The organism is Streptomyces venezuelae (genome assembly GCF_008642355.1).
GTDB lineage: Bacteria > Actinomycetota > Actinomycetes > Streptomycetales > Streptomycetaceae > Streptomyces > Streptomyces venezuelae_B.
The window spans coordinates 2,680,790-2,738,460 of the sequence record NZ_CP029193.1 but is presented as its reverse complement, the minus strand read 5'-3'; the positions used below and the strand labels follow the sequence as shown (position 1 = coordinate 2,738,460).

Below are 57,671 nucleotides of genomic sequence, written 5' to 3'. Positions count from 1 at the left end.
CTCCGACGCCATCGCCAGCTGCTCCTGCAGCGCGGTCGGCGGGCCGCTGACGGCGGGCACCTCGGAGGCGGCGATCTTCGCGAGGACCTCGCCGCGCGCGGAGCGCGCCTCGGCGAGGGTGCGGTCCGCGCGGGACAGCACGTCGCGGAGCCTGCCGAGGCGGACCTCCGCGTCCTGCCGGACGGTGAGCACCGCCTCGATCTCACGGCGCACCTCTTCCAGGGCGCGGGCCTCCCGGTCGTAGCGCTCGGTGTGCGGGCGGCCGCCGCCGGGCGCCGAACTGCCCTCCGCCCGCTTCCAGAACGCGAGCGGATCCGACACCACCTGCTCGCGCAGCGCGGTCAGGGTCCGCGTGATGCGCTCCAGGTCGTCGCCGGAAGGATGCTCCCCGGGACGGACGCCGACGGAGTGCGCGAGCTGGCGGGTGCGGTGCAGTTCGGCGGCGAGCAGGTCGATGCGGGCGGGCAGCGCGGACCACACCGCGTCGGCGGCGACGACCATGTCGAGGGAGTCCGCGTACAAATCGTTCATGCGCTTCACGAGCTCTTCGAGGGTGAAGCGCTCGGTGAGCTTCGCGGGTCCGGTGAGCGAGGGCGACGCACCGGACGACGATGCGCCCGCGACGGTCACGGCCTCGCCGCGCAGCAGCTCCGTCAGCTCGACGAGGTCGTCCTTGCTGGGCCAGCGTCTGCGCTCGCGCACCTCGCGTGCCGTGCGCAGGGCGCCCGCGTACGCGTCGAAGTACGCCCAGAGCAGGGTGATCCGGGCCTCCGTGGCCGTCCAGCGCTCCGCGGTGACGCCGGTGAGCGCGGCGCCTTCGAGCAGGCGGCGGCCCGCGTGGTCCTGGAGGGCGAGGAGCGAGGTCTCGATCGCCTCGTGCTCGGCGTCGAGGCGCGCCAGCGCACGGTCCACCTCGTCCCGGTCCATCACCGGACCGGGGGGTCCCGCGACGCTCATCGATCACCTCTCCGCTCTGCGTTGCCCCGGGTTCTCGGTCGTCGAGGTCCCGTCGTGGCGCTCGTAACTCTCGTAACTCTCCAGTCGTACCAGGCCGGTTGTCGGCTCCCGGTCAGTCCCGGTACTCCGGGGCCGGCGGGCCCGAGGACCTGCCGAGTCCTTCCTTCAGCCACTTGTCGTACGACTTCTGCCAGCCGCCGTCCTCGCGGTAGTCGTCGAGGACCTTGTTGACCCGGCGCACCAGGTCGTCCGAGCCCTTCTTCATCGCCACCCCGTAGTGCTCGGTGGTGAACGGCTCCTCGCCCTTCAGCTCGACCGTCGGGTCCTGCGCGGCCTGGCCGGCGGCGAGGGCGCTGTCGGTCACCACGGCGTCCACCTCGCCGAGCTGGAGCCGCACCAGGCAGTCGAGTTGGTTGGGGACGGTGGTGGAGATGTCGGCGGAGTAGTTCTTCTTCTTGAGCTCGTCCTCGGCGATGGAGCCGGACGCGCTGCAGATCTTCTTGCCGGTGAGCGACGGGTCGTACCCCGTGATGTCGGACTTCTTGGGGGCGAGGACCTGCTGGCCCGTCTCGAAGTACCCGGTGGAGAAGTCGACGTCCTTCAGGCGCTCGCAATTGACGGTCATCGTGCGGACGACCATGTCGACCTGGCCGCTCTGGATCGCGGGGATGCGTTCGTTGGTGGGTATGGCGCGGAAGACGACGGCGTCGCGGTCGCCGAAGATCTCCTCGGCGATCTCGCGCGCGAGATCGATGTCGAAGCCCTCCAGCTCGCCGCCCTTCTTGTTCGGGTCGCGGTAGCCCCAGCGGTAGCTGTTCTGGTCGACGCCGACGATCAGCTTCTTGACGTCCCGGTTCCTGATCCTCTCGATCGTCGGGCCGTCCTTGGACGAGGGGCGCAGACTGCGGTCGTTGCAGTCGTCGGCGTCCGCACGGGCGGGCGCGGCCACCGTCGAGCCGGGCCCGCCCCGCCGTACGCGGTCGTCGCCCGTGTCACCTCTGTCCGGCAGGGCGAGGACGAGCGATCCCGCGACGGCGCAGGCGAGACCCATCGCGCCCACACCGCCCCAGCCGCGCAGCCTGGCCGTGCCGCGTCGCGTCCGCATCGTCTGCGCGCCCCCTCTCATCTCTGGACCCGTCACCGGCCCCGGCCCTGTCACCGGTACTCCGAAAGCCTGCGGCCGATGCCGAGGACGGCGCCCGCCGCGGCGAGGACCGCGAGGACGGCGGCGCCGACGGCGAGACCGCTCATGGCGCCCCTGCCGTCCTTCGCGGCCTGCTGGAACTCGCGCTGTTCGTGCGCCAGGGCCCGGTCGAGGGCCGCGTCCACGTTGTCGAAGCACTCGCCGGTCGGCTCGTCGTCCTTGGAGCCGATGACCTTGTCGAGCGCCCCCTGGTAGTCACCGGAGTCGTCGCTGGAGCGGGCCACCTGGTGGCGGTCCTTCCAGACGCCCACGTTCTTCGCGGCCTCGGCGACCGGATTCCCGCCCTCCGAGTCGTCGGCGAGGTCGGCCGCCCTGCCGAGCAGGCCGCTGTCGGCACCGCCCAGCTGCTTCATCTGCGCGCGGTAGGCGACGTCGAACTTGTCCTCCGACCTGCCGCCCACCTCGGTGGTCTCCGCGCCGCGGCTGACCAGGGTCAGGTTCTCGTTGCCCCGCGCCTTCAGGGAACTGATGCGGGCGTCGTTGAGGACGTTCAGGGATCGCACGCCGTTGTCGTACGAGTCGTCGAGTCCCGAGCGCGCGAAGGTGTGCCCGACGACGAGCCAGAGCAGCACGACCGTGGCGGCCGCGGTCGCGGCGAGCAGGCCGTGGTTGAACACCCGGTTCGTACGGCGGTAGTTGCGGTGCTGCGCCCAGCCGAGCGCGGCGAGCGCGAGGACGCCGAGGGCGATCGCGAACCAGGGGTACGGCTTCGCGTTGCCGTAGTCGTCGCCGAGCCGTTCGTTCTCCGCCTTGTAGAGCTTCTCGGCGGCCGGGAGCATCTGCGTCTGCATCTTGTCGTTCGCGTACCGCAGATAGGCGCCGCCCAGCGGCAGGCCCTGCCGGTTGTTGGCACGGGCGCGCTCGATCAGGCCCGTGTACTCGGGCAGGAGCCGGTTCAGCTTGCCCACCGCGGTCGCCGACGACGAGTCCGCGCCCGCGTTCGACGCGGCGGTCGCCAGCTTCTCGGAGGCCCGCTCGATGTCCCGCTCGTACCGCGCGCGGACGGCGGCCGGCTCCTGGCCGCCCGCGAGGAACCCGCTGGACGCCGCGGTGTTGGCGTCGGCCAGCGAGCGGTAGATGGCGGCCGCGTCGGCGCTCAGCGGCTGGCTGCGGTGCAGCACGTCGTCGGCCGCGGCCGAGCGCTCCGTCATCTGCCAGGTGGTGACCGCGCCGAACGCGACGACGAGGAGCGCGAGGACCGCGCCGATGATGCGCAGCTTGCCCGGCTCCGTGGTCGCCGCGGCCCGCAGCCGGTCGACGCCCTCGGACCAGGCGGTGCGGCGCGGCGCGGCGGACGGCGCGGACGGCGCGGACGGTGCGTTCGGCGTCTGGGGCGGCACGGCGGGCATCGTCGGCGCGGGTTGGCGCGGAGCCTGTGCGGGCCGCATCGGAGCCTGGGCGGGCACGGCCGGTGCCTGTCCGGGCGGACCCGACGGCACCGCGCCGCCGTTCGGCGGATGTGTCACCTTGCCTCGACCTCCCCCTCGGTCATCGGACGCTGGTCTCCGCCCGTCGCGCGCGGAGCGGGAAGAAGTGCACGGCCGCAAGTATTGCCGCAGGGACCGACATCCGCACAGGTGTTGACTGGATCTTGTGCGTATCCCTGCTTCAGAACACGAGATTCGGGGGTGTTCGGTTCCCGCCCGCGCGCACGGCGCAGGCGGGAAGCACGTCATTCGCCGCGCGCGCCGTCCTCGTAATGGCCGCGCACGCGCGCGTACACCTCTCCCGCCGCCGCGACGTGGTCGAGGCCGAGGAGTGCCGCGCCGAGCACGGGACGTGCGACGACGACCCGCGGCACCGCCTTGGGCGCCCGCTCCGCGAGCAACACCCTTACCCCGTCGTCCAGTTGAGGATGCCGCGCGGCCAGGACACTGCCGCCGAGCAGCACCGGCGCCTCCTCGTCGAGCAGATCCAGCCGCTCCAGGGCCACCGTCGCCATGGCGACGACCTCCTCGGCCATCCGGTCCACCACCGCGCGGGCCACGGCGTCACCGGCGGCCGCGGTGGCGAACAGGACCGGCGTCAGCTCGTGCCGCCGCACCGGTGACACCCTCCCCAGGTGCAGCGCCTCGATCAGCGCGTACATGGACTCGAGACCGAAGTGCGCGGGCAGCGTCTCGCGCAGCGCCGTCGGCTCGCCCCGGCCGTCCTCGGCACGCGCCGCGAACCACAGCGCCTCCTCGGCGAGGCCGCCGCCCCCGCCCCAGTCGCCGGAGATCCGGCCGATGGCGGGGAAGCGGGCGGTGCGCCCGTCCGGGAGCATGCCGACGCAGTTGATGCCCGCGCCGCACACCACGGCGACCCCGCGCGGCTCGGCGTCCTCGCGGAGCCCGGCGCGCAGGATCGCGAAGGTGTCGTTGCGGACGTCGACCGAGGGGCCCCACGCACGTCGGCGCAGCGCCTCCGCCAACTCCCGCTCCTCGACGGGGAGATCGGCGTTGGCGAGGCAGGCCGACACGTGCCCGACGGAGTCGGCGCCCGCCTCCGCGAGGGCCCGTGCCACCGCCTCCTCCAGGGTGTCCACCGCGGTCTCGACGCCGACCCGCGGCGGTTGGAACCCGCCGCCGCGGGCCGTGCCGACGATCCGTCCGTCGGCCGCGACCACCGCGACGTCGGTCTTGCTGTTCCCCGCGTCGATCGCGAGCACGCTCGTGCCTACGCCCACGCCAGGTGCTCCCGGTTGTGCGCGATCAGGCTGTCGGTGAGCTGCTCCGCGTACGCGTACTGCCCGATCAGCGGGTGGGCGAGCAGCGCCTTGAAGACCCGCTCGCGGCCGCCGTGCACGGCCGCCCGCAGTGCCAGGTCCTCGTAGCCGGTGACGTTCGCGATGAGCCCGGCGTACAGCGGGTCGAGCCTCGGCACGGGCAGTGGCTTCGCCCCCGAGCCGTCCACCGCGGCCTGCACCTCGATGACCGCGTCGTCGGGCAGGAACGGCAGCGTGCCGTTGTTGACGGTGTTCACCACCTGGTAGGGGCTGCCGCCGTTGCCGAGCAGCGAGGCCGCGAGGTCGACGGCGGCTTCCGAGTAGAAGGCGCCGCCGCGCTTGGCGAGCAGTTCCGGCTTCTCGTCGAGCGCCGGGTCGCCGTACATCTCCAGGAGCTGCTTCTCCATCTCGGCGACCTCGGCGGCGCGCGACGGCTTGGTCCGCAGCTCCTCGACGACGGCGTCGTGCTGGTAGTAGTAGCGCAGGTAGTACGAGGGGACGACGCCGAGCCGGTCGACAATCGCGCGCGGCATGCGCAGGTCCTCGGCGACCGCGTCCCCGTGCTCGGCGAGCAGCTTCGGCAGGATGTCGTCGCCCTGCGGACCCCCGAGGCGTACGCCCGTCTCCCACGTCAGGTGGTTGAGGCCCACGTGGTCCAGGTGCACCTCGCCGGGGGCGACGTCGAGGAGCTTCGCGAACTTCCGCTGGAAGCCGATGGCGACGTTGCACAGGCCGACGGCCTTGTGCCCGGCCTGCAGCAGTGCCCGCGTGACGATGCCGACGGGGTTGGTGAAGTCGATGATCCAGGCGTCCGGGTTGGCGCGGCGGACGCGCTCGGCGATGTCGAGGACGACGGGGACGGTGCGCAGCGCCTTCGCGAGGCCGCCGGCGCCGGTGGTCTCCTGGCCGACGCATCCGCACTCCAGGGGCCATGTCTCGTCCTGGTTGCGGGCGGCCTGCCCGCCGACGCGCAGTTGGAGCAGCACCGCGTCGGCGTCCGCGACGCCCGCGTCCACGTCGGACGTGGTGACGATGCGGCCCGGGTGGCCCTGCTTGGCGAAGATGCGCCGCGCGAGGCCGCCCACCAGCTCCAGGCGGTCGGCCGCCGGGTCGACGAGGACGAGTTCCCCGATCGGCAGGGTGTCCCTCAACCGCGCGAATCCGTCGATGAGTTCGGGTGTGTAGGTCGACCCTCCGCCGACCACTGCGAGCTTCATATCGGTTCTCAGCCCTTTACTCCGGTGAGGGTGACGCCTTCGACGAAGGCCTTCTGTGCGAAGAAGAAGACGATGATGACGGGGGCCATGACGAGCAGCGTCGCGGCCATGGTCATGTTCCAGTTGACGGCATGGGCGCTCTTGAACGACTCGAGGCCGTAGCTGAGCGTCCAGGCGCCGGGGTTCTGTGCGGCGTAGATCTGAGGTCCGAAGTAGTCGTTCCAGCAGTAGAAGAACTGGAAGAGCGCGATGGCGGCGATGCCGGGCTTGGCCATCGGCACCACGATCTTCACCATGGTGCGGAACTCCCCGCACCCGTCGACCTTCGCCGACTCGATGTACTCCTTGGGGATGGTCAGCAGGAACTGCCGAAGGAGGAAGATCGAGTACGCGTCACCGAACGCCATGGGAATGATCAGCGGCCACAGGGTCCCCGACAGATGAAACTGCTGGGCCCACACCAGGTACATGGGGATCACGATCACCTGCGGCGGCAGCATCATCGTCGAGATGACGAGCAGCATCGCGGTGCGGCGTCCGCGGAAGCGGAACTTGGCGAGCGCGTACGCCACGGGGATCGCCGAGCAGACCGTGAAGAGGGTGCCGAGCCCCGCGTACATGAGCGAGTTGCGCCACCAGTCGAGGAAGCCCGGCGTCTCGAACACGGCCTTGTAGTTCGACCAGTGCCAGGAGTCGGGCCACAGGTCGCCGCTCATGGCCTGCGAGTCGCTCATCACCGACGTCAGGAAGACGAAGACGAACGGCAGCAGGAACAGCAGCGCGACGGCTATCGCGACGCTGTGCACGGCGATCCAGTGCAGGATCCGCTTGCGGCGGGCTCGGGCGGCGGCGGGTCCCCGGTTCGGGGAGGTCCGTTCGGGTGTCGACGCCGACGCGGGCGCGCTGAGAGCAGTGGAAGTCATCGGGATGTCCTCAGTCCTCAATCCTCAGTCCTCGGCCGCGAGCAGCCCGGAGCGCTTGCGCATCAGGAGCATCGTCACGGCCATGGCGATGGCGAAGAGCACGAGCGAAAGCACGCACGCGGCACCGGTGTTGAAGTTCTGGAAGCCCATTTGGTAGACGAGCTGGGGCACCGTGAGGGTCGAGTGGTCGGGGTATCCCGGCTGGATGACGGACCCGGGCCCGATGTTGACGCCGGACGCGACCTTCCCCGCGACCAGGGCCTGTGTGTAGTACTGCATGGTCTGCACGACGCCCGTGACCACCGCGAACATCACGATCGGCGTGATCGACGGCCACGTCACGTAGCGGAACTTCGCCCACGGCCCCGCGCCGTCCAGTTCGGCGGCCTCGTACTGCTCCTTCGGTACGTCGAGCAGTGCGGCCATGAAGATCACCATCAGGTCGCCGATGCCCCACAGGGAGAGCAGTACGAGCGAGGGCTTGGCGGTGTCCGGATCGTTGAACCAGTTGGGCCCGGAGATGCCTATGGAGCCGAGGATCTCGTTGACCGGCCCCGAGCCCGGGTTGAGCAGGAAGACGAAGGCGACGGTGGCGGCCACCGGCGGCGCGAGGTACGGGATGTAGAAGGCGGTGCGGAAGAACCCCGCCCCCGTCTTGATCTTCGTGATCAGCAGCCCGAGCGAGAGCCCGAAGACCACCCGCACGGCCACCATGATCACGACGAGCCAGAGGGTGTTCCGCAGGGCGGGCCCGAACAAGGGCATCTGCTCGAACACGTACGTCCAGTTCCTGAGGCCCACGAAGGTGGGCTCCTTGATCTGGTTGTAGTGCATGAAGGAGAAGTAGACGGTGGCGATCAGCGGGTACGCGAAGAAGACGCTGAAGCCGACCAGCCAGGGGGAGAGGAACCCGAGCGTGCGCAGGCGGCGGCGTGCCGGGTCGGACAGGGACATTGCCATGGGTCGGGGTCCTCAGCTCTTCGACTGGAGGGTGTCGGCGTCGATCTGCTCGTCGAGTTTCTTCAGGCCCTTGCGCAGGTCGGAGACGCGCCCGGCCTCGACGCCGTAGGCGAAGTCCCCCAGCGAGACGACGTACGCGCCGCCGTTGACGGAGGGCGGCAGGGCCTTGCTGTGCTTGTTCTCCAGGATGTCGAAGAAGGTCCGGAAGGTCGGATCGGCGTCCAGGTCCGGCGACTTGAGCGCGGCGAACGTGGAGGGCACGTTGTGGATGGCGTTCGCGAAGTTCACGACCTGCTTCGTGTCGGCGGTCAGGAACCGCACGAGCTCCCACGCGGCGTTCTGGTGCTTGCTGCTGTGCGCGATGCCGGCGACGGTGCCGGTGATGAAGCCGCGCCCGTACGTGTCGGCCTGGTCGTCGGGTACGGGCAACGGCGCCACGTCCCAGTTGAACTCGGCCTTCGCGTCCTTCAGCATCAACCCGCGCCACTCGCCGTCGAGGTGCATGGCGACCTTCTGGGTCAGGAAGGCGTTCTGGCTGGACATCTCGTCGCCGAAGGTCATCCGGAACCGCTCCAGGTCGTCGAACCCGCCCTGAGCGTCGGCGAGCCGCGTCGCGGTCTTGAAGAACTTGTAGGTCGACGGCTCATCGGCGAGCCGCGAGTCGCCGTCGGCATCGAAATACTCGGGCCCCCACTGGGCGAAGAGCCGGTCCGGACTGTTCTGGTAGAAGCGGAAGTTGGGCATGAACCCGACCCGCTTGTACGAGCCCTTCCCACTCCGGACGGTCAGCTTCTTGGCGGCCTTCTCGAACTCGGACATCGTGCGGGGCGGCCGCTCGATGCCCGCCTCGTCGAAGGCGTCCTTGTTGTAGTACATCCCGAAGGCGTCCGCGAGCAGCGGCAGCGCGCACTGGTTGCCGCGGTAGCTCGTGTAGTCGAGGAGCGTCTTGGGGAACGTCTTGTGCTTGTCGAGGCCGGTCTTCTTCATGAACGGGTCGAGGTCCACCCACATCCCGGAGTCGCAGTACTGGCCCACGTTGTTGGTGGTGAACGAGGACACCACGTCCGGCGCCTTGTCGCCGCCCGCCCGCAGGGCCTGGTTGATGGTCTCGTCGGACACGTTCCCGGTGGCCTTGACCGTGATGTTCGGGTGCAGCTTCTCGAACCGGTCGATGCTGTCGTTCACGGCCTTGACCTCGCCGGGCGTCGCCCAGCCGTGCCAGAACTTGAGGGTGACCGGTTTCGTCGGGTCGTCGTTCGCGCTGCCGACGCTCGGGTTGGCACAGCCGGAGAGCAACAGGCCGGCTGCGGCGAGCGCCGCGGACGCGCAGGTGGGCATGCGCCATCGCGGCATGGCGGACTTCCTTTACGGGGAGCGGTGAGCGGTCGGGTAAGGGGGTTTCTCGGGCCGGTCTCTAAGGCCGGTCTCTCAGGCTGGTTTCTCGGGCTGTTCTCTCAGGCTCGTTTCTCAGGCTGATTTCTCAGGCCGTGTCGAAGACCCGGTCACGGGCCTGGGTGAGAGCGGAGCGCAGGGCGCCGGTGAGGATCGGGTCGCCGTCGAGTTCGCTGATGCGGATGTGGGGGCGGGGCAGGGCGAGGCCGGTGAGCTCCTCCTCGACCCTGGCGCGCAGCTTGTCGCCGCCCGCCTGGGCCACGGAGCCGGAGAGCACGACGAGTTCGGGGTCGACGACGGCGACGACGGCGGCGATGCCGGTGGCGATGCGGCGGGCGACCTCGCCGAGCGCGGCGTCGTCGGCCATCACCTCCGCCAGGGTCGCGCCGCCGCCGGTGAGTTCCCGTACGACGTACGCGGAGACGAGGCTCTCGAAGCCGCCGTCGCCACTGCCGTCGCCGCCGCGCACCAGGGGGGCGCCGGGCAGTGGCATGTACCCGATCTCGCCCGCGCCGCCGGTCGCGCCGCGCAGCAGGGTGCCGCCGAGCACGATCGCGGCGCCGACGCCTTCGTCGAGCCAGGTCAGCACGTAGTTGTCGTAGTCCTGGGCGGCGCCCTCGTACTGCTCGGCGACGGCGGCGAGGTTCACGTCGTTCTCGATGACCACCGGCGTGCCGAGGACGGCGGCGAGATCGTCGCGCAGCGTCCGCGAGTGCCAGCCGGGCAGGTGGGGGGCGTACCGGAGCTGGCCGGTGTGCGGGTCGATGGCGCCGGGGGTGCCGATGACGGCGGCGCGGAGGTCCTCGTGACCGAGCCCCGCCTGGCGCAGGGCACCGTCGACGGCCTCGGTGACGAGCTGGGCGGTGCGGTGCCGGACGTCCTCGGCGACGGCGTCGGCCTCCACACGCTCCCTTCCCAGCACGGTGCCGGTGATGTCGGCGACGAGGGCGGTGATTCCGGTGGGGTCGGCGGAGAGCGCGGCGACGTGCCCCGCGCCCGGGTCGATCTCGTACAACTGGGCGTTGGGCCCTGGCCGCCCGCTCAGACTGCCGGTGGTGTGGACGAGCCCGGCGGCGGCGAGGCGGCCGAGGAGCTGCGAGGTCGTCGGCTTGGACAGCCCGGTCAGCTCGCCGATGCGGGTGCGGGTGAGGGGGCCGTGGGCGACGAGAAGATCGAGCACGGCTCGGTCGTTCATGGCGCGGAGGACGCGGGGGGTCCCGGGCGCACCCGGGGTACCCGGCGCGCCGGGGGTGCTGCCTGCTGCCATGCCGCCACCTGCCTCTCAGCTGCCCGTACGGTAACGGTCGCCGCTAACTGTTAGGAAACTTTCCAATTCGTGAGGACCGTACGGCTGGCGTGAATGAGGCGTCAATAGCGGACGCCGCCTAGGCAACCAAGTCGTTACCTGTGGGGGTGGGGGGTTGCACGGGGTGCGTGCGTGGGCCTCGGGGGGGGGCGGTGACTTCGGTGGGCCGGTGTCTTTGATTGTTGCCGGGGCCGCCCGGGGTTTTGCGGAGTGTGGCGGTTCCGGGCCGGGAGTAAAGGGCGCTCCGCTGCGCTGCGCGTCGGCTGCGCCGATTCCGCTGCGCTCCACCCTTGACTCCCGTCCCTCCACCGCGAGCTGCTTGTTGACCCGGACGGCCAGGGGTGGGGGCAACGGGGATCGCTGGGGCAGTCATCGGCTTTCGCTGCCGGGTGCGGCCCGGTTCATCGTGGGCGGCCGTCACCGTCCGGGGAGGCGGCCTCGCCGCTCGGGTCATCGGCTCGCGTGGCCGGGTGCGGCCCGTCCCAACGCAAGCCGCCCTCACGGTTCGGGTCGGGTCATCGGCTCTCGTTGCCGGGTGCGGTCCGGTTCATCGTGGGTGGGAGTGATGGTCGATGGGCTGTGTCGGGCCGGGGGCCACCCCCTCCGGCACCTACTTTGGGAAAGTTGCGAATGGGTTGGCCGCGCGCCCCCTCGACGGACCGAATGCGCCCCTATGGCTGGCCTTTCTTGGTTCGGTCCGTCCCCCTCCAGCACCTACTTTGGGAAAGTTGCGAACCGACACACCGCGCGCCCCCCCTCTCACACCCCACGCGCCGCCACCCACGTCACCGGCCTCACGAATCTGGCGCGGTGAGCCAGCACATTGGGGGGCGTATGCGGCTTGGCAGGGGGGCGTGCGGTGAACGCATTCGCAACTTTCCCAAAGTAGGTGCCAGGGGGGTGGCCCGAGCCAGCCACCCACCTCCCACACACAGGCGCCGCCTCCCGCCGCCCATCTCGCGTATCCGACGCAGCGAACCGGCGTGCCAAGGGGCGCATCCGGTCAGGTGAGGGGGCGCGCGGGGGATGGATACGCAACTTTCCCCAAGTAGGTGCCGGAAGGGGCGGTCCGACCGGAGGCGGGCCAGGGGTGCACTCGGTCTGCGGAGGGGGCGCGCGACCAACTGGTTCGCAACTTTTCCAAAGTAGGTGCCGGAGGGCGCGGCGACCCCCCGGGCGGACACAGCTCATCGAGCATTGCTCCCGCCCACGTTGGGCCGGTCCGCACCTGGCCGCGAGAGCGGATGGCCCGCCCCGGACAGTGGGGGCGACTCACGATGGACCGGTCCGCACTCGGCCGCGCGAGGGGATGGCCCGAGCGGCTTGGCCGCGCGGTGGGCGGGGCCGTGAGGGTGGCGGTCGGCCACGTTGGACCGGTGCGCGCCCGGCAGCGAAAGCTGATGACTGCGCCAGCGGTCCCCGTTGCCCCCACCCCTGGCCGTCCGGGTCAACATCAGCTCGCGGTGGAGGGGTGGGAGTCAAGGGTGGAGCGGAGCGGAATCGGCGGAGCCGACGCGTAGCGCAGCGGAGCGCCCTTTACTCCCGGCCCGGAACCGCCACACTCCGCAAAACCCCGGGCGGCCCCGGCAACCGTCGAAGGCGCGGGCCCACCGAAGTCACCGCCCGGCTCACTACGCCAGAGCACTGGAACTCTCCCGTGTCGCTCAGGCGGCCGCTCCGCCCAGGTCCTCCGCCCTGATCCAGGCGACCGCGCAGGAGGGCAGGGCCTACACGAGGCTCGGCAACAATCGGGAGACCTGCTCGGCGGTGGAGCGCGTGCAGGCCTTCTCGGCCGCCGCGGGCACGCCGGAGACCCCCGAGCATCATTACCGCTACGACCCCGGCAAGTCCCTCTCGTACACCGCCACCACTCTCGCGTGACTGGGGGACGGTGCAGCGGAGCCCTATGCGCGCGAAGTGATCAAGCGTCTGAGTCCGGGTGACGGCATCGCTCAGTGGCCCAGACGAGTGGCGTCGGCCAACATCGATCTCGGACTGGTCCTGGTCGCGGAAGACCGCTTGGACAAAGCGTGCGACTCCGTACGGAAGGCCATCCTCAGCGGCCGGGTCGTTCCCTCGAATCACTGGCGTGCCCTGGAAGTCGTCCAAGCAGTCGAGTCACGTGCCCTGCCGGAAGCGGCAGACCTGCGAGACGCGTATCAGGGGCTGACCGCCCTACAGCAGTAGCCCGGGCACCAAATCGGTTGCCCTTCTTCCGCGCCGAGCGGGCCCCGCACCGCTGATGGGGACGGCAGCCCGCGACTACTTGGAGAGGTTCGGGGGCGGGGGCGGTATCGGGGACGCCGCCAGGGACTGGGGAGACGTCGCCGAGGCGTAGGCGGAAGGGGCTGCGACGGCGGCCGAGGGGTCCGCCGCGTCCTCCTGAAGCGCCAGCGGCAGGCCGCCCACGATGCGGATGCCCGCCTCGTCGAACGCCCGCTTGATGCGCCAGCGCAGCTCCCGCTCCACACCCAGGGACTGGCCCGGCATCGTCTTGGCGGAGACACGGACCACCATCGAGTCGAGGAGGACGCTGTCCAGGCCCAGGATCTCCACCGGGCCCCACAGCCGCTCGTTCCACGGCTCGTCCTTCGCGATGGCCTCGCCGACCTCCGCCAGCGTCGCCTTCACCTTGTCGAGGTCCTCGTCCGGGCGGACCGTCACATCGACGCCCGCCGTGGACCAGCCCTGGGAGAGGTTGCCGATGCGCTTGACCTCGCCGTTGCGGACGTACCAGATCTCGCCGTTGTCGCCGCGCAGCTTCGTGACGCGCAGGCCGACCTCGATGACCTCACCCGAGGCGACGCCCGCGTCGATCGAGTCGCCGACGCCGTACTGGTCCTCCAGGATCATGAAGACGCCGGACAGGAAGTCGGTCACCAGGTTGCGCGCGCCGAAACCGATCGCGACGCCCGCCACACCCGCGGACGCGAGGAGCGGCGCCAGGTTGATCTCGAAGGTGCCGAGGACCATGAGCCCGGCCGTTCCGAGGATCAGGAACGAGGCCACCGAGCGCAGGACCGAGCCGATCGCCTGCGAACGCTGACGGCGGCGCTCCACATTCACCAGGAGGCCGCCGAGCGCGGTCCCGTCCACGGCCTGCGCCGTGCGGTTCATGCGGTCTATGAGTTTGGTGATGGCGCGGCGGACGATGACGCGCAGGACGATCGCTATCGCGACGATGAGCACGATGCGCAGGCCGATGCCGAGCCACGTGGACCAGTTCTGCTCGACCCAGCTCGCCGCGTTCGTGGCGCTCTCCTGAGCGTCGTCGAGCGTGGGCGGCTTGGACTTCTGCGGGTCGTCCGGGTCCGTTCCGGCTGCCGACAGGACGGACAAGAACACGGCAGGTACCTCCAGGTATCGCGGCCTGCCCGGCGAACGAAGGACCGCCATCGAAGCGGAACCGGGGGAACCGGGCAGACTCACCACACTAACGGGGCATCGTGTGTGGATCGTTGTGATGTTCGGGGGAGAGACGGTGCTCACCATGGTGCTCACCTGGGCAAGTACCCGGGAGAACCGATTGCCGTGTCCGTGCCGCGCCCCCTGTGGTCGAAAACACTTCAAGGCCGTTACGGGCACATGCTGGCGCTACGACCAGGCATGAGGGGAGACTGACTACAGATCGTCCCGGCGCGAGCCACGCGCCGCCGGCGTTATAGGAGGCATCCGTGCCGCATGTCCTGGTCCTCAACGCGTCGTACGAGCCCCTCGGCGTCGTACCGCTCCGCCGCGCGCTCGTCCTCGTCCTGGAGAACAAGGCTCTCTGCCTCGAGGAATCCGGCGCCTTCATGCACAGCGCGTCGCGCACCGTCCCCGCACCCAGCGTGGTCCGCCTCAAGCGGTTCGTCCGGGTCCCCTACCGTGGGCCCGTCCCGCTGACCCGGCGGGCGCTGTTCGCCCGCGACGGCGGCCGGTGCATGTACTGCGGTGGCGTCGCAACCAGCGTCGACCACGTCATTCCGAAGAGCCGAGGCGGCCAGCACGCCTGGGACAACGTGGTGGCTTCCTGCCGCCGCTGCAACCACGTCAAGGCCGACCGGCACCTCATGGAGCTCGGCTGGCGGCTGCGGCACAAGCCCGCGCCGCCCTCGGGCCTCGCATGGCGCATCATCGGGACCGGACATAGGGATCCGCGCTGGCTGCCGTACTTGCAGCCGTTCGGCGCGGACGACGCGATGGCCCGGATCGACGGCATTTCCGCCTAGCAATCGATCCGGGCCTTTGTTGTACGCAGGTACGTACGGTGCCGTACGTGAGGTACACGTACGGCGGACGCGTGGCGGTCGTCACCTCTCGGCGACCGCGTACGCCTCCACCGACCAGAGCGAGTAGCCGAAGCGCGTGGCCCGCTCGTCGCCCTGCACCCGGATGAAGCGGGTGTCGCGCGCGTCCATGCGGACCGACTCGCGGCCGCCCCTGCCGTCCCGCACGGTCGCCGCCGTCCGCCAGGTCCTGCCGTCGGCCGACGTCTGCACGCGGTAGCCCGCCGCGTACGCGTCCTGCCAGCGCAGCACGACCTGCCCGAGCCGCACCGGCTCCGCGAGCTCCGCCTGCCACCACGCGCCGTCCTCGGCCGGCGACGACCAGCGGGTCTTCGGGTCGCCGTCGACCGCCGCGGACGCCGGGAAGTCCTTCGTCTCGTCGCCCGACGACGACGTCTTCGCGCCGCGCGCCAGGTCCGGCCCCGCCGTCCGCGGGAACGCGCGGACGGAGAGCGTGCGGGTCTCACCGCCGGAGGCGCCGGAGGCGCCAGAGGTGGCGAAGGTCACGGGGATGTCGTACGTTCCCGGGCGTGTGCCCGCGGGGACCGTGATCTCCACCGGTACGTCGACCTCCGTTCCGCGCACCACCGACGTCGGCGTGCCGGGGACCTTCACCTCGATGCCCCTCGGCGCCTTCGCGCGGAGAGCGCCGGTGACGTCGCCGGGGCGCAGGGAACGCAGCTTCGCGGAGATCCGCAGCGGGCCGCCGCCGATCTCCGCGTCGGCCTCGGTGCGGGACACGGAGAGGCGGGCGTCGGGGGTGTCGGCGAACCAGGGGACCAAGTGGCGGACGGAGCGGTCGGAGCCGACGGCGACCGTGGCGCGGATCGCGTCGGCGCGCAGGCCCTCGTGCTTCCCCGTGAGGTCCAGCTCCGTGAAACCGCTCCGTGCGAGTGCGCCGATCCGCCGCCAGCCCTCGCCCGGAACGTGAGCCTCCACCGCGCCCTCGGTTCCGGGGTCGGTCAGTGCCGTCACGGCGGCGAGCGTGCGGTCGTGGGGGAAGGCGGCTGTCCCGCCGTGCGACGCCCGCTCTGCGTCCGTCCCCGCCCAGGCCGCGTACGCCCTCTGCGTTCGCGCGAGGAACGGGTCGAGGACACCTTCGCCGACCGTGACGCCGCTCCGTTTCAGCTCCTTCTGGAGCCTCGTCAGGGCGCGCGACCCCCGCCAGGCCGCCGCGCCGTCGCCGGCGGACTGGGCGGCCAGGAGGTCGACCGCCGTCTCGCCCGCCTCGCCGTAGCGCGCCAACTGGTCGATCCAGGGGCGCACTTCGTCGTCGAGCTCGCTGTCGGCCAGGCGCTCGGGGGCCTCCCGCATCACGGTGAAGGCGGCGCGCAGCGCCTTCGCGGCGCGTCCGCCGCGTGCCCGGTCCGTCGTCGTACGGGCGTCCCAGAAGTCGTTCATGAGCGGCCGCAGGTACGCGGACTCGTCGGCGCCGAGCACGGACGACGCGTCGTTGCCCGCGAGGGCCCGCAGCGCGCCCCGCGCCTTCGCGTCGCCGCCCGCGAGGTCGTCGATGGCGGCGAGCCAGGACTCGTGGGGGCGGTAGGCGCGCGGGTTCCAGGCGTAGTCGGCGGCCGTGAAGAGGGGGATGCGGGAGGCGGAGGGCTGCTCCATGGCGTTGCCGAGGAGGGCGGCCGAGCCGGTGGCGACGGCGGGCTCGCGGCCGGTGTAGGGGCCGAGGAAGATACGGTCCTGCGCGAAGTCGTTGACGGGATAGTTGTCCATCGTGACCAGCGGGTGCAGGCCGAACGCCGCGCGGGCGCCCGCGAGCTCGCGGCCCGTGATGGTGCGCGGGACCACGCCGACGCCCGTCCACGCGACCTCGACGCGGCGGTCGAGGGTCCGCGAGAGGGCCGCGCGGTACTCCGTCGTCCCGTCCTGGAAGTACTCCGTCGGCATCAGGGAGAGCGGCTGGGCGCCGGGGTGGCGCGCGGCCAGATGCGCGGCGACCGCGTCGGCGACCCGGGCCTGCGCCTTCGCGGCGGCCTCCGGGCCCGACCCGAACGTCTCGGCGTCCTGCTCGCAGTGCCATTCGCTGTAGCTGACGTTCTGGAACTGCAGCTGGAACGCGCGCACGCCGAGCGCCCACATCGCGTCGATCTTGCGGGTGAGGTCCCTGATGTCCCGGTCGGACGACAGGCACATGGCCTGGCCGGGCGAGACGGCCCAGGCGAGCGTGACGTGGTTGGCCTCGGCCCGCTCCGCCAGGGCGCGGAAGTCGGCGCGCTGCCCTGCGGGGTAGGGCTCGCGCCAGCGGGCTTGGCGGTACGGGTCGTCGCCGGGGGCGTACAGGTACCGGTTCTGCTTCGTGCGGCCCATGAAGTCGAGCTGCGCCAGGCGCTGCTCGCGGGTCCAGGGCGTGCCGTAGAACCCCTCGGCGAGGCCGCGGACGGCGGTGCCGGGCCAGTCGCGGATCTGTACGCCGGGGACGGTGCGGGAAGCCGGGGCGCCGGTCCCACCGCCGGTGCCGCCGGTGAGCTGGCGCAGGGTCTGCACGCCGTGGAACAGGCCGTCGTCGCCGGTGCCCGCGAGGGCGACGGTGTTCCGTCCGTCGACGCGACCGACGGCGAGCCGGTACCCGCCCCTCGGCAGGTCGCCGCGTTCGCGGGCCCCCAGGGAGCGCAGCGCCCGGTCGGCGCCGGTCCCTCCGGCCCGTACGACGAGGGCGTCGCCCGCGGGCAGCGGATCGCCGTCGCGCACCTCGGTGATCCGCCGGGCGCCGGTGTCGTGGAGGAGGTCGCGGAGGGCTTTCAGGGCGTACGGGTCGTGGTCGCTGTCGTGTTCGACGCGGGGGACCACGAGGACGACGTCGTCGCCGACCGGGACGGCGGTGCCCGACGCGGTCATCGACTGGGGGCGCGGCCAGACGGACGGCAGGCGCGCGTCGCCCGCCCTGGCGTCGTCGTCCGGAAGGGTGACCGGAGCGCCGGGACCACCGGGCGCCCCCGGGTCCGCGAGAGCGCCGGGCGCGCCGCCGAGCGCACCCGCGATCACGGCGACCGCGACGGCGGCCGCGCCCTTCCTGCGCCGCAACTGCACGGCTCCTGCCCCTGTCTCTGCCCCCGGAGCCCTTGTGGCCCCATGCGTCACATGTGTCAGTGAGCCCACCACTGAGGCGGCGGGAGTGTCAACGGGAGCGGGTGTCGCGCGGGGGATTCTTCGCCGAACCTGCGCGAATCGGGGTGTGGAGCGGGTAGAAGGGCCTGCTGTCGCCGTGGACATCTTCCCGGCAGGCGCGGGGCCGGAGCGCGATCTTGCGGGGCGGGCTCGGCCTCGCTGGAACAACTTCCGTACCGGGAAAGGGATGTGACCAGGGTCACGTTGTGGCAACGTATACGTCTGCGCGCCCGCGCACTGGGTAGGGCTGCCGAGACCTGCCCCCTGAAAAGGAGCTCCCACGTGGCCGCTTCCGCAAATCTTCTGCTGTCCGCGCTCTCCAAACAGGTCTCCCACCCCGACTCGGGCCTCGACGGCTCCTGCTCCTGCGGCTGCATCGAGCCGCCCCTCACCAGCGAGCCCCCGCTCGCCGACGCGGCGCCGCTCACCAGTGAGCCGCCCCTCGCCGACGCCGCCCCGCTGACCAGCGAGCCGACCTCCACCGGCACGGCGTCGGGCCTGGACTTCATGGGGGTCTGATGGCCCTTTCCCGGCTGGCCGCCGCATACGGCGTGGCCACCTCCTACTCCCCGTCCCCGGGGCGCACCGTCCCCGCCGCCGACACCGCGGTGATCGCCGCGCTGGCCGCGCTGGGTGTGGACGCGAGCACTCCGGAGGCGGCCCGTGCGGCGCTGGCGGCGCGCGAGGCAGAGCGGGCCGCCCGCCCGCTGCCACCGACCGTGGTGGCGTGGACGGACGGCCCCCTGCCCCCGCCGCTCGCGGCACTGCCGCCGGGGACGCGGGTGCGGGTGGAGCCGGAGGGCGGCGGCGCGGCGGTCGAGTGGGAGGCGCCCACGGACACGCTCCCCGAGGCCCTGCCCTTCGGCATCCACCGCCTCCACGTGCGGAGCCGGGACCCCGGTACCCCGACCGGTACCGCGCACCTCGTCGTCGCCCCCCGGCGCGTCAGAACGCCGGGGCGGCGCACGCACGGCCTCCTCGTACAGCTCTACTCGCTGCTCTCCCGGCGCTCCTGGGGCATGGGGGACCTCGGTGACCTCGCCGAACTCGCCGGCTGGTCCTGCCGGACCCTCGGGACCGGCTTCGTGCAGGTCAATCCGTTGCACGCCGCCGTGCCGAACCCACCGGACGGGCCCGGCAGCGACCCCTCCCCCTACCGCCCCTCGTCCCGCCGCTTCCCCGACCCCGTGCACCTGCGCGTCGAGGCGATCCCCGAATACGCGTACCTGACCGGGGACGCCCGCGACCGGGTCGACGAGCTGGTCCGGAGGGCCGGGCTGCTGCGGGACTCCGTGCTCCGGCACGACGCGCTCATCGACCGCGACGCCGTCTGGGCCCTCAAGCGCGAAGCCCTCGAAGTGCTGCTCCACGAGGTGCCCCTCGGCCCCGGCCGCCGCGCCGCCTACAACGCTTTCCTGGCCGAACAGGGCACCGCTCTGGAGGACCACGCCACCTGGAACGCCCTCGCCGAGACCCACGGCCCCGACTGGCACTCCTGGCCGGCCGCCCTGCGCGACCCGGCCTCACCCGGCACCGCCCGCGCCCGCCGCGAGGCGATGGACCGCGTCGACTTCCACTGCCGCCTCGCCTGGCTCACCGACACCCAGCTCGCCACCGCCCAGCGCACCGCCCGGGAAGCGGGCATGGACATCGGCCTCGTCCACGACCTCGCCGTCGGCGTGCACCCCGGCGGCGCCGACGCCTGGGCCCAGCAGCGGCACTTCGCCCCGCGCATGTCCGTCGGCGCCCCGCCCGACGCCTTCAACGCGCGCGGCCAGGACTGGGGCCTGCCGCCGTGGCGCCCCGACCGGCTCGCCGAGTCCGGCTACGCCCCGTACCGCGCCCTCCTGCGCGGCCTGCTCCGCAACGCGGGCGCGCTCCGCATCGACCACGTCATGGGCCTGTTCCGGCTGTGGTGGATCCCCGAGGGCCGCGAGCCCACCGAGGGGACGTACGTCCACTACGACGCCGAGGCGATGCTCGCCGTCCTCGTCCTGGAGGCGCACCGTGCCGACGCCCTCGTCATCGGCGAGGACCTCGGCACCGTCGAGCCCGGCGTCCGCGAGACGCTGCGCGAGCACGGGGTGCTCGGCACCTCCGTGCTCTGGTTCGAACGGGACTGGGAGGACACCGGCCGCCCGCTGCCCGCCGATGCCTGGCGCGCCGACTGCGTGGCCACCGCCACCACGCACGACCTGCCCCCGACCGCCGCCCGCCTCACCGGCGAACACGTCCAACTCCGTCATGACCTCGGCCTGTTGACCCGGCCCCTCGCGCAGGAACGGGCCGAGGCCGCCGCCGACGTGCACGAATGGCTCGGGGTGCTCTCCCGGCTCGGGATGCTGCCCGGCGGCGTCGGCTGCGAGGAGGACGAGATCCGTGCCGTGCACCGGTTCCTGCTCGCCACCCCGGCCCGCATGATCGGCATCTGGCTCCCCGACGCCGTCGGCGACCGCCGCCCGCAGAACCTCCCCGGCACCTGGGACCAGTACCCCAACTGGCGGCTGCCCGTCGCCGACGCCGCCGGACGCCCCGTCACCCTCGAAGACCTCGCCGACTCTCCGCGCCTGCACGCCCTCATGGCGGTCTTCCGGGGCGAAGGCGCCCGTACGGCACCCCCGGGCGCGCACCCCGTTTAGGAGTTCGCTACGTTGGCACCGTGGACAAGAAGAACGCACTGCGCGCCGGCGCCCTGGCCTCCGGCACGACGCTGATGATGCTGCTCATGTCGTCCCCCGCCCTCGCGGCCGTGCGCGACGACGGTGACGACCCGGGCCCCGGCCTGAGCGTCATCGACACGCTCGGCCTGTACGTCGCCGCGCCCATCGTGCTGTTCCTGGTGATCGCGGGCCTCGTGATGGTCGGCGACAAGTCCCGGAAGCAGCAGAAGCAGGGCTGACCCGCCCCGCTCGCACTCCCGCACCACTTCACGCCGAAGGCACCCTGCCGCGCACGTTCGTCAGTACGTCGTCGCAGGGTGCCTTCGGCGTGCTCGGGTGCGCCTGCGCTCACGGCCGCTCGGCTGTCAGATAGCGCTGGAGCGTCGGCGCCAGCCAGTCCGTGATCTCCTCCTGCGTCAGCGCCGCCGACGGCGGGAACCGCAGCACGTACCGCGTCAGGGCGAGTCCGAGGAGCTGTGACGCGCAGAGCGCGACCCGGCCCGGCGCCTCGGCGGGGTCGGGGCAGACCTCACGCGCCACCGGCAGCAGCTGCTCGGCGAAGACGGCCCGCATGCGCTCGGCCCCCGCGTCGTTGGTGATGCCCACGCGAAGCAGCGCCGTGAGCACCCCGTCCCCCTCCCAGACGGCGAGGAAGTGCCGCACGAGCACCCTGCCCACCTCCGCGCGCGGCACCCGGCCGACGTCCGGCAGCCGCAGGTCCACCGAGGTGGCCGCGGCGAACAGCCCCTCCTTGTTGCCGTAGTAGCGCATCACCATCGACGGGTCGATGCGCGCGTCCTTGGCGATGGCGCGGATCGTCGCCCGTTCGTACCCGTCCGCGGCGAAGCGCTCGCGGGCCGCCGCGAGGATGCCGGCGCGGGTGGTGTCCGAGCGGCGGGGGGACTGGTCCGTGACTCTCTCCGTCATGCCAACAAGCGTAGGCCAACATGCGTGGGCCAACAACCGTTGACAGCCCATGGCTGCGGCCCTACGTTGGCCAACAAGTGTTGACCAACGAGCGTTGGCACCAGCTGACTCGGCTGACTCGGCCGGCATCAGGGAGGCCGTCATGACCAGTACCAGTACGACCGACAGCACCGTCGTGGTCGTCGGCGCGGGCCCCACCGGACTGCTCCTCGCCGGGGACCTCGCCGCCGCGGGCGTCCCCGTCACCCTCGTCGAGAAGCGCGCGCCCGGCATCAGCAACCTCTCGCGGGCGATGGTCGTGCACGCCCGCACCCTGGAGCAGCTGGACGCGCGGGGTCTCGCCGACGAGCTGGAGGCCAAGGGCGAGCCGCTCGCCGACCTGCGCCTCTTCGACCGCCTCGCGCTCGACCTGACCCAGCTCCGCTCGCGCTTCCGGCACATCCTCGTGCTCCCGCAGTACGAGGTCGAGCGCGCCCTGGAGCGCCGGGCGGTGGAGGCGGGGGTGCGCTTCGCGTACGAGACCGAGGTCGCGGGGCTCACGCAGGACGCGGACGGCGTCACGCTCGAACTCCGCGGCCCGGGTACCGGTGGCGGACCCGGGACGCTGCGCGCCGCGTACGTCGTCGGGGCCGACGGACTGCGCAGCGGTGTGCGTGCCGCCGTCGGCCTGCCCTTCCCCGGCAGGTCCGTCATCCGCTCGCTCGTCCTCGCGGACGTCCGGCTCGCCGAGCCCCCGGAGTCGCTGATCACCGTCAACGCCGACGGCGACGCGTTCGCCTTCATCGCGCCCTTCGCCGACGGCTACCACCGCGTCATCGGCTGGGACCGCTCGCGGAACGTCCCCGACAGCGAGCCGCTCGCCCTCGACGAGGTCAAGGGCATCGTCCGGCAGGCGCTCGGCCGTGACTTCGGCATGCATGACGCCCGCTGGATGTCCCGCTTCCACAGCGACGAACGCCAGGCGCCCGCCTAACGCGTGGGCCGCGTCTTCCTCGCCGGGGACGCCGCGCACGTCCACTCCCCGGCGGGCGGCCAGGGCATGAACACCGGGCTGCAGGACGCCGCGAACCTGAGCTGGAAGCTGGCCCGAGCCGTCCAGGGCCGCGCCCCGGACGGCCTCCTGGACACCTACGAGGCCGAGCGGCACCCCGTCGGCCGGACGGTGCTCCGCAGCAGCGGCGGGCTCGTCAGGCTCGCGATGGCCAAGCGCCCGTGGACGCGCGCGGCCCGCACCGCCCTGGCCGCCTTCGCCAACGCCGTGCCCGCGGTGCGCGCCGGGGCGGCGGGCCAGATCACCGGCATCGGCATCAAGTACCCGGCTCCCCGGGGTGCGCATCCCCTGACCGGCCGCCGCGTCCCGGACGTCGCACTCGCGGAGGGCCGCCTCTACGCGATCCTGCGCGCGGGCGAGTTCGTCCTCATCTCGCCCCGGGGCGAGAGTGGCGGGAAGGGTGAGTCGCCGGACGGGACGGTCCAGACCCACTGGTCGAGCGGACGCCGCACGACGGTTCTGGTGCGGCCTGACGGATATGTGGCGTGGGCGGCGGAGGGGTGGCAGCCGGGGTGAGGGCGGAGGAAGAAGGAAGAAGGAAGAAGGAGCGTACCTTTCAGTTTTCCTGAATCGAATCACCGAAAAGATTCGATGGACCTGATTGGTGTACGGGTGGCACGGTAGTCCCGCAACGCACCGAGTCCCCGCCGCGGCGGGGAGAGAGGCAAGGGATACCCCGTGGCAGTCCTGGACCGGACCCCCGCACACACCGCACCGGCCGCCGCGAGGACGGCCGCGCGACCCATCGGCGTCGGGCTCGCCCTCGCGGCCCTCGCCACCGTCGTCTGGTCGGGCAGCTTCGTCACCTCCCGCGCCCTGCACGACAGCGTGCCGCCCATCCAGCACGCGTTCTGGCGCTGGATCATCGCCATCGCCGCGGTCGCGCCGTTCGCGGCGAGGCGGACCTGGCGCCAACGGCACGTACTGCGCGAGCACGCCAAGTTCCTGCTCGTCGCGTCCCTGCTGGGCGTCACCGTCTACAACACCCTCGTCAACCAGGCCGGCATGACGACCACCGCGGGCAACATGGGCATGATCATGGCCGCGTCGCCGGTCCTGATGGCCGTCCACGAACGGCTCGGCGGCGCGAGGCTCGGCGCGCGGCGCGTGACCGGCATGCTCGTCGCCTGCGCGGGAGTCCTGCTCCTGGTCGGCAAGGGCTCGCTCACCATGGACTTCGCGGTCGGTGACCTCTGGATCATCGCGGCGGCGCTCTCCTTCGGCTCGTACAGCGCACTGCTCAAGCGCAAGCCCAAGGAGATCGAAGGACTCCCGTTCCTCTTCTCGACGTTCGTGCTGGGCGCGGTGATGCTGCTTCCGGTCCACATGGCGAGCTACGTGCTCCAGGGCGGCTTCGAGCCGACCGTCGGCACGGTGTCCCCGCTCCTCTACGTGGGCGTGGTGTCCTCGGCGATCGCGTTCTTCGCCTGGAACAAGGCGATCTCGATCATCGGCGCGGCCCGCGCCGGGGTCGTCTACTACCTCCAGCCGGTCTGCGTGGCCCTGCTCTCCTTCGCGGTGCTCGGCGAGGGGATGGGGTGGCTGCAGGTGCTGTGCATGGGGCTGATCCTGGGCGGCGTGGTGCTCGGCGCGGCCCGCACGAGGTAATGCTCCTGACCAGTCGGTACGTTGGGCTCATGAGCGAGTGGGACATCAAGAAGCTGCAGATCCTGCGCACGTTGAGCGAGCGGGGGACCGTGACGGCGACGGCGCGGACGCTGCAGATGACGCCGTCGGCGGTCTCGCAGCAGCTGTCCAATCTCGCGAAGCAGCTCGGCGTACCGCTTCTGGAGGCACACGGGCGCCGGGTCCGCCTCACCGACGCGGCGCACCTGGTGCTGCGGCACGCGGAGGCGGTCTTCGCCCAACTGGAGAAGGCGGACGCGGAGTTGACGGCGTACGTGCAGGGGGAGGCGGGGGAGGTGCGGGTCGGCGCGTTCTCGACCGCGGTGCCCGCGCTGGTCGTCCCCGCGGTGCGGGCGCTGCGGGGGGCGGCGCCGGGCATCTCCGTGCGGGTACGGGAGACCGAGGCGGCGCAGGCGTACGAGCTCCTCGCCGCGGGCGAGGTCGACATCGCCCTGTCCCTGGCCGTCCAGGCGCCGGCGGCGGTGGACGCGGACACGCGATTCACGCGGGAGTCCTTGCTCGCGGACCCGCTGGACGTGGCGCTGCCGGTCGACCACTGCCTGGCGTCCGCGCCGGACCTGCGCCTCGCCTCCCTGGCCGCCGAACCCTGGATCTTCGGCGGCAGCGGCCCCTGGTCCGAGATCACCCGAGCCGCCTGCGAGGCGGCGGGCTTCACACCGACCCAGGCCCACTCGGCGTCCGGCTGGACGTCGATCCTCGCGATGGTGGAGGCGGGGATGGGGGTGGCGCTGGTGCCCCGCATGGCGGCGGTACGCAGAGACGGCGTCCTGATGCGGGAGCTGACCGAGGACCACCCCACCCGCCACGTGATCGCCGCGGTGCGTCGTGGGGCGGCGACGGGAGTGGCGGTGTCGCGTGTGCTTGTGGCGTTGCGGGAAGCGGTGCCTCGTCGGGACCGGTGAAAACTCCCCCGGCACCGCCCGGCCCCGGTCCCCGCGCTCCGCGCGGGGCTTCCCCACCCACCCCCGACACCCGACGAAGACCGGTCGGCCGGGGGTGGTTCGGGGGCGCGGGGAGCGGCGCGCGAGCGGCCAGGTGAGGGGCGGCGCGAGGGGGTGCGGGAGGAGCCGCGTAGCGGGGGCGTGCCGCAAGGGCGGGGCGCGGCCAGGTGTGGCGCGCCCCGCCCTGACGGGGGTTAAAGATCCGCCGACCGTGCCCGCAGGGCGCGTTCGACACCGGCCCGAGACTCCGTGACCAGCCGCCGCAACGCCGCCGACGGCTCCGCCGAAGCAAGCCACGCGTCCGTCGCGTCCAGCGTCCCCTGCGAGATCTGCAGCGACGGGTAGAGCCCGACGGCGATCTGCTGCGCCATCTCGTGGGAGCGCGAGTCCCACGCCGCCTTGACCGCCGAGAAGAACTTCTCCGCGTAGGGAGCGAGGAGTTCGCGCTGGTCGGTCTGGGCGAAGCCGCCGATCACGGCCTCCTGGATCGCGTTCGGCAGCGAGTCGGACTCGACGACGGAGGCCCACGCCGCCGCCTTCGCCTCCTCCGTGGGCCGCGCGGCCCGCGCGTACGCCGCGTGCCGCTCACCCGCGGCCGTCTTGTCCCGCTCGAGCTCCGCCGCGATGCCCGCCTCGTCGAGGCGGCCGGTCGCCGCGAGCCGCGCCACGAACGCCCACCGGAGCTCCGTGTCGACGGCGAGGCCGTCCACGGTCTCCGAGCCGTCCAGCAGGCCCTCCAGGAGGGCGAGTTCCTCGTCCGTACGCGCCGTCGCCGCGAACGCGCGCGCCCACGCCAGCTGATGGTCGCTGCCCGGCTCCGCCGAGCGAAGGTGGGAGAGGGACGCCGACGTCCAGCGCGCCAGCGCCTCGTCCCGCCTCGCCGGCGCCGCGTACAGGTCGAGCGCCAGCTTCACCTGGCGGTGCAGCGACTGCACGACACCGATGTCGGACTCCTTGCCGATGCCCGACAGGACCAGGGAGAGGTAGTCGCGCGTGGGGAGTTCCGCGTCGCGCGTCATGTCCCACGCCGACGCCCACGACAGCGCCCGCGGCAGCGACGCCTCGAAGTCGCCGATGTGGTCGGTGACGTAGGCGAGGGACTCGCTGTCGAGGCGGACCTTCGCGTACGACAGGTCGTCGTCGTTGAGGAGGATGACCGCGGGACGGGACTTGCCGACCAGCGCGTCGACCGCCGTCAGTTCGCCGTCGACGTCCAGCTCCACGCGGTCCGTGCGGACCAGCTTGCCCGACGCGTCGTCGAGGTCGTAGAAGCCGATGGCGATGCGGTGCGGGCGGAGCGTCGGTTCGCCCTTCGCGCCCTCGGGGAGGGCCGGGGCCTCCTGCTTGACGGCGAAGGACGTGATGACGCCCTTCGTGTCGACGTCCACGACCGGGCGGAGGACGTTGATGCCCGCCGTCTCCAGCCATTTCTTCGACCACGTCTTCAGGTCGCGGCCGCTGGTCTCCTCAAGGGCGCCGAGCAGGTCGGACAGGCGCGTGTTGCCGAACGCGTGCCGCTTGAAGTACGCCTGGACGCCCCGGAAGAACTCGTCCTCGCCCACGTAGGCGACGAGCTGCTTCAGGACGCTCGCGCCCTTCGCGTACGTGATGCCGTCGAAGTTGACCAGGACGTCGTCCAGGTCACGGATGTCGGCCATGATCGGGTGCGTGGACGGCAGCTGGTCCTGCCGGTACGCCCACGTCTTCATGGAGTTGGCGAACGTCGTCCACGAATGGGGCCACTTCGAGTTCGGCGCGTACGCCTGGCAGGCGGCCTCCGCGTACGTGGCGAACGACTCGTTCAGCCACAGGTCGTTCCACCACTCCATGGTGACGAGGTCGCCGAACCACATGTGGGCCAGCTCGTGCAGGATCGTCGCCGCCCGCACCTCGTACGCCGCGTCCGTCACCTTCGAACGGAACACGTACTGGTCGCGGATGGTCACCGCGCCCGCGTTCTCCATCGCGCCCGCGTTGAACTCCGGCACGAACAGCTGGTCGTACTTGGCGAACGGGTACGCGTAGTCGAACTTCTCCTGGAACCAGTCGAAGCCCTGCCGGGTGACCTCGAAGATCGCGTCCGAGTCGAGGAACTCGGCGAGCGAGGGACGGCAGTAGATGCCGAGCGGCACGGACTGGCCGTTCGGGCCCTCGTACGACGAGTGCACCGAGTGGTACGGGCCGACGATCAGCGCCGTCACGTACGTCGACATGCGGGGCGTCGGCTCGAACGTCCAGATGTCGTCCTTCGGCTCCGGCGTCGGCGAGTTGGAGATCACCGTCCAGCCGCTCGGCGCCTTCACGGTGAACTGGAACGTCGCCTTCAGATCCGGCTGCTCGAACGACGCGAAGACACGGCGCGCGTCCGGCACCTCGAACTGCGTGTACAGGTAGGCCTGCTGGTCGACCGGGTCGACGAAGCGGTGCAGGCCCTCGCCGGTGTTGGTGTACTCGCAGTCCGCGACGACCCGCAGCTCGTTCCTGCCCTCCAGGAGGTGCCGCAGCGCGATGCGCGAGTCACGGAACACCGCGCCGATCTCGAGGGCGTGGCCGTTCAGGACGACCTCGTGGACCGCGGGCGCCACCAGGTCGATGAAGGTCTCGGCGCCCGCCTCCGCGGAGTCGAAGCGCACCGTGGTCACGGACCGGTAGGTGCCGCCCTCCTGCGCGCCGGAAAGGTCGAGATCGACCTCGTACGAGTCAACGGTGAGCAGCTTCGCCCGCTGCTGCGCCTCTTCGCGGGTCAGATTGATGCCGGGCACGCGGTCATCTCCTCGGGTGCGACTTGTGGTGTTTCCGGCCATCCTTCCATGTCCCGCCGGATGGCCGCCCGGCCCATTGTTCTCCCGCCGCGGTGCGGTTACGCTCCGCGCGTTCGCACCCGCCCCGGCAGGCCGCAGACCACGGCCGCGCACACGGGGGCGGTCAGGAACCACGGTGGTCGGGAGCCACAGGGGGATGCGGGAGATGCTGGGGACCGAGAGGCCGGCCGACACCGGCCCGGCCGCGCGACGGCCATGACCGACGTACTCGTGGCGGGCGCGGGCGTCGGCGGGCTCACCGCCGCGCTCAGCCTGCACGCGGCGGGCATCGGCGTCCGGGTGGTGGACGCCGCCGACCAGCTGCGGCCCGTCGGCGTCGGCCTCAACCTGCTGCCGTACGCGGTGCGGGAACTGACCGAGCTGGGCCTCGGCGACGAACTCGCGGCGACCGCCGTCGCCCCCGAGGCGATGGTCCACTTCGACCGGCACGGCAACCGCATCTGGGCCGAACCGCGCGGCCTCGCCCTCGGCTACCGCTGGCCCCAGTACTCCGTCCACCGCGGCGCACTCCAGCTGCTCCTGCTCGACGCGGTCCGCGACCGGCTCGGCGACCACGCCGTCCGCACCGGCACCGCCTTCGTGCGGCTCGCCGAGCGCGAGGGCGGCGGACTGCGGGTGATCCTGCGGGACATGGCGCGGGCCAGGGAGTACGGCGTACGGGTGCGGGCGCTGGTCGGCGCCGACGGGCTGCACTCGACGGTGCGGGCCGTGCTGCACCCCGGTGAGGGCCCGCCGCTGTGGAACGGCATCCGCATGTGGCGCGGCACGGCCGAGTGGCATCCGGTGCTCGGCGGACGGACCGTCGCGGTGGCGGGCAGCAACACCGCCGCGAAACTCGTCGTCTACCCCATATCCCGCCCCTACCAGGAGCGCGGCAGGGCACTGCTCAACTGGGTGGCGGAGGTGCGGTTCCCGGCCACGCACCACCACGGCCTCGCGGGGCCCGCCGACTGGAACCGCTCGGGGCGGCTCTCCGACGTCCTGCCGCACTACGCGGGATGGCGCATCGGCGACCTCGACGTCCCCGCGCTGCTCGCCGCCACGCGGCACATCCTGGAGTACCCGATGGTCGACCGGGACCCGCTGCCCCGCTGGGGCCACGGCCTGGTCACGCTGCTCGGCGACGCGGCGCACCCGATGTACCCGGTGGGGTCGAACGGCGGCTCCCAGGCGATCCTCGACGCGCGCGTCCTGGCCCGCTGCCTCGCCCACACCGAGCCGGACCGCGAGGCGGGGCTGCGGGCGTACGAGGGGATCCGCCGCGAGGCGGCCAACGCGGTCGTCCTCGCCAACCGCGACATGCCGGCGGACCGCATCCTGCACGCCGTCGCCGAGCGCGCCCCCGACGGCTTCGACCGCGTCGAGGACGTCCTGACCCCCGAGGAACTGGGGGAGTTGAACGCGGCGTACCGCAGGACGACGGGCACGGACGTGGCGGAGCTGAACGCGCGGGGGTCCTGGGGGGTGGGCTGAACGGGGCCGGAGGCGGGGCCGGCGCGACGTCCGAATCCCGCCAGCCCTGGCCCAGCCCACGCGCGAAGCTCGGCTCATGACCACCACGTACACACGTAACCCGTACACGCGCACCGCCCACACCCCCCTTCCCATCGCCCCCGCGGTCCTCGCCGAGCTCCGTGAACGTGACGACGCCGGGCGGCCCTGTGCCGCCTTCGTCGACCACGAGGGCGGCGCCCCGCTGCGCTGCTGCCTGCGGCCCGTCGCCCCCGGCGAGCGCATCGCCCTCGTGTCGTACGCGCCGCTGCGCCGCTGGGCCGCGGAGACGGGCGCGCGGCCCGGCGCCTACGACGAGCAGGGGCCCGTCTTCATCCACGCCGACCCCTGCGCGGGCCCCTCGCGGGGCCGGGGCGGCTACCCGTTCTCGCGGGCCGGCGCGCTGCGCACCGTCCGCCGGTACAGCGCCGAGGGGCACATCGTCGGCGGCCGCCTCCTGGAGATCCCGGAGGACGAGGAGCAAGGGTTCGACGCAGCCTTCGACGAGGCCTTCGCCGACCCGCGGGTCGCCCTCGTGCACGTCAGGGCCGTGGAGTACGGCTGCTTCCACTTCGAGGTGCGGCGGCGGGACACCGCCTGACGGTCATCCCTCGGCCGCCGCCACGGCCACCGCCCGCGCGAACTCCCGTACCCGCTCGGTCTCCCCGCCCCCGCGCCACACCATCCCGAGCACCGAGTCGGGGAGCCCGTCGACCGGCACGAAGACGACGTCCTTGCGGCCGTGGTACTCCGCCGTGGGGCCGCACAGCAGCATCGCCGCCCGGTCCGCCGCCACCAGCGTGAGCCCCTCCTGAAGCGTGCGGACCGCGGGCGCGGGCGGGCCCGAAGGGGCCTGCGCCTCGCGCCAGTACGCGGGCGCGGGCCCCGCCGCCGCGATCAGCGGTGTGTCGGCGAGGTCCACGGCGGTGAGCGAGGAGCGCCCCGCGAACGCGTGCCGCACCGACACGGCGACGGTCTGCCGCTCGCTGGAGAAGACCGGTCCGAGCACCAGGTCGGGTTCGGCGACCGGCAGCAGCACGATGCCCGCGTCCACATCGCCCTCCCGCACCGCCCCGAACGGATCGGCGAAGGGGATCTCCACGACCTCCGTCGCGCAGGCCGGATGGCGCTCCTGGAACACCTCGATGGCCCGCATCAGCCGGTCGTCCGCGGTGCCCTGGAACCCGATCCGCAGCGTCCCCTCCACGCCTCGCGCCGCGTCCCTCGCCCGCGCCACCACGGCTGCCAACTCGGCATAGGACGGCTTGAGTTCGGCCAGAAATCGTTCCCCGAGAGTGGTCAGGGACACGCGTCGGCTCGTACGCTCCAGCAGGCGCGCGCCGATCCGCCGCTCCAGGGCGGCGAGCAACTGGCTGACCCGGCTCTGCGATATGTACAGCCGCTCGCCGGCCCGCCCGAAGTGCAGCTCTTCGGCAAGCACCAGGAAGCACTCCAGCTCCCGGATCTCCAGCCCGTTCCCGCTCATGGTGCGCGGTCCCTCTTCCTTGATCGCCCAGGTCCGCCAGACCGTCACGGCATCGATGCGTCTGGTCGACGCGATCGGTCGATGAATCCGGCTCATTCAAGGATGAGATCATCCGCGTTGTTCCCGGGCGGGCACCCCCACAGGGTGGATGCCATGTCACAGAGCACACATATCCCCACGCGTCCCGTCGTCCCGCCGCCCCCGCGCCGCCGGTTCGCCGTCCTCGCCGTCGCCGCGGCCACGTTCTCCGTCGTGACCACGGAGATGCTGCCCGTCGGACTCCTCACCTCCCTCGGCTCGGGCCTGCACGTCTCGGACGGCACCGCGGGCCTCGCCGTCACCCTGCCCGGCCTCGTCGCCGCGCTCGCCGCCCTGCTGCTGCCCGTCGCCATGCGCCGCGCCGACCGGCGCACGGTCCTCGCCCTGCTCATGGCGGTGCTCGCCGCCGCCAACGTGATCTCCGCGCTCGCGCCCGTCTTCGCCGTCCTGCTCGTCGCGCGCGTGCTGGTGGGCGTCTGCATCGGCGGGGTGTGGGCCATCGCGGCCGGGCTCGGCGTGCGGCTCGTCCGCGCGGAGGGTGCGGGCCGCGCCACCGCGGTCATCTTCAGCGGGATCGCGGTGGCGTCGGTGCTCGGTGTGCCCGCGGGCACGCTCCTCGGTGAACTGGCGGGCTGGCGCTGGGGGTTCGCGGCGCTCGCCGTCCTCGCCCTCGCCGTCGCCGGACTCCTCGTCACCGTGCTGCCCCGGCTCCCCGCGGACCAGGGCGTCCGGCTCGGCGCGTTCCCCGCGCTCCTGCGCATCGGCGGGCTGCGGGCCGGGCTCCTCGCCGTGACGCTCCTGGTCACCGGCCACTTCGCCACGTACACGTACATCCGCCCCGTCCTGGAGCGGGTGCCCGGCATCGGCGCGGGCCTGATCAGCGGACTCCTCCTCGCCTACGGGACGGCCGGCATCGCCGGCAACTTCGCGGGCGGTGCCGTCGCGGCCCGCGACCCACGCAGGGCGCTGCTCGCGATCTCCGCGGGGCTCGCCGCCGTCGTGCTGCTCATGGTGCCCGCGGGCGCCTCGCTCGCCGCGTCGGTGGCGCTGCTCGTGGCGTGGGGCCTGGCGTACGGAGGGGTCTCGGTCTCCGCGCAGAACTGGGTGATGGCCGCGGCGCCGCACGCCCGTGAGGCGGCGTCGGCGCTCTTCGCGGGCGTGTTCAACGTGGCGATCGCGCTCGGCGCGTTCGCGGGCGGCCGGGTCGCGGACAGCCGCGGGGCCGGTGCCGTGCTCTGGCTGGGCGGCGGCCTGGCGGGGCTCGCGCTGGTCGCCGTGGCATGCGCGAAAGGGGCGGCCACCACGAAAGGTGACCGCCCCCGGGGGCGTGCGCGGATCAGCCCTTGAGCTCCGCCGCGACGAGCTCCGCGATCTGGACGGCGTTCAGCGCCGCGCCCTTGCGGAGGTTGTCGTCGGAGATGAAGAACGCCAGGCCGTTCTCGACCGTCTCGTCCTTGCGGATGCGGCCCACGAACGAGTCGTCCTTGCCCGCGGCGACCAGCGGCGTGGGCACCTCCGTGACGACGACGCCCTCGGCCGCCTCCAGGAGCTCGGTGGCGCGCTCGGGGCTCAGCGGACGCGCGAAGCGGGCGTTGACCTGGAGGGAGTGGCCGGTGAAGACCGGGACGCGCACGCACGTGCCGGAGACCTTCAGCTCGGGGATCTCCAGGATCTTGCGGGACTCGTGGCGGAGCTTCTGCTCCTCGTCCGTCTCGTTCAGGCCGTCGTCGACGACGGAGCCCGCCATCGGCAGGACGTTGTACGCGATCGGCGCCACGTACTTGTCGGGCTCGGGGAAGTCGACCGCCGAACCGTCGTGGGTGAGCTTGGGCGCGTCCTCGCCGACCTTCGCGACCTGCTGGTACAGCTCCTCGACACCGGCGAGACCGGAGCCCGACACCGCCTGGTAGGTGGCGACGACGAGCGCTTCGAGACCCGCCTCGGCGTGCAGCGGCTTCAGGACGGGCATCGCGGCCATCGTCGTGCAGTTCGGGTTCGCGATGATGCCCTTGGGGCGGTCCTTGATCGCGTGCGGGTTCACCTCGGAGACCACGAGGGGGACCTCGGGGTGGCGGCGCCAGGCGGAGGAGTTGTCGATCACGACGGCGCCCTGCGAGGCGACCTTCTCGGCGAGGGCCTTGGACGTGGCGCCGCCCGCGGAGAACAGCACGATGTCCAGGCCCGTGTAGTCGGCTGTGGCGGCGTCCTCGACGGTCACGCCGTCGATGATCTTCCCCGCGCTGCGGGCCGAGGCGAAGAGGCGCAGCTCGTCGGCCGGGAACCGACGCTCGGCGAGGATCTTGCGCATGACCTTGCCGACCTGACCGGTGGCTCCGACGATTCCGACCTTCACAGGGACTTCCTCCATATGTGCGTGCGGCCTCGTGACCTCGGCCGGTCTGTGGGGGGTGGTTCCATCATGCGTCTCTCCAGTGCCGCGTTGTCCAATCCATTGTCCGAGGTGCGGGACGCCACATTCGCCGGGCGCCGCCGCGAACCTTTCGGGCGTCCCGGGCGTCGTAGGGGAAACGCGGGGACGGGAGGGGCACATTGCTGCGCAGGAAAGCGCGCCGCGCCCAGACGGGGGCAGGGGGAGCCGATCCGCTGGACGCGGCCCAGGAGGACCGGGTCCGTGCGGTGCTCGCGCTGGGCGGGGTGCCGCACGCCGACCTGCCCGACGGGGTGCAGCAGGTCAGGCTGAAGCTCCTGGAGCGGGCCGCGGACGGCAGGGAGGCGCCGCGTGACGTGTCGGCGTGGGCGGCCGTCGTCGCCTCCAACCTGGCCATGGACTGGCACCGGGCGCGGCGCAGGCAGGAGCGGCTCGGGGAGCGGCTCCAGGTGCTGTGGCGGGAGGCGACCGACGAGGACGGCGCGGAGAAGCGGGCCACTTCGCTGGCCGTCGCCGAGGGGCTCGGCGCGCTGCCGGACGCCCAGCGGCAGGTGGTGGTCCTGCGCTTCTACGCGGATCTCCCGGTCCGTGCGATAGCGGACGAACTCGGCATTCCGGAGGGAACGGTCAAGAGCAGACTGCACACGGCGGTACGGCTTCTGCGGGCGCGGCTGCACGAAGGGGAGGTGGTGTGACGTGCGGGACGAGGAGTTCGACGCGCTGATGACGGCGATCACGGACGACCCCGTGCCGGACGAGGCACGCGACGACCCCGTCTTCGCCGCGGCCCACGCGGCAGCCGTGGCGGATGTGGCGCTGCTGCGGTCGCGGCTCGGGGAGGTGGGCGACGCGCTGGCGTCCGCGGGACCCGGGCCGGAGGCCCCGGCAGATCGTGTGGTGCCGCTGCGGCCCCCGCGCACGGCGTCCCGGCGCTTCCTCACCGTCGCGCTCGGCGCGGTCGCGGCCACGGTGGCCGCCGCCCTGATCGGCGGGCTCGCCTGGCTCGCGGTGGACGCGGGACAGGGAGCGGGGGGCGCCGACAAGGCGGCCACGGCGTCCGGCGCGAAGAGCAGGCCGGAGGGGACCACGGACGCGGACTTGAGCGCCGAGGGGTTCGTGGCGTGCTCGCGGCTCATCGTGGAGGGCACGGTCACGGCGGTCGACGCGGTGCCGGGCGGACTCCAGGACCGGATCACGGTCGACGTGACGCGTCACCTGAAACCGGCGTCCGGGAAGCCCACGGTCACCTTCCCCATGGACCGGGAGGTGGACCCGCGCCTGAAGAAGGGCGACCGCGTCCTGATCACCGTCGACGAGGGCTCCGCCGAGCCCGCCAACTGGGCCGTCGGCAAGGAACGCGACCGGCTGCGCACGATGATCCTCAAGGCCCTGCCGGAGTCGAAGAAGATCAAATGCGACGGGTGACCGGGAGCGGGACCCGGAGACGGAGAAGCGCCGGACGGACTCATCGCTGAGCCCGTCCGGCGCCTCCGAGAAAGCGGTGGCGCGTTACGGCGTGACCTTCTCCACCTTCACGCTGCCGCTGCCCGCGACCGTGCCGCCCGCGTTCAGCAGGGACACCTCGCCGAACAGCTCACGGCCCTCCGCGGCCGGGGCCTTCGCCTCGACCTTGGCGTCGACCTGCGCCGACGCGCCGTTGGCGAGCTTCACCGTCTTCGACTCGTCGACGGTGACCTGGCCGAGCGCGTCCGAGAAGAAGACGTCGCGGTAGTCGTACGCGGTCGAACCGGACGGCACCGAGTAGCCCGTCACCTCGATCGTGTACGTACCGGCGGCCGGCTTCTTCAGGCTGACCGACTCCTCCGAGTCGCCCTCCGCCGAGGAGCCCACGACCGCGCCGTCCTTCTTCACGGCGAGGTCCAGGTCGGCGGCGACGTCGGCGGGCGAGCCGATGGCGACGTCGAGGCGCTCCGCGCCCGCGGGCACGACGACCTCGGTGATCTGCTTCTCACCCTGCTTGATGCCGGGACGCGCCGACTTGGACGAGCCGAGCGAGCCGCCCTTCAGCTTGCCGTCGACGGCCGCGAAGTTGTTCGTGGCCTTCCAGGAGACGGGAGCCGGCGTGCCGACCTTCGCCTCGGGCAGCGTCTGCACGGCCGGGTCGAAGTCGACACCGAGCGCGGCGACGTTCAGCTTGTACGGGTTGTCGAGCAGCGGCGACGTACGGCGCGACTCGACCTCGATCTCCCAGACACCGGCCTGCGGCTGCGCGTAGGAACGCAGGTCCGGGCGGCAGGTGTTGGCCGGGTTCTCGTAGTTCGGGTAGCAGACGATCGACGAGGTCGAGTCGACCGGGACGCCGTACGGGTGGATCGCGATGAACCGGGTCTGGCTCTTGTCCTTCAGGCCGCCGAGGGAGACCTCCAGGGACTTGGCGCCCTTGGGGACCGTCACGAAGTACGACTTCGGGGTGTTGCGCTGCGTGGAGTCGGACGCCGAGAAGGTGTACGAGGACTTGGCGAGCGGCGCCGAGACGACGACCGTCGACATGATCTGGTGGTCGATGCCCTCGGTGCGCTCGTCGTCGACGGTCAGGATCGCGCTGTGCAGACCGGCCGACTTGGCCTTCGCCTGGACCTTGACGGTCACCGGCTTGTTCAGCGGCAGCGTGATCTCGTCGTCGCCGAGGAGCTCGAAGGTGGACTCGTGGTTGTTGACCAGGTCCAGCTCGTGGCGGACGCCGCGGTCCGGGCCCGAGGTGCGGGTGACCGTGACGTCGTACGTCCGCTTCTGGCCGGCCTTCAGGCCGCCCTCACGGTCGTAGATGCCGGTGCCGGGCTTCTTCAGCTCCTGCTCAAGGGCGGTGTCGACCGGGGCCTTCACCGTGTACGTGTGGGCCTTCGCGTCGTCCTCGATGGCCTCCCAGGCGTCCACGACGTCGATCAGGCCGGTGCCCTGCGCGTATGCCTGCTCGCCGCGGATGCGGTCCGCGGTCGAGGTCAGCGCGGTGCGCAGCTTCGCCGGGGTGAGGTCGATCTTCTCCCGCTTCGCGGCGGAGAGGAGCAGCGCCGAGGCGCCCGCGGCCTGCGGGGACGCCATCGAGGTGCCCTGCAGCATGGAGTAGCCGGCCGGGAGCTGGTAGCCCGCCTCGGCGGCCGGGGCGCCGGGCAGCCAGGTCTGCGTGGTGTTGATGGCCGAGCCGGGCGCCGAGATGATCGGCGTGAAGCCGCCGTCCTCACGCGGGCCGCGCGAGGAGAACGGCATCATCGCGTACGGACGCTCCACCTGGGAGCCGTAGTTGGCGGCCCAGGTCTCCTTGGAGATGGCGGCGCCGACCGAGATGACCTTGTCGGCCAGGCTGGGGTCGCCGATGGTGTTCGCGCCGGGGCCGCTGTTGCCCGCGGAGATCACCAGCTGGACGCCGTAGGTGTCGATGAGGCGCGTGTAGAGCTCGGCGCGCGCGTTGTTGCCGTCGTTCAGCGCCGGGAGGCCGCCGATCGACATGTTGACGATGTCGACGCCGCGCTCGGTGACGAGGTCGATCATGCCCTCGGTGAGCGCGACGTTGGTGCAGCCGCCGGTCCAGGTGCAGGCGCGCGAGGAGACGAGCTTGGCGCCGGGCGCGGCGCCGTTCATCTTGCCGCCGAACAGGCCGTTGGCCGCGGTGATGCCCGCGACGTGCGTGCCGTGCTCGGACTCGATGACACCGATGTTGACGAAGTCGGCCTTCTTGCCGACCCAGTCGCCGCCGTACGGGTCGGTCGGCACGTCCTTGCGGATCTCGACGACGAACGGGACACGCTCGACGACGTCGGTCGCCGGGTCGTCCTTGCCGAAGTAGGCGACCTGGTGGTCGTCCTTGTACGGCTTCATCGGCTCGTCGTCGGTGAAGTCCTTGTTGTTGTTCAGGTCGACGCGGACCGTGCCGGCCGCCGGGTCGTACAGGACGCCCCAGCTGTCGGTGGTGTCGCCGTCCCGGTTGATGTCGCCCTTGGCGTCGCCGCCGGTGGTGGCCGACTCCAGGAAGCGGTTGACCTGGAAGGAGCCCGCCGGGGCCTTCCACGTCTCGCCGTTCCAGGTGAAGACGGGGCCCGTGACCGGGTTGGTCATACGGCGCCAGGTGCCGTCCGCGTCCACGATCGGGTCGGTCGCCGTCACCCAGTCGGTGATCTTGCGCTCGCCGGTCGTGGTCTTCTTCAGCGCCGGGTGACCGAGGTCGACGCCGGAGTCCAGGATGCCGATGGTGACGCCGCGGCCGTCCGCCTTGCGGTGCTTCTTCACGAAGTCGACGGCGCCGGTCTCGGCGGACGGGTTGTACGGGTTGTCCGCCGGGGTCCTCTTGTCCGGGCCCGGGTACGTGCCCTTCACCGCGGCCTTCGCACCCTTGGCGCGGTCGGCGGCGGGTGTCGGGTCGTCCAGCTCGATCTCGTGCCGCAGGTCGATGGCGTGCACGGACGACAGCTTCGCCGCGGACTTGATCGCCGCGTCGGCCTTGGCGGTCGGCACGGTCGCGCGGACGTAGCCGAGCTTGTCGTAGGTGCGGCCCACCGAGCCGCCCTTGACGGCGTCGAGCTGGTCGGCGACCTGCTCGGTGGCGCCGGGCGCGGTGGCGACCATCATCGTGACGGTCTTCTCGCCCTCCGCCTTGGCGTCGGCGAGCAGGTCGGCGTCGGCCGACCCGAGCTTGCCGCCCGCGGACTTGGGTGCGGGCACGGGCGTGTCGTCCGCCGCGAAGGCGAGAGGGGCGGCCCCGGTCGCGCAGAGCGCGGCGGTGAGACCGACGGCTATCGCGAGACGGGGCGCGCGTCTGGCGCTGGAACTGGATCTGGGCATCGGCATCCCTGTACGTGAAAGACGGGAAGGAGGGTCGATACGGTCCGGTTTCCGTGAAGGTCCGGAATCCGGGGCCGGATGACCGCTCAGCCTTACGCAAGTGACAGCTGTTTGGGGAGAGTTGTCCGAGCTGTGATCAGGGCGTGACGCAATTCCGCCATACGCCATGGCGGACAAGCCGCTGTATAAGCGGACATGGTTTCCCGGAACCCCTCGGTGAGTGGCGCGAACCGCCTAGCGTCAACCCGTGCACAAAGAACTTCGGGTGGCGGCCTACGCCGTATGCGTACGCGACGGACACGTGCTGCTCGCCCGCTGGGTCGCCGGCGACGGCAGCAGACGCTGGACGCTGCCCGGCGGCGGCATGGACCACGGCGAGGACCCCTACGACACGGTGATCCGGGAGGCCGACGAGGAGACCGGATACGTCGTCGAACCCGTCGCCCTCCTCGGCGTCGACTCCCTGCGCCGCCGCTACCCGCGCAGGCTCGGCGCCGTCGCCGACTTCCACGGACTGCGGATCGTGTACGAGGGACGCGTCACCGGAGGCGAACTGCGCCACGAGACCGACGGGTCCACGGACCTCGCCGCCTGGCACCCTCTGGACGCCGTGCCGGACCTCGACCGCGTCGCGCTCGTCGACATCGGCCTGGAGCTGTGGCGCACCCGCCCGGCCGACGGACACGCACCCTTCCCCGAAAGGTGAACATGGAGTGACCGCTTCCCCTCTGCCGGAGGAGGGGTGCGTGGCCGCGCAGGGTGCCGACTGATCCACGTACGGTGATCGGCGCTGCGCGTTGCCGTCTCGTTCACGCGCACGCCACCCCCGCTGCCAACGATCCAGTACATGCAGCGCATACGCTCTGTCGCAACCGCCACGACCGCCGCGCACGCCGTCGACCGCCGCGCCCTGCTCGCCGCCGCCGGAGCGGTCACCCTCTCCGCAGGCGTCGGCTACGCCCTCGGCCCCGGCGCCGGATCAGGAAACGCCGCACCCGCGGGCCGCGCCACCGTCCCGCGCTCCCGCCCGGCGCCCGCCGCACCCCTCGCGCCGTACAAGAACGGCACCACTCTGCTCACGGTCGCCGCCCCGCACGGCACCACCGGCTACCGGCGGCTCGGCGACGGACCGGCCTGGCCGCGGGTCGTCCGAGGCGACCTCGCGGCGGCGAAACCGGGCCGTGAGGGGCGCAGGACCGCGCTCGCCGCGTTCGTGCAATTCACCGACCTGCACCTCGTGGACGTACAGAACCCGCTGCGCTACGAGTACCTGCGCGCCCAGACCGCGAGCGCCTGGCGCCCCCACGAGTCCCTGTCCGTCGCGGGCGCCGTCGCCCTCGTCGAACGGGTCAACGCGCTGCGCGGCGCGCCAGCCACCGGCGCGCCCCTGCACTGCGTCGTCACGACCGGCGACAACACCGACAACAACTCCCGCGCCGAACTCGACTGGTTCCTCAAGGTGATGAGCGGCGGGCGCGTCACCCCCAACACCGGCGACCCGCGCCGCTACGAAGGCGTGCAGTCCAGCGGCCTCAAGCTGTACTGGCACCCGGACGACCCGGTGCGCGACGCCGACAAGCGCCTCGGCTTCCCGCACCTGCACGGCTTCCTCGACGCCGCCATCCGCGAGGTCAACAGCCCCGGTCTCGCCCTGCCCTGGTACTCCACCGTCGGCAACCACGACGCCCTGCCCGGCGGCTGCTGGGCGCCCCGCGACCCGTACCTCACCGAGTTCGCCACGGGCGGCAAGAAGCTGATGTCCCTCGACGAGACGCGCGGTGCCGCCCTCTGGAAGGCCGTCAAGAAGGGCCACGACCCCAAGGGCGACCGCTTCAAGGAGCTTCTCCGGAGCGAGAAGCGGCGCATGCGGTCCGTCACGCCCGACGCGTCCCGCGCCCCGTTCACCCCGACCGAGTACCTCCAGGCCCACCTGGACCCCGCCCACACGGGCCCCGGCCCCGTCGGCCACGGCTACACGCAGGAGAACCTCGCCGCCGCCACCCAGCACTACACCTTCCGCATCAGCGACGACGTCCTCGGCATCAGCCTGGACAGCACCGATCCCGGCGGCCACTACGAAGGCTCGCTCGGCACAGCCCAACTGCGCTGGCTGGAGCGCGAACTCAAGGCCAACGAGCGGCGCGACGGCGGACCTTCGTACGTCGTCGTCTTCAGCCACCACACCAGCAGGAGCATGCGCAACCTCCGCCACGACCCGGCACGCCCCGGGGAGGCCCGGCACGGGGGCGACGAGATCGTCTCGCTGCTCGCCCGGTACCGCTCCGTCCTCGCCTGGGTCAACGGCCACAGCCACAAGAACGCCATCACCCCGCACCGCACGCCGCACGGCGCCTTCTGGGAGGTCTCCACCGCCTCGCACATCGACTTCCCGCAGCTGGCGCGGGTGGTCGAACTGACCGACAACCACGACGGAACGATTTCCCTCTTCACCACGCTCATCGAGTCCGCCGCCCCGCACCGCACGGATTTCGCCGATCTCTCCCAGACCGGACTCGCCGCGCTGTACCGCGAGCTGTCCTTCAACGCCCCCGGCGCCAAGCCCGCGCTGGGCGGCGACGCGGGCGACCGGAACACGGAACTCATCCTGCGAAAGGGCTGAATAGGGCTCAACCCCGGCGGCTCGCTCAACCCTCCGCGCCGGGCCACCGGTCCACCCGGCCGACGACAGCCGGACGGCGACGTCCGGGACCACAGGGCCGGGAGGGGCAGGACATGACAGTGCGCGGAAGACGAGCAGGGGTGACGGTCGCGCTCGCCGTGACGGCGGCGATGACGGTGACAGCCGGGGCGTACGCGGCCCCCGCGTCCGGAGAGGGGCAGCACCGCGCGACCCTGCGGGCCATGAAGGCCGCCCTGAACGAGGACGCCCCCGGCGTCACCGCGCAGGCCAGGGACCGGCACGGCCCCTGGAACGCCGCCGCGGGCACCGGGGACCTCGCCCGCCACACCCCGCGCGGCGCTCACGACCACTACCGCGTCGGCAGCATCACCAAGACGTTCGTCGCGACCGTCCTCCTCCAGCTGGAGGCCGAAGGCCGCCTCGACCTGGACGACACGGTCGGGAAATGGCTGCCGGGCGTCGTCGAGGGCAACGGGCACGACGGCGACCGGATCACGGTCCGCCAGATCCTCAACCACACCAGCGGCGTCTTCGACGTGATGTCCGACGACGAGGTCCAACGCACGGTGTTCGGCGAAGAGTTCCTCGACCACCGCTACGACACCTGGACCCCCGAACAGCAGATCGCCATCGCCATGCGCCACAAGCCGGACTTCGCCCCCGGCACCGGCTGGAAGTACTCCAACACCAACTACGTCATCGCCGGACAACTCATCGAACGGATCACCGGCAAGCCGTACGCGAAGGAGATCAGGCAGCGCGTCATCAAGCCGCTCGGCCTGCGCGCCACCTCGGTCCCCGGCACCGACCCGACCATGCCCGCGCCCAGCTCACGCGCGTACACCAAGCTCTCCGACGCACCTGACGCCAAGAACCACGACGTGACCGAACTGAACCCGACCGTGGCGGGCGCGGCAGGTGGGATGATCTCGAACTCGGCCGACCTGAACCGCTTCTACACGGCGCTGCTGCGGGGCAGGCTCCTGCCCGCGAAGCAGCTCGCCGAGATGAAGACCACGGTGCCGAAGGGCGAGGACCGGCCCGGCCAGCGGTACGGACTGGGCCTGGAACCCTTCAGGACCGAGTGCGGCACGGTCGTCTGGGGCCACGGCGGCGACATCCACGGCTCGGCGTCCGGCGCGGGTGCGACGGCGGACGGCCGCCACGCGCTCGCCGTCAACTTCAACGGCCCCGGCGGAGAGGTGGGGCCGGTGCTCGACGCGGAGTTCTGCGGCAAGGGGTGAGACGAGGTCAAAGGCCGGGGGCTCAGCTGGGCAGCACCACGACGTACGCCGCCGGATCGCGGTCCGCCGACGCCATCAGCGCCGTCCGCACCACGGTGGCCTGCTGCTCCAGTGAGTCCCTGAGCTTCCTCGGGGTGATGTGGACGACGGTGATGCCGAGGCGCTCCAGGTGCTCGCGCTTGCGGACGTACTCGGACCACACCGCGTCGTCCTCCTGCTTCAGGCCGTGCCGGGGCGCCCGCGTGTCCAGCTCCACGGCCACGGCCTGGTCGGGCCAGTAGGCGTCGACGCCGCCGAGGTGCGGGCCGCCGGGCAGCCGCAGGTCGACGTTCCACATCGGGTCGGGCAGGCCGTGCTCGGCGACCATGCGGTACAGCCGGTCCTCGGCGATGGCCCGACCCTCGGCGATCAGGGAGTCGACGGCGTCCACCACGTGCGGGCGGGAGAGCAGCCGGGCCTGGGTCAACTCCCGCACGACGGCCGCCGGTTCGCAGTGGCCGCCGCGCACCGCCTCGGTGAGCAGCCGCCGCACCGCACCCGCATCGGCGAGCTGTGCCACCGCGTCGGCGAGCGCGCGGGGCACGGGAGCGACCGGCACTCCCGTGATCTGCTGGGGCGTCGGCAGCACGGCGCCGCGCACGAGCCGGGCGAAGCCCACGGAGCGCAGGCGCCGGGTGCGGGGGACCAGGACGTCGATGCGGTCCAGGGAGAGCAGTGGGGGAGCGGACGAGAAGCGGTGCAGGGCCAGCGCGGCGAGCCCCGTGATCATCACATCGGCGTACGCGGCGTGCGGCTCGCCCGCGCGGGGCTGCGAGGGCACGGCCCTGGCCTCGCGCGCGGGCAGGCGTCCCGCGTACAGCAGCGCGCCGTGCAGCCGCTCCTCGCTGGTCGGCGGGCCCGGGTGCAACAGGCAGACACCGGGCAGGAGTTGCTGCCAGGGCCCGCCGGGACGGCAGTGCGCGCCGGCGTCCGCGGAGGAGACGCCGTGCTCGCCGAGCTGGGCCGTGCTCATGACGCGCAGCTGGACGTCGGCGAGGTGCGTCAGAGGGAGGGGGGAGAGCGGGGTGTTGTGGTTCATGACCCGGTCGTTCCCGCGGCTCCTCGCCCCGCTAACCGCTGTTACACGCCCGTCGACAAACCCGGACAACCTCGCCCTAAAGCACGGGCGTTCGACTGCCGAGGATCTACGCCCCCGCACACCCCCTGACCTGCGCCGCCGCCCGCGACGGCGCAGGCCAATGCCTCACTCCGCGCTAGACCGCCGCTCCCGCGTCGCACGCCTGTGCCCGCAGCGACCGGGCCAGGTCGTCACGCGCCTCCAGGACCAGACGGCGCAGGGCCGGCGCCGACGACTCGTGCGCGGTGAGCCACTCGTCGGCCGCCGCCAGCGTCGCCGCGTCGCCCTGGAGGTGCGGGAAGAGGCCCCGCACGACGTCCATGCCGATCTGGATGGACCGCTCGGCCCACACCCGCTCGATCGCCGCGAAGTACTTCGCCACGTACGGCGCCGCGAGCTCCCGCTGCGACGGCTGCGCGAACCCCGCGATCGTCGCCTCGACCAGCGCGTTGGACAACTGGTCGGACTCCACCACGGCGGCCCACGCCTGCGCCTTCACGGCCGCCGAGGGCCGCGCGGCCAGGCACCGCACCTGGTGCCGCTTGCCGGAAGCGGTGTCGTCCCTGGCCAGCTCGGCGGCGAGCGCCTCCTCGTCGGCGGCGCCGTGCGCGGCCAGCGGGCTCAGGAACGCCCAGCGCAGCTCCTGGTCGACCTCCAGCCCGTCGATCTTGGCGTTGCCGTCGAGGAAGCCCTGCAGCAGCTGCAGGTCGGCCGCCGACGACGCCACCGAGGCGAAGAACCGCGCCCACGTCAGCTGGTGCTGGCTGCCCGGCGCCGCGATCCGCAGCTCCCGCAGCGCGCCCTCGGCGAGCGCCCTGCCGCCCTCCTCGCGCCACTCCGGCGCGGCGTAGTGCGTGAGGGCGGAGTTCGTCCACGCGTGCAGCATCTGCAGGACGCCGATGTCGCTCTCCTGCCCGGCGAACCGCAGCACGAGGCCGATGAAGTCCCGCGCGGGCATGAGCCCGTCCCGGGTGAGGCTCCACAGCGCGGACCAGCACAGGGCGCGGGCCAGCGGGTCGGTGATGTCGCCGAGGTGGTCCCGGAGCGTGGCGAGGGAGTTCTCGTCGAAGCGGATCTTGCAGTACGTCAGGTCGTCGTCGTTGACCAGGACGAGCTCGGGCGCCGTCTCGCCGGCGAGCTCGGCCACGACCGTGCGCGGCCCGTCGACGTCGACCTCCGCGCGTGCGTACCGCTCCAGGTCACCGGCGGCCGTCCTGCGGTAGAGGCCGACGGCCACGCGGTGCGGGCGCAGCTCCGGGTGGGACTCGGCGGCCTCCTGGAGGACGGAGAGCTCGGTGATGCGGCCTTCCGCGTTCAGGATGACCTGCGGGGTCAGCGTGTTGACGCCGGCCGTCTGGAGCCAGGCACGCGACCAGGACGCCATGTCGCGCCCGGAGGTCTCCTCCAGCACCGAGAGCAGGTCGCCGAGGACCGTGTTCCCGTACGCGTGCCGCTTGAAGTAGCGGCGGGCGCCGTCCAGGAACGCCTCACGTCCCACGTACGCGACGAGCTGCTTGAGGACCGAGGCGCCCTTCGCGTACGTGATCCCGTCGAAGTTGAGCTTGGCGTCCTCCAGGTCGCGGATGTCGGCCGTGACGGGGTGGGTGGAGGGCAGCTGGTCGGCGCGGTAGGCCCACGCCTTGCGGTTGTTGGCGAAGGTGATCCAGCCGTTGGTGAAGCGGGTCGCCTCCACCATCGAGAAGGAGCCCATGAAGTCGGCGAAGGACTCCTTCAGCCACAGGTCGTCCCACCAGCGCATGGTGACGAGGTCGCCGAACCACATGTGCGCCATCTCGTGGAGGATGACGTTGGCCCGGCGCTCGTACGACGCCTGGGTCACCTTGCCGCGGAAGATGAACTCCTCGCGGAAGGTCACCAGGCCCGGGTTCTCCATCGCGCCGAGGTTGTACTCCGGGACGAACGCCTGGTCGTACTTCCCGAACGGGTACGGGTAGTCGAAGTTGTCGTGGAAGAAGTCCAGACCCTGCTTGGTGACGAGGAAGACGTCGTCGGCGTCGAAGTGCGGGGCGAGGCCCTTGCGGCACATCGCGCCGAGGGGGATCTCCAGGCGGGTGCCGTCGTCAAGGACGCGCGTGTAGGAGTCCGTCACGTAGTGGTACGGGCCCGCGACGACCGCCGTGATGTAGGTCGAGATCGGCTTGGTCTCGGCGAACTTCCACACGCCGTCGGTCAGCTCGCCCACGCCGTTGGACCACGCCGTCCATCCTTCGGGGGCCCGGACCGCGAAGCGGTAGGGCGCCTTCAGGTCGGGCTGCTCGAAGTTGGCGAAGACGCGGCGGGCGTCGGCCGGTTCGTACTGCGTGTACAGGTAGACCTCGCCGTCCTCGGGGTCGACGAAGCGGTGCATGCCCTCACCGGTGCGGCTGTACGCGCACTGGGCGTCCACCACCAGTTCGTTCTCCTCGGCCAGGTCCTCCAGGGTGATCCTGGTGCCGTCGAAGACCTCGGAGGGGTCCAGGTCCTTGCCGTTGAGCGACACCGCCGTGACGCTCGGCGCGATCAGGTCCGCGAAGGTCGCGGCGCCCGGCTCGGCGCTGCGGAACCGGATCGTGGTGACCGAGCGGAACGTGCGCGGCTCCTGACCGCTCTCGCCGACCGCCGACCGCAGGTCGAGGAAGACCTCGTAACCGTCGACGGAGAGCAGCGCGGCCCTCTCGCGGGCCTCGTCGCGGGACAGATTCTCACCGGGCACGGGCGGCACTCCCTTGTGGCTCGCATGACTCGTACGAATGTCTACGATCCTCGCATGGGCCGTCTGCGGCCGACATCCGGGAATGCCCCGGTGCGCCACTGACGTTTTCCCGGCCAGATGCGAACGGATTCCCTAGGGAGAGACATGTCCGAGAACGGCAGCAAGACCCCCGTCGACTTCTGGTTCGACCCGCTGTGCCCCTGGGCCTGGATGACGTCCCGCTGGATGCTGGAGGTCGAGAAGGTCCGTGAGGTGGAGGTCCGCTGGCACGTGATGAGCCTGGCCGTCCTGAACGAGGACAAGCTCGACGATCTCCCCGAGGAGTACCGCGAGATGCTGGAGACGCAGGCCTGGGGCCCCGTCCGCGTCGTCATCGCGGCCCAGCAGAAGCACGGCGACGAGATCCTCGGCAAGCTCTACACCGCCCTCGGCACCCGTTTCCACAACCGTGGCGAGGGCCCGACCCGCGAGGCGGTCGTCGGTGCCCTGGAGGACGCGGGCCTGCCCGCCGACCTCGTCGAGTACATGGACTCCGACGCGTACGACACGGAGCTGCGCGCCTCCCACAAGGAGGGCATCGACAAGGTCGGCCAGGAGGTCGGCACGCCGGTCATCGCCGTTCCCGGCGCCGACGGCTCGCAGGTCGCCTTCTTCGGCCCGGTCGTGACCCCGGCCCCCAAGGGCGAGGCCGCGGCGAGGCTCTGGGACGGCACCCTGCTGGTGGCGTCGACCCCGGGCTTCTACGAGATCAAGCGGACCCGCACGCAGGGCCCGATCTTCGACTGACAGCCGGCACACAGTCAGGCGTACAGAAAGGCCCCCGTGAGTCACGTCCTCACGGGGGCCTTTCCTTCATCCGCCCGCCTCGGCGAAAGTTGAGAAGACGATCACGAGGCAGGACGTTCTTTCACGGGATCAGCGGCCTCACGGGGCCAGCAGGAGGCTGTTCACCCGCTCCTTCGCGGCCGCGTAACGCTTGGCCACGTCCTGCCAGTTGACGACCTGCCACATGGCCTCGATGAAGTCGACCTTCTGGTTCTTGTACTGCAGGTAGAAGGCGTGCTCCCAGGCGTCGAAGACCAGGATCGGCGTGGAGCCCTGGCCGACGTTGCCCTGGTGGTCGTAGACCTGCTCGACGATGAGGCGGTTGCTGAGCGGCTCGTAGGCGAGCACGCCCCAGCCCGAGCCCTGCGTCGTCGCCGACGCCTTGGTCAGCTGGGCCTTGAACTTGGCGAAGGAGCCGAAGGACTCGGTGATCGCGTCGGCGAGGTCGCCCACGCCGTCCGCGGCCAGCGGCTCGCCGCCGCCGCCGTCCTTCGGGCTGTTCATGTTGTGCCAGTAGATGCTGTGGAGGATGTGGCCGGAGAGGTGGAACGCGAGGTTCTTCTCCAGGCCGTTGATGGCGCCCCACGTCTCCTTGTCGCGCGCCTCCTCCAGCTGCTCAAGAGTGTCGTTCGCGCCCTTCACGTACGCCGCGTGGTGCTTGTCGTGGTGCAGCTCGATGATCTGCGGGTTGATGACAGGTTCGAGCGCCGCGTAGTCGTACGGAAGTTCAGGAAGCGTGTAAATGGCCATGATCCGAGCCCTCCGACTGCTGCTCTGCTGTGGTTCTCAAGTTATTGCAAGTTCTTCGCAAGTGCAGGCTAGCAGCAGCTACTGGAAGAAGTTGATCAGCCCTTCGTCCTAGGTCCGCACGGGAACAGCCGCGTACGCCGCCTCCACATGTCTCCGCACACGAAGAAGCCCCGGACCACCAGGTCCGGGGCTTCTCGCGGGAGTCGGTGCTCAGACGGCCGCAGCCGCCCGCTTCTCCGCCGTCTTCTGCCGTACGAAGCCGATCACGGCGAGCGCCAGCGTCAGACCGCCCGTGGCGAGCAGCTGCTTGCGCGTGTCGGGCTGGTCGGTCATCAGGTAGAAGACGTACGCCATGGCGGCCAGCGCCACCCAGGTCAGGAACGGGAACGCCCACATCCGGATGACGAGCTTCTCCGGCGCCTCGCGCTCGGTCCTGCGGCGCAGGATGAGCTGCGAGACGGCGATGAAGATCCAGACCATCAGGATCATCGCGCCGATCATGTTGAGCAGCCAGGGGAAGACGTCGTCCGGACGCCAGTAGCTGAGCAGCACGCAGACGAAGCCGAAGACGGAGGAGGCGAGCACCGCGAGGCGCGGCACGCCGCCCGACACCTTGCCGAGCGCCTTCGGGCCCTGGCCGCGCTGGATCAGGGAGTACGACATGCGCGAGGCGCCGTAGATGTTGGCGTTCATCGCGGAGAGCAGGGCGACCAGGACGATGACGTTCATGATCTCGCCGGCGCCGGGGATGCCCAGGTGGTCGAGCGTGGCGACGTAGGGGCCCTTGGCGGCGACCTCCTTGTTGTCCCACGGCAGCAGCGTCACGACGACGAGCATCGAGCCGACGTAGAAGACGGCGATGCGCCACATCGCGGTGCGCACGGCCTTCGCGACGCTCTTGACGGGGTTCTCGGACTCGGCGGCGGCGATCGTGACGGTCTCCAGACCGCCGTACGCGAAGACGGAGGCGAGGAGGCCGATGATCAGGCCGTCCGTGCCGTTCGGCATGAAGCCGCCCTCGCCCGTCAGGTTCTCCAGGCCGGGGGCCGGGTTGTCCGAGCCGGGCAGGATGCCGAGGATCGCGAGGACGCCGATGCCGAGGAAGAGCGTGATGGCGCCGACCTTGAGGGCGGCGAACCAGAACTCGAACTCGCCGAAGTTCTTCACGGCCGTCAGGTTGGCACCGCAGAACACCAGCATGAAGAGGGCGACCCACGCCCACTCCGGGCTGTCCGGGAACCAGCCGACCATGATCTTGGCGGCGCCGATGCCCTCGAGCCCGACGGCGACGCAGAGCAGGAACCAGAAACCCCAGCCCGCGGTGAAGCCCGCCCATGGGCCGATGGCGCGCTCGGCGTGGACCGAGAAGGAGCCCGACGCGGGGTTCGCGGCCGACATCTCACCGAGCATGCGCATCACGAGCATGACGAGCGCGCCGGAGACGGCGTAGGCGAGGACGATCGAGGGACCGGCCGCGGCGATGCCCGCTCCCGAGCCCACGAAGAGCCCGGCGCCGATCACGCCACCGAGCGCGATCATGGAGAGGTGGCGCTGCTTGAGGCCGTGGACCAGCGGGGAGTCGGCCTTCGGTGCTTCGTCGGGTGCTGCGTCCTGGTGGGTGGACGTCCGAGACATGGGCGTGCCCTGTTCAGTAGCCGAGACGGGGGAGCGAGCGGCCCACAGTCTGAGGTCCGGTACCGCTGACAGGGAACACTTGACCGCTATACGGACACGACGCTCACACGTTGTGAAGAAATGTGCACAACAAGTTCATCTGCTGTTCACGTGGGGCTCTTCGTGCGGGCCGCGCGCCACTCCCGCAGTCCCGCGACCGCCAGGACGAGCGCCGTCGCCCCCGCCGACCACAGCAGCTGAGGCCGCGCGTCGGCGTCCGTCAGCATCAGCCCGAGCACGGCGGCCATCGCGGCCAGCGCCGCCCACGTCAGATACGGGAACGCCCACATCCGCAGCACCAGCCGCTCCGGTGCCTCACGCTCGATGCGCCGCCGCAGCCGCAGCTGCGACACCGCGATCAGCGCCCAGACGAAGAGCAGCACCGCGCCGACGGAGTTGAGCATGTAGAGGAAGACGGAGTCCGGCCACTTCAGATTGAGCACCACGGACACGAAGCCGAACGCGACGGACGCGAGGACCGCACGCCGCGGCACCCCGCCCCCGGCCACCTTCAGGAGCGCCTTCGGCGCCTCGCCGCGCTCGGCCAGCGAGAAGACCATCCGGGACGACCCGTAGAGGTTGGCGTTCAGCGCGGAGAGCAGCGCCACGAACACCACGATGTTCATGATCGTCCCCGCGGACGGCACCCCGATCGAGTCGAGGACCGTCACATACGGACTGGCCCCCGCCCGCTGCGCCGTCCAGGGCAGCACCGTCACGATGACCAGCATCGACCCGACGTAGAAGAAGAGGATGCGGTAGACCGCGCTGCGCACCGCGCGGGCGACCGAGCGCACCGGGTCGTCGGACTCGGCGGCCGCGATCGTCACGACCTCCAGGCCGCCGAACGCGAAGACGACGGCGAGGACGCCCGAGACGACACCGGACCAGCCGTGCGGCAGGAACCCGCCCTGTCCCGTCAGGTTCGTCAGGCCCACCGGGTCCGTGTCCGGCAGCACGCCGAAGACCGCCAGCAGACCGAGGACCAGGAACGCGATGATCGCGAAGACCTTGAGCGTCGCGAACCAGAACTCGAACTCGCCGAAGTTCTTCACCGACGCGAGGTTGGCGGCCGTGAAGACCACCATGAAGATCAGCACCCAGGCCCACTGCGGCACGGCGGGCGCCCAGCCGTTGGCGATCTGCGCGGCGCCGGTCGCCTCCACGGCGAGCACCACGACCAGCAGGAACCAGTAGAGCCAGCCGACGCTGAACCCCGCCCAGCGGCCGAGCGCGCGTTCCGCGTGCACGGAGAACGAACCCGACGCGGGCATCGCCGCCGACATCTCGCCGAGCATCCGCATCACGCACATCGCGAGCGCGCCCGCGATCAGATACGAGACGACGATGCCGGGACCCGCCACCGAGATCCCGGCCCCCGACCCCACGAAGAGCCCGGCGCCGATGACCCCGCCGAGGCCGAGCATCGTGAGGTGACGCTGCTTGAGGCCGCCGCCGAGCGGCTCGGGCCCCGACCCCGTCGCGGGCAGGCTGTCCGGTGGTGCGTCGTGCATGGTGCTCAGGCTGCTCTCGGGGCTCACAAGACTTTGGCGGGACTCCACAGTCTCCCCGGCGCGCGCCCCCTCGCGCAAAACGGGGCACCCACCCGCCGACCTCCGTGACGAGCATCACGCCGCCCGAGGTGTACACGGATCCCTTTGTACGGAGCCCACCAAGGCCCCGCCTCCGGGTTGTCGGCCGATGACCGTGTTGCCGCCGCGCCGCCTGGGATAGCGTCGACGCGTTCCCACCTGCCCACGTCCCCCGCGGAGTCCCCGATGAGCATCGCCGCCACCACCCGCCCCGGCCAGGTCCTCGCCGACCTGCTGCCCGCGTCCCGCGTGAAGGACGCGGCGCTCGTGCTCGGCGGCGCCGCGCTCACCGGCGTCGCCGCCCAGATCGCGGTGCCCGTGCCGGGCTCCCCGGTGCCGGTGACCGGCCAGACCTTCGCCGCGCTGCTCGTCGGCACGTCGCTGGGCGCCCGTCGCGGCTTCCTCTCCCTCGCCCTGTACGCCCTCGTGGGCATGGCGGGCATGCCGTGGTTCGCGGAGGCCGGCTCCGGCGTCGCTGCCCCGTCCCTCGGCTACGTCCTCGGCATGCTCCTCGCCGCCACTGTCGTGGGCGCCCTGGCCCGCCGCGGCGGCGACCGCTCCGTGCTGCGCACGGCGGGCACGATGGTCCTCGGCTCCGCGATCATCTACGCGGTCGGCGTCCCGTACCTGGCCGCCGCCACCGGGATGTCGATGACCCAGGCCGTCGCCGCGGGCCTCACGCCGTTCCTGATCGGCGACGCCCTCAAGGCCGCGCTCGCGATGGGCGTCCTGCCGACGGCGTGGAAGTTCCTGGACCGCTGACAACCGGCGGGACGGCCCTTTTCGAGGGCTACTCGACGCTGTGGTTGTGCCTGAAGAGGTTCGCCGGGTCGTACGTGGCCTTCAGCCCGGCGAGCCTCTTCCGCGTCTCCGGGTCGTACAGCCCCTGCGGCCTGTCGCTGCCGCCGAAGACGAAGTTGAGCGACCGCCCGAGCGTCTGCGGCGCCACGAGCCCGAACGCCTCCGCGTGGACCTTCCGGTGCTCCTCGACGTCCGCGCCGTCCAGCGGCGACAGGAGCCGCAGCAGCCAGCCCGCCTCGCGGTAGGGCACGGCGTTCTCGGCGGGGCGCGCGAGTGCCCCGCCCAAGTGGTTGAGCTGGAGGATGTGCATCGCGGTCGCGCTCGGCCCGGTCAGGGCGAGGATGTCGCCTGCCGCGTCGACGTCGAGGGTGCTCAGGACGGCGTTGTCGCCGTAGAAGGCGTGCGGGAAGTCCGGGTCGCCGTGGATCGAGGGGCTCTCGGCGTACGGCATCTCCCGCAGCGTGTCCGACACGGTGGGCCCGATCTCCCGCAGCGGCGCCACCAGGCGCTCGCCCTCCGCCTCGGAGCCGGTGAACGCGACCCGGATCAGGACGAGATAGCTGCCGCGCAGCTGCGGCGGGAGGTGCGGCAACTCCGGGTAGACGAGCGCCGCGAGCGACGACGTCACCGTGTCGGGCAGGGTCCTCGTCCACTCCTCGTAGCCGCGCAGCACCGCGGCCGGGTCGACCGCCCTGCCGTCGAACGTCAGGGCACCGCCGTACAGCCGCGCCACCGGCACCAGGCCGATCTCCAGCTCCGTGACCACGCCGAGCTGCGCGCCGCCGCCCAGCAGACCCCAGAAGAGCTCCGGGTCGCTGTCGCGCGTGACGTGGCGCAGGACGCCGTCCCCGGTGACGACGTCGACCGAGCGGACGTGATCGGCCGCGTAGCCGAACTCGCGGCCCAGGATGCCGAGTCCGCCGCCGAGCGTGTACCCGACGGCACCCACGCTCGGCGCCGTGCCGTTCAGCGGCGCGAGCCCGTGCTCCACCGCGGCCTCGACGACCTGACCCCAGCGGGCGCCCGCGCCGATGGCCGCGGTGCGCGCGCCGGGGTCGATCCGCACCGAGTCCATGCGCCGCGTACTGATGAGGACACCGCCCTCAGAGGGCCCCGGCACGCCGTGCCCGGTCGCCTGCACGCCGACGGGCAGGCCCGCCCCGGCCGCGTACGCGACCGCGGCGACCACGTCATCGGCGCTCTCCGCGCCGACGACGAGGTCGGGCCGCATCGCGAACCCGGTCTGCATTCCGGCGATTTCCGCTTCGTATCCGGCGTCGTCCGGCCGGAACACGATTCGCTGGGCGGTGTGGTCCACGGGTGCCTCCGTTGTCTCGTCTGACACGGAGAGCATCGCGCACCGGTGGACCGTCCCGGCGTCAACTCCTCTGCGACTCCACCGGAATTCCGTCGGTACCCCGGGGCCGGACCTTCTCCCGCACCAGCGAGAAGACGACCACGAAGGCGGCGGCGAGGAGCGAGAGCAGCACCTGCTTGCGGCCGGTCTCGTCGGTCAGCATGTAGACGAGGACGAACGAGATCATGGCGATCGTGACCCACGTCAGGTACGGGAAGAGCCACATCTTCACGACGAGCTTCTCCGGCTCCTCGCGCAAGATGATCCCGCGCATCCGCAGCTGCGTGAAGCTGATGATCAGCCACACGAAGAGGGCCACCGCGCCCGAGGAGTTCAGCAGGAAGTCGAAGACGGTGTCCTTCCACTGGTAGTTGAACCAGACGGCGACGAAACCGAAGACGACGGAGCCGAGGATCGCGGCCATCGGCACGCCCCGCGCGTTGGTGCGCGCGAAGGACTTGGGCGCGTCACCGCGCTGGCCGAGCGAGAAGGCCATGCGGGAGGCGGTGTAGAGACCGGAGTTGAGGCAGGAGAGCACGGCGGTGAGGACGATGACGTTCATGACCTGACCGGCGTGCGGAATGCCGATCGAGTTCAGCGCGGCGACGTAACTGCCGTCCTCGGTGATCGACTTGTCGTTCCACGGCAGGAGCGTGATGACGACGAGGATCGAGCCCAGGTAGAAGACGCCGATGCGCCAGATGACGCTGTTGGTCGCCTTGGTGACGGCGCGCTGCGGGTCCTCGGACTCACCGGCGGCCAGCGTGACGATCTCGCTGCCCATGAAGGAGAAGACGACCATCAGCACACCGGTGAGGATGGCGCCCGCGCCCTTGGGCATGAAGCCGCCCGCGTCGGTCAGGTGCGCGAACCCGTGGCCCGGGTTGTCGGAGCCCGGCAGGACACCGAAGACGGCGAGCAGACCGATGACCACGAAGCCGCCGATGGCGACGACCTTGATCCCGGCGAACCAGAACTCGAACTCGCCGTACGAGCCCACCGACACGAGGTTCGTCGCGGTGAGCACGACCATCACGATGAGCGCCCAGCCCCACTGCGGGACGGCGGGTATCCAGCCGTTGAGGATCACGGCGCCCGCGGTGGCCTCCACGGCGAGCACGACGACCCAGAAGAACCAGTAGAGCCAGCCGATGGAGAAGCCGGCCCAGCGGCCGAGGGCCTGGTCCGCGTAGGTGGAGAAGGACCCGGAGGCGGGCCGTGCGGCGGCCATCTCGCCGAGCATCCGCATCACGAGGACGACCATCGTGCCGACGAGGGCGTACGAGATGAGGATCGCGGGCCCGGCGGCGGCGATGCCGGAGCTCGATCCGACGAAGAGACCGGCGCCGATCACGCCGCCGATCGCGATCATGGAGAGGTGACGGTTCTTGAGACCCGCTTTCAGGCCGTCGCCGGTGTCGCCGGTGTCACCAATGCCGCCAGACCGCGGATCCCCAGGGGTATTGGGGGTGCTGTCTGCCTTCGCAAGGGAGGGTTGCGAGGTCATGGACGAATCCTTAAGTTCTCGGGTCACGAGCCCCCGCATTCAAACCCAGGGGTGAACGGGACGGAAGTCCTGAATCCGGATCGTTGTATTCCGGCCATAAGGCCTGGACCAAGGTCCCGACCAGGGAGATCGAGATCCCGCCCGGACGCGGCTACCCGCCCCGCGACGTGCCACACTCGGACCCATGCGCGTGTACCTCGGCTCGGATCATGCCGGCTACGAACTCAAGAACCACTTGGTCGAATGGCTCAAGAGCCACGGCCATGAGCCCGTCGACTGCGGGCCCCACATCTATGACGCCCAGGACGACTACCCGCCGTTCTGCCTGCGCGCCGCGGAGCGTACCGCCGCGGACCCGGAGGCCCTCGGCATCGTCATCGGCGGCTCCGGCAACGGCGAGCAGATCGCCGCGAACAAGGTGAAGGGCGTGCGGGCGGCCCTGGCCTGGAGCGAGCAGACGGCGGCGCTCGGCCGCGAGCACAACGACGCGAACGTCATCTCGATCGGCGGGCGCATGCACACGCAGGAGGAGGCGACGAAGTTCGTCGAGATCTTCCTGGCGACGCCGTACTCGGGTGAGGAGCGTCACACTCGCCGGATCGAGATGCTCTCGGCCTACGAGCGGACGGGTGAGCTGCCCCCCATCCCCGCCGGGCACCCCCAGCAGTAGCGGGCCTCACGGGGCTCCGCCCCGGACCCCGCTCCTCAAACGCCGGAGGGGCTGGATTTCCGCGCGCCGGAGATCTTTCAGCCCGTCCGGCGTTTGAGGACGAGCCCCTCAAGGGCGATTTTTGCCGAACCAACCCGGAGGGACCCGTGCCAGAAGGTCACACGATCCACCGGCTCGCGGCGGATCACCGGGACCGGTTCCAGGGCCGCGTCGTCCGGGCGACCAGCCCGCAGGGCAAGTTCTCCGACAGCGCCGCCCTCGTCACCGGTCAGGTGATGGAGACCGCAGAGGCCCACGGCAAGCACCTCTTCCTCGGCTTCGCCGACACCGGCTGGATCCACGTCCACCTCGGCCTCTTCGGCAAGTACACGCTGGGAGAGACCCCCGCCCCGCCCCCCACGGACACCGTCCGCCTCCGGCTCCTGAACGACGCGTACCACTCCGACCTCCGCGGCCCCACCACCTGCGCCCTCATCACGGACGAGGAGAAGCGGGCGATACACGACAGGCTCGGCCCGGACCCCCTGCGGGCCGGGGACGACCCGCAGAAGGCGTACGCCCGCATCTCCCGCAGCCGCACCACGATCGCCGCGCTCCTCATGGACCAGAAGGTCATCGCGGGCGTCGGCAACGTCTACCGCGCGGAGGTCCTCTTCCGGCACGGCATCGACCCGTACACGGCGGGCAAGGACATCACCGCGGCGCAGTGGGCCGCGATCTGGACCGACCTCGTCGAGCTGATGCACGAGGGCGTACGCCTCAACCGCATCGACACCGTCAGGCCCGAGCACACCCCGGAGGCGATGGGACGCCCGCCGCGCGTCGACGACCACGGCGGCGAGGTCTACGTCTACCGGAGGGCGAACCAGCCCTGTCACCTCTGCGGCGGCGACATCCGCACCGCGGACCTCGCGGCCCGCAACCTCTTCTGGTGCCCCACCTGCCAGCGCCCCGTCTGAAGCCCCCGGCTAGAACCCGTGGGACAGCCACGGCGCCACATCGGACCCGAAGGCCACCGACGCCTCGGCCAGCGCGCCCCGGCGCAGCTCCCGGACCCGGCCCGCCGCCGCCAGTGACGTGAGGGACGTACCACCGAGGTAGGCGGCGCCCAGTTCGCGTACCGACAACGACAGGTCGGCCGCGTCGGCCGTGCGTTCGCACGACGCGCCCTTCGTGTCGCCGGTGAGGCGCCAACGGCCCTCGTTCCAGGGGCAGAACGCGTCCTCGACCTCGAAGACCACGTCCAGCGGCGTCTGGTACGTCCGCGCCTCCAGGGCCGCGCCCACCTCGACGAGCCGCACGTACAACGAATCCCGCACGGCGACGTCGCAGCGGCGGATGTCGGAGACCATCTGGAGAAGTGCGTCGTCGACAGGGCGGTTGCGGGTGACGACCGACGACGTCAGGTCGATGTCGAACAGGAATCGCCACAGCGCCGCGTACGCCGCCGGGTCCGCGCCCTCGATGTCGCGCACCTGCACCGAACCCTTCGCGCCCCGCCACTCCCAGTCGGGCTTCACCGCGAACCGCACGTACCCGACGAGCTCGCCCGCCCGCTCGGCGACCACGCACTGCAAGGGCGACGCACCGTTCCGCTCGCTCTGCGGGTCGAGCAGCCCGAGGCGCTCCCAGCCCGGCTGCCGGGCCGTCATGCCCGGACGCTCCGTCACGCGCCGTGCGTACAGCGCCTCGCAGGCCTCGTGGACGTCGGCGGGCCGAACGTACCGAAGATGTACGTCGTCCGTCCCGGCGGGCACGGACAGCGACACCCGCGTGGTGTCGATGTCGGCCTTCATCTGCCGGGTCGCCGCGCCGTACCCGAACCGGCCGTAGATGACCGGCTCGGACGCGGTGAGCACGGCCAGCGGCTCGCCCCAGGCGCGGACGTCGTCCAGCTGCCGCCGCATCATCGAGGTCAGGAGCCCGCGCCGCCGGTGCGTGGCCGCGACACCGACCATCGTGACGCCCGCCGTCTCCACCAGCGCACCACCCGGCACGGCCATGCGGAAGGAGAACGCCCCCGCCGTCCCTACGCACGCGTCCCCGTCCCACACGCCGATCGACCGGTCGTACTCGGTGAGCGCGCGCCACAGCTCACGCTCCTCGTCCGACTCGGCGACCCCGCCGAACGCGAGCTCCAACGTTCCGTACCACGCGTCCCAGTCGGCTTTCCCGAGCACCCGCACGTCTGTCGTCATATGCCATGCCTACCAGGGCGCCACGGCCCGGAGCGACGGATTTTTCCCCGCCCCGGACATGCCCCTGACGGGGGACAACCGGGACCTCCCGTGCGAAGTACGCGGCCCGCTGGATAAGGTCCACGAGCAATGGAGGTACGCGCGGAAGCCGACACGTTCACGGCCCGGATGAAGAAGCGGTTGCACCGGGCCCGCATCACGCTGCGCAAATCCGGGGTCGACTACTTCCGCGGCGACGGCTCCGACTGGGTCGCCCTCGCGGGCCTGCTCCTCACCGTCCCGGT

At 71.7% G+C, this 57,671-nt stretch carries 43 protein-coding genes and 1 pseudogene (2 of these 44 running past the window's edge); 20 read left to right on the top strand and 24 right to left on the bottom strand.

Translation table 11 applies throughout. The features are described from left to right. The 10 genes from DEJ47_RS12565 to DEJ47_RS12510 all read right to left on the bottom strand — a co-directional run. Positions 1-957, bottom strand: partial view of a hypothetical protein gene (locus tag DEJ47_RS12565; protein ID WP_150167820.1) — the 5' portion only. It extends 363 nt beyond the left edge of the window; 957 of the gene's 1,320 nt are visible here — the first part of the coding sequence; the start codon lies at positions 955-957; the stop codon falls past the left edge of the window. A 112-nt stretch (positions 958-1,069) separates the two neighbouring features. After that, the gene (locus DEJ47_RS12560; RefSeq protein ID WP_150167818.1) at positions 1,070-2,062 is read right to left on the bottom strand and encodes a glutamate ABC transporter substrate-binding protein; all 993 of its coding nucleotides are present in this window, start codon (positions 2,060-2,062) and stop codon (positions 1,070-1,072) included. A 50-nt stretch (positions 2,063-2,112) separates the two neighbouring features. After that, positions 2,113-3,627 (bottom strand): hypothetical protein, encoded by a 1,515-nt coding sequence (locus DEJ47_RS12555; protein WP_161236373.1) that lies wholly within the window; start codon positions 3,625-3,627, stop codon positions 2,113-2,115. A 206-nt stretch (positions 3,628-3,833) separates the two neighbouring features. Beyond that, the gene (locus DEJ47_RS12545) at positions 3,834-4,829 is read right to left on the bottom strand and encodes an N-acetylglucosamine kinase (RefSeq protein WP_150167814.1); all 996 of its coding nucleotides are present in this window, start codon (positions 4,827-4,829) and stop codon (positions 3,834-3,836) included. Further along, positions 4,820-6,085 carry a 6-phospho-beta-glucosidase gene (locus tag DEJ47_RS12540; RefSeq protein ID WP_150167812.1) on the bottom strand — a complete coding sequence of 422 codons (1,266 nt, stop codon included), beginning with the start codon at positions 6,083-6,085 and terminating at the stop codon, positions 4,820-4,822. Before DEJ47_RS12540 ends, DEJ47_RS12545 begins: the two co-directional genes overlap by 10 nt. 8 nt (positions 6,086-6,093) lie before the next feature. Further along, positions 6,094-7,008, bottom strand: coding sequence for a carbohydrate ABC transporter permease (locus DEJ47_RS12535; protein WP_150167810.1), 915 nt, complete (start codon positions 7,006-7,008; stop codon positions 6,094-6,096). Positions 7,009-7,032: 24 nt separating this feature from the next. Next, entirely contained in the window at positions 7,033-7,968 is a 936-nt protein-coding gene (locus DEJ47_RS12530) for a carbohydrate ABC transporter permease (RefSeq protein WP_150167808.1), read from the bottom strand. A 12-nt stretch (positions 7,969-7,980) separates the two neighbouring features. Then, positions 7,981-9,321: an ABC transporter substrate-binding protein gene (locus DEJ47_RS12525; protein ID WP_150167806.1), complete on the bottom strand. Its 1,341-nt coding sequence runs from the start codon at positions 9,319-9,321 to the stop codon at positions 7,981-7,983. A 127-nt stretch (positions 9,322-9,448) separates the two neighbouring features. Next, on the bottom strand, positions 9,449-10,627 hold the full coding sequence (locus DEJ47_RS12520) for an ROK family transcriptional regulator (RefSeq protein WP_150167804.1): 1,179 nt from the start codon (positions 10,625-10,627) through the stop codon (positions 9,449-9,451). 2,301 nt (positions 10,628-12,928) lie between these two features. Further along, positions 12,929-14,062, bottom strand: a complete 1,134-nt coding sequence (locus tag DEJ47_RS12510) for a mechanosensitive ion channel family protein (protein ID WP_150167802.1) — start codon at positions 14,060-14,062, stop codon at positions 12,929-12,931. Positions 14,063-14,340: 278 nt separating this feature from the next. On the opposite strand from DEJ47_RS12510, the gene DEJ47_RS12505 reads away from it, so the two are divergent. Next, a complete protein-coding gene (locus DEJ47_RS12505; RefSeq protein WP_150167800.1) occupies positions 14,341-14,877 on the top strand; it encodes an HNH endonuclease in 537 nt (178 codons plus the stop codon). An 81-nt stretch (positions 14,878-14,958) separates the two neighbouring features. Here the strand turns inward: DEJ47_RS12505 and DEJ47_RS12500 are convergent, their stop codons facing one another. After that, positions 14,959-17,973, bottom strand: a complete 3,015-nt coding sequence (locus tag DEJ47_RS12500) for a beta-N-acetylglucosaminidase domain-containing protein (protein ID WP_150167798.1) — start codon at positions 17,971-17,973, stop codon at positions 14,959-14,961. 360 nt (positions 17,974-18,333) lie between these two features. Here DEJ47_RS12500 and DEJ47_RS12495 point away from each other — a divergent pair, with 360 nt between their 5' ends. From DEJ47_RS12495 to DEJ47_RS12485, 3 genes are read left to right on the top strand one after another with little or no spacing between them, the layout of a single operon-like run. Beyond that, positions 18,334-18,570, top strand: a complete 237-nt coding sequence (locus DEJ47_RS12495; protein ID WP_150167796.1) for a hypothetical protein — start codon at positions 18,334-18,336, stop codon at positions 18,568-18,570. Then, on the top strand, positions 18,570-20,690 hold the full coding sequence (gene malQ / locus DEJ47_RS12490; RefSeq protein ID WP_150167794.1) for a 4-alpha-glucanotransferase: 2,121 nt from the start codon (positions 18,570-18,572) through the stop codon (positions 20,688-20,690). The genes DEJ47_RS12495 and malQ overlap by 1 nt, the downstream gene beginning before the upstream one ends. 20 nt (positions 20,691-20,710) lie before the next feature. Continuing rightward, on the top strand, positions 20,711-20,950 hold the full coding sequence (locus tag DEJ47_RS12485; RefSeq protein ID WP_150167792.1) for a hypothetical protein: 240 nt from the start codon (positions 20,711-20,713) through the stop codon (positions 20,948-20,950). A 109-nt stretch (positions 20,951-21,059) separates the two neighbouring features. On the opposite strand, the gene DEJ47_RS12480 is transcribed toward DEJ47_RS12485, so the two are convergent. Next, positions 21,060-21,638, bottom strand: a complete 579-nt coding sequence (locus DEJ47_RS12480) for a TetR family transcriptional regulator (protein ID WP_150167790.1) — start codon at positions 21,636-21,638, stop codon at positions 21,060-21,062. 142 nt (positions 21,639-21,780) lie between these two features. On the opposite strand from DEJ47_RS12480, the pseudogene DEJ47_RS12475 reads away from it, so the two are divergent. The 3 genes and pseudogenes from DEJ47_RS12475 (at position 21,781) to DEJ47_RS12465 (ending at position 25,238) form a co-directional block, all read left to right on the top strand. Next, a pseudogene (locus tag DEJ47_RS12475) lies at positions 21,781-23,205 on the top strand (FAD-dependent monooxygenase). Between the two features lie 162 nt (positions 23,206-23,367). Further along, positions 23,368-24,297 (top strand): DMT family transporter, encoded by a 930-nt coding sequence (locus tag DEJ47_RS12470; protein WP_150167788.1) that lies wholly within the window; start codon positions 23,368-23,370, stop codon positions 24,295-24,297. Positions 24,298-24,326: 29 nt separating this feature from the next. After that, complete coding sequence (locus DEJ47_RS12465) at positions 24,327-25,238, top strand: LysR family transcriptional regulator (RefSeq protein WP_150167786.1); 912 nt, start codon at positions 24,327-24,329, stop codon at positions 25,236-25,238. A 233-nt stretch (positions 25,239-25,471) separates the two neighbouring features. On the opposite strand, the gene pepN (DEJ47_RS12460) is transcribed toward DEJ47_RS12465, so the two are convergent. Further along, complete coding sequence (gene pepN, locus DEJ47_RS12460; RefSeq protein WP_150167785.1) at positions 25,472-28,039, bottom strand: aminopeptidase N; 2,568 nt, start codon at positions 28,037-28,039, stop codon at positions 25,472-25,474. Positions 28,040-28,294: 255 nt separating this feature from the next. On the opposite strand from pepN (DEJ47_RS12460), the gene DEJ47_RS12455 reads away from it, so the two are divergent. Next, on the top strand, positions 28,295-29,572 hold the full coding sequence (locus DEJ47_RS12455) for a flavin-dependent oxidoreductase (protein ID WP_150167783.1): 1,278 nt from the start codon (positions 28,295-28,297) through the stop codon (positions 29,570-29,572). Positions 29,573-29,648: 76 nt separating this feature from the next. Next, positions 29,649-30,191: a DUF1203 domain-containing protein gene (locus tag DEJ47_RS12450; RefSeq protein WP_150167781.1), complete on the top strand. Its 543-nt coding sequence runs from the start codon at positions 29,649-29,651 to the stop codon at positions 30,189-30,191. 3 nt (positions 30,192-30,194) lie between these two features. On the opposite strand, the gene DEJ47_RS12445 is transcribed toward DEJ47_RS12450, so the two are convergent. Further along, positions 30,195-31,076 (bottom strand): LysR family transcriptional regulator, encoded by an 882-nt coding sequence (locus DEJ47_RS12445; RefSeq protein WP_150167779.1) that lies wholly within the window; start codon positions 31,074-31,076, stop codon positions 30,195-30,197. A 153-nt stretch (positions 31,077-31,229) separates the two neighbouring features. On the opposite strand from DEJ47_RS12445, the gene DEJ47_RS12440 reads away from it, so the two are divergent. Continuing rightward, positions 31,230-32,462 (top strand): MFS transporter, encoded by a 1,233-nt coding sequence (locus tag DEJ47_RS12440; RefSeq protein ID WP_150167777.1) that lies wholly within the window; start codon positions 31,230-31,232, stop codon positions 32,460-32,462. On the opposite strand, the gene DEJ47_RS12435 is transcribed toward DEJ47_RS12440, so the two are convergent. Next, the gene (locus DEJ47_RS12435; protein ID WP_150167775.1) at positions 32,452-33,468 is read right to left on the bottom strand and encodes an aspartate-semialdehyde dehydrogenase; all 1,017 of its coding nucleotides are present in this window, start codon (positions 33,466-33,468) and stop codon (positions 32,452-32,454) included. The two genes, DEJ47_RS12440 and DEJ47_RS12435, sit on opposite strands and share 11 nt — an antisense overlap. Before the next feature lie 197 nt (positions 33,469-33,665). Between DEJ47_RS12435 and DEJ47_RS12430 the strand changes: the two genes are divergently transcribed. After that, entirely contained in the window at positions 33,666-34,199 is a 534-nt protein-coding gene (locus DEJ47_RS12430) for an RNA polymerase sigma factor (RefSeq protein WP_150167773.1), read from the top strand. Position 34,200: 1 nt separating this feature from the next. Further along, positions 34,201-34,929 carry a hypothetical protein gene (locus DEJ47_RS12425; protein ID WP_150167771.1) on the top strand — a complete coding sequence of 243 codons (729 nt, stop codon included), beginning with the start codon at positions 34,201-34,203 and terminating at the stop codon, positions 34,927-34,929. Positions 34,930-35,013: 84 nt separating this feature from the next. Here the strand turns inward: DEJ47_RS12425 and DEJ47_RS12420 are convergent, their stop codons facing one another. After that, positions 35,014-38,298, bottom strand: coding sequence for a S8 family serine peptidase (locus tag DEJ47_RS12420; RefSeq protein ID WP_223828324.1), 3,285 nt, complete (start codon positions 38,296-38,298; stop codon positions 35,014-35,016). Positions 38,299-38,545: 247 nt separating this feature from the next. On the opposite strand from DEJ47_RS12420, the gene DEJ47_RS12415 reads away from it, so the two are divergent. The 3 genes from DEJ47_RS12415 (at position 38,546) to DEJ47_RS12405 (ending at position 42,183) form a co-directional block, all read left to right on the top strand. Further along, a complete protein-coding gene (locus DEJ47_RS12415; protein ID WP_150167767.1) occupies positions 38,546-39,004 on the top strand; it encodes an NUDIX hydrolase in 459 nt (152 codons plus the stop codon). 141 nt (positions 39,005-39,145) lie between these two features. Beyond that, positions 39,146-40,918, top strand: coding sequence for a TIGR03767 family metallophosphoesterase (locus DEJ47_RS12410; RefSeq protein ID WP_150167765.1), 1,773 nt, complete (start codon positions 39,146-39,148; stop codon positions 40,916-40,918). Between the two features lie 113 nt (positions 40,919-41,031). After that, on the top strand, positions 41,032-42,183 hold the full coding sequence (locus DEJ47_RS12405; RefSeq protein ID WP_150167763.1) for a serine hydrolase domain-containing protein: 1,152 nt from the start codon (positions 41,032-41,034) through the stop codon (positions 42,181-42,183). 22 nt (positions 42,184-42,205) lie between these two features. On the opposite strand, the gene DEJ47_RS12400 is transcribed toward DEJ47_RS12405, so the two are convergent. Both DEJ47_RS12400 and pepN (DEJ47_RS12395) read right to left on the bottom strand, forming a co-directional pair. Further along, positions 42,206-43,261, bottom strand: a complete 1,056-nt coding sequence (locus tag DEJ47_RS12400; protein ID WP_150167761.1) for a hypothetical protein — start codon at positions 43,259-43,261, stop codon at positions 42,206-42,208. A 175-nt stretch (positions 43,262-43,436) separates the two neighbouring features. Further along, a complete protein-coding gene (gene pepN, locus DEJ47_RS12395; RefSeq protein ID WP_150167759.1) occupies positions 43,437-46,013 on the bottom strand; it encodes an aminopeptidase N in 2,577 nt (858 codons plus the stop codon). Between the two features lie 144 nt (positions 46,014-46,157). On the opposite strand from pepN (DEJ47_RS12395), the gene DEJ47_RS12390 reads away from it, so the two are divergent. Continuing rightward, entirely contained in the window at positions 46,158-46,799 is a 642-nt protein-coding gene (locus tag DEJ47_RS12390; RefSeq protein ID WP_150167757.1) for a DsbA family protein, read from the top strand. Between the two features lie 138 nt (positions 46,800-46,937). Here the strand turns inward: DEJ47_RS12390 and DEJ47_RS12385 are convergent, their stop codons facing one another. From DEJ47_RS12385 to DEJ47_RS12375, 3 genes are all read right to left on the bottom strand, one after another. Beyond that, a complete protein-coding gene (locus DEJ47_RS12385) occupies positions 46,938-47,588 on the bottom strand; it encodes a superoxide dismutase (protein ID WP_055701917.1) in 651 nt (216 codons plus the stop codon). 210 nt (positions 47,589-47,798) lie between these two features. Next, positions 47,799-49,223, bottom strand: coding sequence for an amino acid permease (locus tag DEJ47_RS12380; RefSeq protein WP_150167755.1), 1,425 nt, complete (start codon positions 49,221-49,223; stop codon positions 47,799-47,801). A gap of 146 nt (positions 49,224-49,369) precedes the next feature. Beyond that, complete coding sequence (locus DEJ47_RS12375; RefSeq protein WP_150167753.1) at positions 49,370-50,776, bottom strand: amino acid permease; 1,407 nt, start codon at positions 50,774-50,776, stop codon at positions 49,370-49,372. 264 nt (positions 50,777-51,040) lie between these two features. Between DEJ47_RS12375 and DEJ47_RS12370 the strand changes: the two genes are divergently transcribed. Then, a complete protein-coding gene (locus tag DEJ47_RS12370; protein WP_150167751.1) occupies positions 51,041-51,616 on the top strand; it encodes a biotin transporter BioY in 576 nt (191 codons plus the stop codon). Between the two features lie 28 nt (positions 51,617-51,644). Here DEJ47_RS12370 and DEJ47_RS12365 read toward each other — a convergent pair whose 3' ends face one another. Next, on the bottom strand, positions 51,645-52,904 hold the full coding sequence (locus DEJ47_RS12365; protein WP_223828694.1) for an FAD-binding oxidoreductase: 1,260 nt from the start codon (positions 52,902-52,904) through the stop codon (positions 51,645-51,647). 130 nt (positions 52,905-53,034) lie between these two features. Then, positions 53,035-54,519 (bottom strand): amino acid permease, encoded by a 1,485-nt coding sequence (locus DEJ47_RS12360; protein WP_150167747.1) that lies wholly within the window; start codon positions 54,517-54,519, stop codon positions 53,035-53,037. 184 nt (positions 54,520-54,703) lie between these two features. On the opposite strand from DEJ47_RS12360, the gene DEJ47_RS12355 reads away from it, so the two are divergent. Together DEJ47_RS12355 and DEJ47_RS12350 are read left to right on the top strand one after the other, a co-directional pair. After that, positions 54,704-55,189, top strand: a complete 486-nt coding sequence (locus DEJ47_RS12355) for a ribose-5-phosphate isomerase (protein WP_150167745.1) — start codon at positions 54,704-54,706, stop codon at positions 55,187-55,189. A 146-nt stretch (positions 55,190-55,335) separates the two neighbouring features. After that, positions 55,336-56,148 carry an Fpg/Nei family DNA glycosylase gene (locus DEJ47_RS12350; RefSeq protein WP_150167743.1) on the top strand — a complete coding sequence of 271 codons (813 nt, stop codon included), beginning with the start codon at positions 55,336-55,338 and terminating at the stop codon, positions 56,146-56,148. Between the two features lie 9 nt (positions 56,149-56,157). Here the strand turns inward: DEJ47_RS12350 and DEJ47_RS12345 are convergent, their stop codons facing one another. After that, on the bottom strand, positions 56,158-57,387 hold the full coding sequence (locus tag DEJ47_RS12345; RefSeq protein ID WP_150167741.1) for a GNAT family N-acetyltransferase: 1,230 nt from the start codon (positions 57,385-57,387) through the stop codon (positions 56,158-56,160). A 129-nt stretch (positions 57,388-57,516) separates the two neighbouring features. On the opposite strand from DEJ47_RS12345, the gene DEJ47_RS12340 reads away from it, so the two are divergent. After that, a protein-coding gene (locus DEJ47_RS12340) for a PP2C family protein-serine/threonine phosphatase (RefSeq protein ID WP_150167739.1) crosses the window boundary here: on the top strand, positions 57,517-57,671 show its start. Its footprint extends 991 nt past the window's final position; 155 of the gene's 1,146 nt are visible here — the first part of the coding sequence; the start codon lies at positions 57,517-57,519; its stop codon lies off the right edge, out of view.

Coding starts and splice junctions, on each gene's coding strand:
- DEJ47_RS12405 (WP_150167763.1), top strand. CDS start 41,032: ATGACAGTGCGCGGAAGACGAGCAGGGGTGACGGTCGCGCTCGCCGTG.
- DEJ47_RS12465 (WP_150167786.1), top strand. CDS start 24,327: ATGAGCGAGTGGGACATCAAGAAGCTGCAGATCCTGCGCACGTTGAGC.
- DEJ47_RS12380 (WP_150167755.1), bottom strand. CDS start 49,223: ATGTCTCGGACGTCCACCCACCAGGACGCAGCACCCGACGAAGCACCG.
- DEJ47_RS12450 (WP_150167781.1), top strand. CDS start 29,649: ATGACCACCACGTACACACGTAACCCGTACACGCGCACCGCCCACACC.
- DEJ47_RS12535 (WP_150167810.1), bottom strand. CDS start 7,008: ATGACTTCCACTGCTCTCAGCGCGCCCGCGTCGGCGTCGACACCCGAA.
- DEJ47_RS12540 (WP_150167812.1), bottom strand. CDS start 6,085: ATGAAGCTCGCAGTGGTCGGCGGAGGGTCGACCTACACACCCGAACTC.
- malQ (WP_150167794.1), top strand. CDS start 18,570: ATGGCCCTTTCCCGGCTGGCCGCCGCATACGGCGTGGCCACCTCCTAC.
- DEJ47_RS12375 (WP_150167753.1), bottom strand. CDS start 50,776: ATGCACGACGCACCACCGGACAGCCTGCCCGCGACGGGGTCGGGGCCC.
- DEJ47_RS12510 (WP_150167802.1), bottom strand. CDS start 14,062: ATGGCGGTCCTTCGTTCGCCGGGCAGGCCGCGATACCTGGAGGTACCT.
- DEJ47_RS12385 (WP_055701917.1), bottom strand. CDS start 47,588: ATGGCCATTTACACGCTTCCTGAACTTCCGTACGACTACGCGGCGCTC.
- DEJ47_RS12420 (WP_223828324.1), bottom strand. CDS start 38,298: ATGCCCAGATCCAGTTCCAGCGCCAGACGCGCGCCCCGTCTCGCGATA.
- DEJ47_RS12370 (WP_150167751.1), top strand. CDS start 51,041: ATGAGCATCGCCGCCACCACCCGCCCCGGCCAGGTCCTCGCCGACCTG.
- DEJ47_RS12440 (WP_150167777.1), top strand. CDS start 31,230: ATGTCACAGAGCACACATATCCCCACGCGTCCCGTCGTCCCGCCGCCC.
- DEJ47_RS12410 (WP_150167765.1), top strand. CDS start 39,146: ATGCAGCGCATACGCTCTGTCGCAACCGCCACGACCGCCGCGCACGCC.
- DEJ47_RS12355 (WP_150167745.1), top strand. CDS start 54,704: ATGCGCGTGTACCTCGGCTCGGATCATGCCGGCTACGAACTCAAGAAC.
- DEJ47_RS12390 (WP_150167757.1), top strand. CDS start 46,158: ATGTCCGAGAACGGCAGCAAGACCCCCGTCGACTTCTGGTTCGACCCG.
- DEJ47_RS12520 (WP_150167804.1), bottom strand. CDS start 10,627: ATGGCAGCAGGCAGCACCCCCGGCGCGCCGGGTACCCCGGGTGCGCCC.
- DEJ47_RS12480 (WP_150167790.1), bottom strand. CDS start 21,638: ATGACGGAGAGAGTCACGGACCAGTCCCCCCGCCGCTCGGACACCACC.
- DEJ47_RS12525 (WP_150167806.1), bottom strand. CDS start 9,321: ATGCCGCGATGGCGCATGCCCACCTGCGCGTCCGCGGCGCTCGCCGCA.
- DEJ47_RS12345 (WP_150167741.1), bottom strand. CDS start 57,387: ATGACGACAGACGTGCGGGTGCTCGGGAAAGCCGACTGGGACGCGTGG.
- DEJ47_RS12560 (WP_150167818.1), bottom strand. CDS start 2,062: ATGCGGACGCGACGCGGCACGGCCAGGCTGCGCGGCTGGGGCGGTGTG.
- DEJ47_RS12530 (WP_150167808.1), bottom strand. CDS start 7,968: ATGGCAATGTCCCTGTCCGACCCGGCACGCCGCCGCCTGCGCACGCTC.
- DEJ47_RS12400 (WP_150167761.1), bottom strand. CDS start 43,261: ATGAACCACAACACCCCGCTCTCCCCCCTCCCTCTGACGCACCTCGCC.
- DEJ47_RS12455 (WP_150167783.1), top strand. CDS start 28,295: ATGACCGACGTACTCGTGGCGGGCGCGGGCGTCGGCGGGCTCACCGCC.
- DEJ47_RS12360 (WP_150167747.1), bottom strand. CDS start 54,519: ATGACCTCGCAACCCTCCCTTGCGAAGGCAGACAGCACCCCCAATACC.
- DEJ47_RS12445 (WP_150167779.1), bottom strand. CDS start 31,076: ATGAGCGGGAACGGGCTGGAGATCCGGGAGCTGGAGTGCTTCCTGGTG.
- DEJ47_RS12365 (WP_223828694.1), bottom strand. CDS start 52,904: ATGCAGACCGGGTTCGCGATGCGGCCCGACCTCGTCGTCGGCGCGGAG.